The sequence below is a fragment of the Bradyrhizobium sp. Crot121 genome, assembly GCF_059512385.1.
The window spans coordinates 1-53,645 of sequence record NZ_JCAMOR010000052.1 but is presented as its reverse complement, the minus strand read 5'-3'; the positions used below and the strand labels follow the sequence as shown (position 1 = coordinate 53,645).

Genomic DNA, 53,645 nt, shown 5'->3' with positions numbered 1-53,645 from the left:
ACCGCCCGCCCTCCAAGCAAGCCGCGCGCAGCGCGCCACCCATAGCGCCGTAGCAAGCGCGGCTTGCTTGGAGGGCAAACCGCGGCCCGTTACCCCATCTACAATTCGTCGGCCTTTTCCTATTCGCCCGCCGATAAATCATCGCTTGTAACGAGGTGATGGCGCGGCGCGCCGCAATCCAATAGATTGCATGAGAATAGGGCAGGAGGGAGCGGCATGTTTGCGCTGAAGCGGGTGTCATTGTGCCGAACCATGACGCCGCTTGCCGTGATGCTCGCCTGCTTGCTCGCGCCGTTGCCGGCCGCGGCGTTCGGGCCGCCACCGAATGCGCCGCTGTCGATGGAAAAGCTCTCGCGTCTCGATGACTTCCTCACCGAGCAAAGCGCGACCGGAAAGATTCCCGGCGCGGCGCTGCTGATCCAGCGGCATGGCAAGCCGATCTATTTCAAATGCTTCGGCAAGCGCGACGTCGAAGCGAACATCGATATGACTGCGGATACGATCTTTCCACTGCATTCGGTGACGAAGACGGTCACCAGCGTGGCGGCGATGATCCTGATCGACCGCGGCAAGATCGCGCTCGACGATCCCGTCAGCAAATACATCCCTTCCTTTGCCAACATGAAGGTCGGCGTCGAGCGCAAGGACGAGTCGGGTCGCCCGGTGCTCGATCTGGTGCCGCTGATCCGTCCGGTCACGATCGAGGATCTGTTGCTGCACACGTCGGGCATCACCTACGGCTTCTATGGCGCGGGGCTGGTGAAGGCGGCCTATGACGGCATCTATCTCGGCGACTTCGACAATGCCGAATTCGCGGAGCGGATCGCGAAGCTGCCGCTTGCCGAGCAGCCGCGCACATTATGGGACTACGGCCATTCGATCGATGTGCTCGGCCGCGTCATCGAGGTCGCATCGGGACAATCGCTCTATGAGTTCGAGAAGACGGCGCTGTTCGAGCCGCTCGGCATGACCACGACCAAATATTTCCTGACCGACCCGGCGGAGCGCGCCCGCTATGCGCGGCGGCTGCGCAGTGACGAGCGCATCGAGCGCAATCCGCTCGACGTCACGCGCTGGGAGTCCGGTGGCGGCGGCCTGGTATCGACGGTCGCCGACATGGCGCGTTACGGCGAGATGCTGCTCAATGGCGGCACGCTGGATGGCAAGACCATTCTCGGCCCGAAAACCTTCAAGGCGATGATGACTGACCATATCGGGCCGGGATCGGGCGTCGCCCGCAACTATTTCTACTATCCGGGCGACGGCTTCGGCTTCGGCTACGGGTTCGGGATCCGCACCGATGCCGGCAATGCCGTGCCGCCTCCGCCGGGCTCGCCCGGCGAGATCAAGTGGGACGGCGCTTCGGGGGCGTATATCGTCGTTGACCCGGCCCAGGACATGTTCTTCGTGCTGCTCTTGAACGCGCCCTCCGGGCGATGGCACGTCGAGGTCAACGTCAAGAAGATCGTTTACGATGCGTTCGAAAAGTGATCGAACAGAAGCCTGATCCGAAACGGCCCCCGATGCTGCGCAAGACCGACGGAACCGATCAAGGCGCAATCGCGACGACCCGCATCGTTGCGCTCGACCGCGCGCGCACCTTCATCATCCTATTGGTGCTGGTCCATCATTCGGTGGTGAACTACACTCATTTCGGCAGCGGCGACAAAGCGCGCTGGCTCGGCTTCGACCTTGTCGTGTTGTTCAACGACAGCTTCTTCATGGCCTGCATGTTCATGATCTCGGGCCTGTTCGTGCACGACAGCCTGACGCGCCGGGGAGGGGCGAATTTCATTGCCAGCCGCGCCTGGCGGCTCGGCATTCCCTATCTGGTGTCGATCTTCGTGCTGATGCCGGTGGCCTACTATCCGACCTTCCTGCGCTATCATCTGCCTGGCACGACCGATTTCAACTTCTTCCATTTCTGGTGGCACACGCTCACCATCGGGCCATGGCCGTCGGGACCGGCCTGGTTCCTGTGGGTGCTGCTCGCGCTCAATATTCTGACCGTCATCGTGTGGTCGGTCGGGCCGCGGCTGCTCAAGGGCTTGGGCCAGGTGATCTTCTTGACGCGCAACCGGCCGATGACGGCGTTCGCGGCATTCCTGGTGGTCTCGCTTGTTTCCTACGTGCCGATGCGCCTCATCTTTGGTGATGCGAGTTGGCTCGAGCCGGGCGGTTATCCGCTGCCGATCCAGACCAGCCGCATCTTGCTTTATGCCGCCTATTTCTTCACCGGCGTCGGCATCGGCGTGGTCAGCCTGCGCACGGGCATTTTCGCGGAGAACGGCGAAGTGGCAAATCGCTGGTTGCTGTGGCTTGGCTACGCGCTCGCGTTCTACGGCGCGATCCTGTTCCTGGTCTACGCTCACCACAACTGGATCGATTTCAACAATCCGCCGACGTGGTGGGAAGTGGCTTACGCGTTTGCCTTCGCGCTGTTCAGCGCGGCGATGGCGTTCGCGCTGCCGGCAACCTTCCTGCGTTTCGCGAGGGCCAAACTGCCCCTGTTAGATGCCATGCAGCCTTCGGCCTATGGCATCTATCTCCTGCACTACATCTTCATCATCTACCTGCAGTACCTGGTCTACGACCGTGCCTGGCCAGCCGGCCTGAAGGCAGCCATCGTGTTCGCCGGCACACTTGCGGCGAGCTGGGCGCTAACAGTGGCGCTGCGCAGGATTCCGCTCGTTGCGCGGGTGATCTAGTCTCGTAGCGTAGCCTGGGTGGAGCGGAACGCGGAACCCGGGACACCTGCACCAGCGTTTACGAGTTTCCCCGGGTTACGCCGACGCTCCATCCGGGCTACGAGGCCGTTTTCTACGAGGTTGTTTTCCCAAGCCCTGAGATGAAGCCCACTCGCGCAACGCAGCAATGCCGAAATGTGCTTGGTTCAGCAACGATCCACTGATTAGAGCGTTTCCAGTCACGAGCCGGTGCGAGATCGCCGGCGAGCCTGGAGATAGAGTCCCGCGATGTGGATCTTGTTGCTACTGCCGTTCGTCGGCCTGTTGTGGGTGCCATTTTATAATTTCCTGGAACCGTCGCTGTTCGGCTTCCCCTTCTTCTATTGGTATCAACTCGCCTGGGTGCCGATCACTTCATTCTTGATCTGGCTGGTCTATCGCAGCCGCAAGCCTGACGAAGCCTGAAGGAAGGTGCACGTCATGGCTGATCAGATCGAATGGATTCCGCTTTCCGTCTTTGTTTTCTTCTTTGCGCTCGTCACCGTCATGGGCTTCATGGCGGCGCGCTGGAAATCCGGCGCCGTCAGCGAGCATCTCGATGAATGGGGCCTGGGTGGCCGCCAATTTGGCACCTGGGTCACCTGGTTCCTCGTCGGCGGCGACTTCTACACCGCCTACACCATCATCGCCGTGCCCGCGCTGGTCTATGCGGTCGGCGCTTACGGCTTCTTCGCGCTGCCTTACACCATCATCGTCTATCCCTTCGTGTTCGCGGTGATGCCTCTACTCTGGAAAGTGGCGCATTCGAAAGGCTACGTCACCGCTGCTGACGTCGTGCACGGCACCCATGACTTGCGGGCGCTCGAATTCGTGGTCGCGCTCACCGGCATCGTCGCGACGATGCCCTATATCGCGCTGCAATTGATCGGCATGGGCGTCGTGATCAAGGCGATGGGGCTGAGCGGCGAACTGCCGCTCGTCGCGGCCTTCGTCATCCTTGCGCTCTATACCTATAGTTCCGGCCTGCGCGCGCCGGCGCTGATCGCCTTCGTCAAGGACATCATGATCTATATCGTTGTGCTGGTGGCGGTCGTGGTGGTGCCGGCGAAGCTCGGCGGTTATGGCGCAGTGTTCGCCGCCGCGAACGATGCCTTCATGGCGAAGGGCGGCGACACCGGCCTGATCCTGAAACCGTCGCAGATGCTGGCCTATGCGACGCTCGCGCTCGGCTCGGCGCTTGCGGCCTTCATGTATCCGCACACGCTGACCGGCGTCTTTGCTTCCAAATCTGCCGACACGATCCGCAAGAATGCGATCCTGCTGCCGGCCTATACGCTGCTGCTCGGCTTGATCGCGCTGCTCGGCTACATGGCCCATGCCGCGCACATTCAGGTGTCCTCGCCGAACGACGTCGTGCCGATGCTGTTCAAGGCGCTGTTTCCATCCTGGTTTGCGGGCTTCGCCTTCTCGGCGATCGCGATCGGCGCGCTGGTGCCGGCGGCGGTGATGAGCATCGGCGCCGCCAACCTGTTCACGCGCAATATCTGGAAGTCCTACGTCAATCCAGATATCACCCATGCCGGCGAAGCGTCGGTGGCGAAGATCGCTTCGCTGGTGGTGAAGGTCGGCGCATTGGCCTTCATCCTGTTCCTGCCGACGCAATATGCGCTCGACCTGCAACTGCTCGGCGGCCTCTGGATCATGCAGATCCTGCCGGCGCTGGTGTTCAGCCTGTTTACGCGCTGGTTCCGTGCCGAGGGGTTGCTGCTCGGCTGGGCGGCCGGCATCGGCTGGGGATCATGGACGGCGTGGAGCAATGGGCTGAAGCCGCTGGCGACGATCAATTTTGGCGGCGACAGCTACACCTTCTATGTCGGGCTCGGCGCGCTGATCCTCAACATCGCCGTTGCGGCGATCGCCACCGTGATCGTGAGCTGGCTGTCACGGGCGGCTCAACGCGGCGCCCCGGCGCGATCCTGACGCAGCTTCGTTCGGCGCAGCTTGTGCGAGCTGCGCCGACAGGCCCGCGACCTCCGCCTTCACTTTGGCGATCGCCGCGTCCTTCACCGGGCCGTAGCCGCGGATGTCCATCGGCGCTCGGGCAATCGCGAGGATGTCGGGCATGCGCCGGGCATCGATCCGGCCGAGCAGGGCATCGATCTGTTCCTCATACCAGGCGATAAGGTCGCGCTCAGCGCGGCGCTCGGCGGTGTAGCCGAAGACGTCGAACGGTGTGCCCCGCAGCCTCTTCAGGCACGCAAGAATCTTCAGCGGCGTCCCGATCCATGGGCCGAAGCTGCGTTTGCGCGGCCGACCGCGCGCGTCCTCCTTCGCCGGCAGGAACGGCGGCGCCAGATGATATCTCACCGAGAAATCGCCTTCGAACTGCTGGCGCAGCTCGTCGAGGAAGCCGGTCTCCATGTGAAGCCGCGCCACCTCATATTCGTCCTTGTACGCCATCAGCTTGAACAGAGCGCGCGCGACCGCGTCCGTCAGCGCCTCGGTTCCGAGCGAAGCCTCGGCATCCTGCACCCGCTTCACCGTTTTCCGATAGCGCGCAGCATAGGCTACGTCCTGGTAGGCCGTCAGAAAATCGGCGCGGCGCGCGATCACCTGATCGAGCGTTTCCGCTTCGATCGTTCTCGCGCTATCCGCGTCGGGCAGAAAGTCCGGATCGACGCTGGCGATGCGTCCCAAGGCAAAGGCCTGCTTGTTGCGCTCGATGGCGACGCCGTTGAGCTCGATCGCACGGAGCAGCGCGTTCAGCGAGACCGGGACGAGGCCCTGCTGCCAGGCGAAGCCAAGCATGATGATGTTGGCATAGACGGTGTCGCCGAGCAGCCGCTCGGCCAGCGCATTCGCGTCGATCGTGCTGAGATGACCGCTGCCGATCACGTTCTCGATGGCGCGCAGGCGGGTTGATGCGGCAAGGTCCGCATCTCGGAAGCGCACGACGTCGCCGGTCGGCATCTCCGCACCGTTGAGCGCGGCGCGCATGCCCTTCCGATAGGTGCCCGATGCCTTGGCGGAGGAGCTGACGACGACATCGCAGCCGATCAGCGCGTCGGCCGCGCCCTGGTCGATGCGGACCTGGTGCAGTTCGTCCGGCTGAGCGGCGATACGGATATAGCTCAAAACCGGGCCGAACTTTTGCGCAAAGCCGGTGAAATCGAGCACCGAGACGCCGCGGCGCTCGAGATGCGCGGCCATGCTGATCAGCGCGCCGACCGTGATGACGCCGGTGCCGCCGACGCCAGTCACCAGGAGATCATAGGGGCGATCGAGTGGTGCGAGCACCGGCAGCGGCAGCATGGCCGCGCGCGCCTGCGGATCGATGCTGCTTTCCGGCTTCGCGCGGCGCCTGGCGCCCTCGATAGTGACAAAGCTCGGGCAGAAGCCGTTGAGGCAGGAGAAATCCTTATTGCAGGTCGAGAGATTGATGCGGCGCTTGCGGCCGAACGGCGTCTCCTTCGGCTCGACGCTGAGGCAGTTCGATTCCACCGAACAGTCGCCGCAGCCTTCGCAGACCAGGTCGTTGATATAGGCAAAGCGCGGCGGCTCTTCGATCTGGCCGCGCTTGCGGCGGCGGCGTTTTTCGGTGGCGCAGGTCTGCTGGTAGATCAGCACGGAGACGCCGGGAATGTCGCGCAGCTCGCGCTGCACGCCATCCATCTCCTCGCGCGGATGGATGGTGACGCCGATGGGGAAGTCGGCGGGCGCGAACTGCGAGGGCTCGTCCGAGACCAGTGCGATCCGCGCCACGCCTTCGGCGCGGACGCTGTGTGCGATAGCATGCACGCTCACAGGCCCGTCGACCGGTTGGCCGCCGGTCATGGCCACGGCGTCGTTGAACAGGATCTTGTAGGTGATGTTGGCGCCGGCTGCGATGGCTTGGCGGATCGCCATCGATCCGGAGTGATAATAGGTGCCTTCGCCGAGATTCTGGAAGATGTGCTTGTGGTTAGTGAACCGCGACGATGCCGCCCAGTTGACGCCTTCGCCGCCCATCTGGATCAAGGACGAGGTCTCGCGGTCCATCCAGCTCGCCATGAAATGACAGCCGATGCCGGCGAGCGCCTTCGATCCCTCCGGCACTTTGGTCGAGGTGTTGTGCGGGCAGCCGGAGCAGAAATAGGGTGTGCGGGTCGCGCCCGCGATCGTGATCACGCGCTGTGCGTCAGGGGTGAGTGCGGCGGCGCGCTTCGCAAGATCGAGGCCGGGGAAGATCGGGTCGAGGCGCCGCGCCAGCACCTCGGCGAGCGCGCGCGGCGACAATTCGCCGATCCATGAGATCAGCCGTGCGCCGGTCTCGTCGTGCTTGCCGACCATCCGCTCCGGCTTCGAGCCCGGATAGTCGTAGAAATATTCCTTGAACTGGCTCTCGATGATGCCGCGCTTTTCCTCCACCACCAGGATCTCGCGCTTGCCCTTCACGAACTCCATCGCGTCGTGCAGCGCGAGCGGCCAGACCATGCCGACCTTGTAGATGTCGATGCCAAGGCGGCGGCAGGCAGCCTCATCGAGGCCAATCAGCCGCAGCGCTTCCATCAGGTCCAGATGCGCCTTGCCGGTCGTGACGATGCCATAGGTCGCGTGCGGGATGTCGTAGATGTGGCGGTCGATCGGGTTGGCTTTTGCAAAGGCGTAGACCGCGTGCTTCTTCGCTTCCAATCGCTCCTCGATCTGCGGTCCGGGAAGATCGGGCCAGCGATAGTGCAAGCTGCCGGGCGGCGGCGTGAAATCGGGGACGTGAAAAACGCGTGGCGGGCGCAGCGCGACGGAGGCGCCGGATTCGACGATCTCCGAGATCGCCTTGAAGCCGACCCACATGCCGGAGAAGCGGCTGAGCGCGTAGCCGTATTCGCCGAATTCGAGATATTCGGCGACGCTGGCCGGATGCAGCGTCGGCATGAACCAGCTCATGAAGGCGACGTCGGACTGGTGCGGCATCGAGGAGGAAACGCAGCCATGATCGTCGCCCGCGACAACAAGCACGCCGCCATGCGGTGACGAGCCATAGGCGTTGCCATGCTTGAGCGCATCGCCGGAACGGTCGACGCCCGGGCCCTTGCCATACCAGAGGCCGAACACGCCCTGCACGGTGCGATCGGGTTGGGTCTCGACTTGTTGCGAGCCGAGCACTGCGGTTGCCGCGAGGTCCTCGTTGACCGCGGGCAGGAATTCGATGCGCTCCGCCTTGAGACGATTGGCGATGCGCCAGAGTTCGAGATCGACGCCGCCGAGGGGCGAGCCACGATAGCCGGAGATGAAGCCGGCGGTGTTCAGCCCCGCCGCGCGATCGCGTCTGGCCTGGTCGAGCACGATACGGACGATGGCCTGCGTGCCCGTGAGGAAGACGCGGCCGTCATCGCGTTCATAGCGGTCGGAAAGCTGGTAGGTGTCGAGGGAGGGAATGGCATCCATGGCCGGCCTCGCATCGGATTGGAGTCGGTTGACGGTAGTCCCCTCCCTTCGGCAAGTGTTACCAATTCATCCCTGCGATACGCCGTAAATCGGTAGGCTTTTGTAAGAAGTCGTGTTTCTTGGTAGAATCTACCAAACGGAGATGCCCTCATGGTCGAAGAGCAGGACGAACGCATCCTCACGGAACTGCAGAAGAACGGGCGCGCGACCAACCAGGAACTTGCCGAGGCGGTCGGCATGTCGACCTCGGCCTGCTGGCGGCGCGTGCGCGGGCTGGAGGAATCCGGCGTGATATCGGGCTATTCGGCGCTGGTGGAACGTGAGCGTGCCGGCTTTGCAACGTCGGCGATCCTTCATGTTTCGCTGGAGCGGCATGATGCGAAATTCGTCGACGAGTTCGTGGCGCGGGTGAAACGGCGCAGCGAAGTCCTGGAATGTTTCGCGACCACGGGAGACGCCGACTATCATCTGCGTGTCGTGGTGCGCGACATGCACGCGTATAATCAGTTCCTGGACGAATTCATGTTCCGCGTGCCCGGCATCCGCTACGTCCGCACCAACATGATCCTGAAGGAGATCAAGACCGGCGTCGCCCTGCCGTTCGATACCAGGCGGCCGCGGAAGGATTGAGACGTAGGGTGGGCAAAGCGAAGCGTGCCCACCTTCGAGCACTCCGCTCGTGATGGTGGGCACGCTTCGCTTTGCCCACCCTACAAACCTTATCGCTACTCCCTCACGAACCGGTTACGCAGGGTGCCGATGCCGGTGATGTCGATCTCGACCACGTCACCCGCTTTCAGGTCCGGCGAGGCGCCGTCGGTGCCCATCCAGATCACGTCGCCGGGCCAAAGCGTGAAATACTTCGTCAGTTCGACGATGAAGGGGACGATGCCGAAAATCATATCGTTGGTGCGAAAGCGGTTGGTCTCCGTGCCGTTGACCCGCACCACCGTCTCCATCTTGTCGAGATCGACATCGGTCTCGATCCATGGACCCATCGGCTTGAAGGTATCGGCGTTCTTGGAGCGCCAGAGGCCGCGGTCGGCCTTCTGCCAACTGCGCTCGCTGACGTCATTGCCGATGGCGTAGCCGAACACGCAGGACATCGCGTTCGCCGCATCGAGGTGTTTTGCCTTCTTGCCGATGACGACCACGAGCTCACCTTCGTAGTGAATCTTTTCCGTTCCGGTCGCCGGGATCACCACGTCCTCATCGTGGGCGATCAGGGCGTTCTGGGCGCGGTAGCCGATTTCGGGCCGGTCGGGCACGGCGGGGATTTCGCCGCGCTTATCGGCGGCCTCCTTCAGGTGCTTCAGATAATTGAGCCCGACGCAATAGAAGGTGCGCGGGATCAGCGGCAGCTCGATCTTTACGTCTCGGAGCGCATGCGTCTCCGCGGTACGCCGCCATTCGCCGAAGGGATCGCCGTCCACTGAGACGACCTTTTCACCCTCGACGAGACCCCAGGAGGTCTTCTCTTGGGCGGTGAATTTAAGCCAGCGCATCGATCTGCTCTCTCATTCCGCCGCAACCTGCGGCGAGATTTTCCAGGCTCCGGCCGCGGGACGGGGCAGGCCGAGATTCTCGCGCAGCGTCTTGCCGGTATAGTCACGGTGGAATAGCCCGCGGCGTTGCAATTCCGGCACGACATGGCGAACGAAATCAGCGTAGGAACCGGGCACATAGCTGGCCGCAGTGACAAATCCATCGCAGCCGCGCCCGACGAACATCTCCTCCAGCCGATCGGCGATGTCCTTCGGCCCGCCGACGATCGCATCCTTCACCAGGCCGCGGCCGGAGAAGGTGATGAAGTCGCGCGTGGTTGGATTGGTCTTGCCGGAGGTTTTCAGCACGCCGTCGCGGATGCCGAGCATGCCTTGCATGCCCTGCAGTTCCTCCGTCGTCAGCGGCTCGTCGATGCCCTTGGCGCCGAAGTCGAAGTTCAGTCCCTCGGCGAGCAGGGACAGCGCGTCGATCTCCAGCGGCAGCTTCTGGATCAGCGCCATCCGGTCTTCCGCCTCGGCCTTGGTCGCGCCGCACACCGGCGTGATCAGATTGCAGAGGAACATCTGGTCGGGATCGCGACCGGCCTTTGCCGCCTCATCGCGGATCGCCTCATAGCCTTGCCTTGCGCTGGCAAGATTGCGCGCGGCGGTGAAGATCACCTCGCCCCATCGCCCCGCAAAACGCTGGCCGCGGCCGGAAGCGCCGGCCTGGATAATGACGGGATGACCCTGCGGCGAACGCGGCACCGTGAAGGGTCCGCGCGACTTGAAGAACTTTCCGTCGTGATCGAGCCGCTTCACCTTGGTCGGATCGGCGAAACGGCCGCTCTTCTTGTCGACGATGAGTGCGCCGTCCTCCCAGGAATCCCAATGGCCGAGCACGACCTCCATGAATTCGTCGGCGCGGTCGTAGCGCAAATCGTGTTCGAGATGGTGCTCGCGGCCCATGTTGAGGGCTTCGCCGTCATTGACCGAAGTCACCACATTCCAACCGGCACGGCCGCCGGTCATGAGGTCGAGGGTGGCGAAGCGGCGCGCGACGTCGAACGGCTCGTAGTAAGTGGTCGAACAGGTCGAGGCGAGGCCGAGTTTCTCGGTGACCATGCCCATCGTGGTCAGCACGATCACCGGGTCCATCTTCACGCAGCGGATGCCGTATTCGACGGTGTGGGCGTGATCGTTGCCATAGCGGTCCGGCATCGCCAGGCGGTCGTCGAAGAACGCCATGTGGAATTTGCCAGCCTCGAGGATCCGCGCGATCTCCTGGTAGTAATCCGCCGACATCGAATCGTCGCGCGATTGCGGATGGCGCCAGGAGCCCGGCAGATTGGTGCAGTTCTGCGCCTGCAGGAAACCGACCAGTGCCATTTGCCGTGTCATGCCGCTGTCCCCCTCTCACGCCAGATCGAGTTGTTTTGTCAGCCCGTACTCGCCGGCGAGCGCGCGCAGCTTGTCCCAGGTCGCTTCCTCGATCTCGATGCCGTTCTTCCGCCGCTCCTGTTCGCGCAGAAATTCGACCTCGCCGGGATAGAACACGCCCGGACTTCCGTCCGAGGGCGGCGTCGATTTCAGGTAGCGGGCGAACTCGGCCACCTCGCGCTTGAAATCCTGCAACGGACGGAAGGCGGCGACATTGAACACCGCCATGAAGCATCCGTCATTGTGGCGTCCGGTCGGCTCGACGCCGAATCCAAGCCCGGTGAGCAGGCCGCACAGGACTTCCACCATGGCCGCCAAGCCAGAGCCCTTATAGCCCTCGCTGCCACCAAGCGGCAGCAGCGCGCCGCCCTTGCGATAGTCCGTCGGGTCGGTGGTGTGGCGGCCTTCGGCGTCGATGATCCATCCGGTCGGAATCCGCTCGCCGCGTGCGACCGCGAGCTGGATCTTGCCCGCGGCGACCGCCGAGGTTGCCATGTCCAGATAGAACGGCGCCTCGAGCTCGGACGGCACCGCGATTGAGATCGGGTTGGTGCCGAGCCGCGCCTCGCGGCCGCCGAATGGCGCGACGTGTTTTGGCGAGCGGCCGGAATCGGCGGTGGCGATGCCGATCATGCCTTCGCGCATCGCCATCATGGGATAGTGCGCAAGCCGCCCGACATGGCTCTGTCGGAACACGGTACAGGCGGCGACATTGGCGGTCTTCGCCTTGGCAATCGTCAATTCCATCGCCTTGGCATTGACGTGGAAGCCGAAGCCCCAATGGCCGTCGATCACGGTCGTGGTCGGCGATTCCTGGACGATGGTCCATTTCGCGCCGGGCACGATATGGCCGGCCTTGATGCGGTCGATATAGGTCGCGACCGCGATGATCCCGTGCGAGTCATGTCCGGCGAGGTTGGCGTTGACGCAGCCGATCGCGACCGCCTGGGCTTCCTCCTCCAAGGCGCCGGCGCCGCGCAGCAGCGCCGCACCGATGCGGGTGAGACGATCGGCGTGGACGATCGGCATGGGGTTTCCTCGTATCGACGCCCGCGTCACGCGGCGGGTCTTGCTTGTTTGTGGTTCGCCATGGTCTCAAAGCCGTGGCCGGCGAGCAAGGCCAGAATGTCCGGTCCGCCATGACGCCGGCGCGGCTTTTCAGGGCGGCGGATCTCATGGCAGGGAACCAGTGCCTCGCGGGTATTGCGTCGCACTCGCGGGCGGAGGAAATCGTCAACAAACCGGCAATTTTGCGGGGGTTCTATCCGACTTTGTTCGTCACACATTTACTTTGACTCGCAACTTATAGCTGTTCCTAACGTCCACTTAGGTCTCTGCTCCGCATAAAATCCCGCGGGGCCGGCCGAGACCGGCCGCAGGGAGTTGATCGCTTGGAGCAGACCATCAGGGGTACCTTCGCGGCGTTGAACGCCAGCAACGAAGCGATCCTGTACGCCAAATCGCCGGAGGAGCTGTACGCCAAGGTCTGCGAGGCCGCGTTTTCAAGCGGTGACTTCCTGGCGACGGCGGTCTTCCTGCTGGATGCCGAGACCAGCCTGCTGCGCTTTGCGGTCGGGTTCGGCGACGATGTCGTGCGGCTGCGCGGCATCAACATCTCGATCATTGCGAATACGCCTGAGGGCGAGGGGGTGTGCGGACAGGCGTTTCGGGACCAGAAGGCCTGCGTCAGCAATGACTATCTGAATGACCCGCGCTCGCTCGCCTGGCGTGCGGGCGCTCGCGATAGCGAGGTCACCGCGGCGGCGGCAATGCCGTTGATCTGCAATGGCCGCAGCGTCGGCGTTTTCCTCGTCACCCGGCGCGAGGTCGGCTCGCTCGACAACGAGCTCGTGTCGCTGCTGGCGCGCATGGCTGCGAATGTTTCGTTTGCGCTGGATAATTTCGAACATGAGCGCATGCGCAAGAGCAGCGAGCGGGCGATGCGCCGCCTGAACCAGATGTTCGGCGCCATCAGCGCGACCAACGAAGCGATCCTTCGCGCCAAGACCGAGCACGACCTCTATCAGCGTGTCTGCGATGCCGCCGTTCATAGCGGGAAATCAGTCGCCGCCGTGGTCCTGCTCGCCGAGCCTGACAACCATTGGCTCGAGCCGGTCGCCGGCACCGGCGACGCGATCGACCTGATCACGCAAACGCGCTTCTCGATCGATCCGGACAATATCTACGGCAAGGGCGTCTGCGGGCAGGCGTTCCGGACGCAGCGGCCGTGCATCAACAACGATATCCCGAAATCGGACGGTCCGTGGCGACAGGTGGGACACGAGGCTGGCGTCATGGCCTGCATCGCGGTCCCCGTGACCAAGTTCGGCAAGAGCATCGGCGTCTTGTTGTTCTTCGTCGGCAGGTCGTTGGCGACGGACGAAGAGATCGTCGCCCTGATGGCGCGGATCGCCGAGAACGTATCGGTGGCGCTCGAAAATTTCGAACGCGCCAACGAAAAGGCCAGGGCCGACCGGCAGAAGGACCGGTTGTCGCGAATGTTCGCGGCGTTGAGCGCGACCAACGAAGCGATCATGCGGGCGAAGTCACGAGAGGAGATGTTCAAGCTGGTGTGCCAGGCGGCCGGCAAGGGCGCTAGGTTCAACTCGACCAGCATCTTCCTGGTCGCGCCCGGCAGCGACTATCTCGAGATGGCGGCGACCGCAGGACCGACGTCCGAGAACGCCCGCAATCTCAAGGTATCGATCGACGAGGCCGTTCCGGAGGGACGCGGGCTTTGCGGGACGGCATTCCGTTCCAGGCAGGCCAGCATCAACAACAACTTCCTGAAGGACATCGCGGACAGTGCGTTCCGGGACATCATCGAACGCGAGGGGGCGCGATCGGGCGCGGCGTTCCCGTTGTTCGTCGACGGTGAGCCGGTCGGCGTGATGCTCTTCATCGCGTCCGAGCACGACACCTTTACCGCCGAGTTCGCCGAACTGCTGCAGCGGCTGGCCGACAACGTGTCGTTCGCGCTCGGCAGCTTTGAGCGCGCGGACGAGAAGGCGAGGACCGAGGAGCAGAAGGAGCGGCTGACGCGGATGTTCGGGGCGCTCAGCGCCACCAATGAAGCGATCATGCGGGCGAAGTCGCGGACCGAGCTGTTCCACCTGGTCTGCGAGGCCGCCGTCGTCGGCGGCAATTTCACCTCTACCGCGATCGCGCTGGAGCGGCCAGGCGACGATTACCTGGAAAACGTCGCTTCGGCCGGTCCGGACGGCGAGCGCGCGTTCAACGTGCGCCTGTCCATCAATGCATCGCATCCGGAAGGGCGGAGCCTCACCGGCATCGCATTCCGCACCCGGAAACCCTGCATCAGCAACGACTATCTCGGCGACTTCGGCGATTCGAGCCCATTCTATCAGGTCCTGCGCGACGCTGGCACCCGCTCTGGCGCCGCATTTCCGTTATTGAAGAACGGCAAGCCGATCGCCGCCATCATCTTCCTCTCCTGCGAGATCGGCGCCTTCAGCCCCGAGTTGATCGGGCTGTTGCGACGTCTCGCCGAAAACGTCTCGTTCGCGCTGGAAAATTTCGACCGCGCCGACGAGAAGGCAAGGGCCGACGAACGGATCGAATATCTCGCCTCGCATGACGGCCTGACGCGCTTGCCCAACCGGGAAACCTTCAACGAATTGCTTCGTCACGCGATCGAGGTGGCCGGCCGCCACCAGCGTCAGTTCGCGCTGCTGTTCATCGATCTCGACCGTTTCAAGGTCATCAACGATTCGCTTGGCCACGACGCCGGCGACCTGCTGCTCGTCAAGATCGCCGACCGGTTGCGCGGGACCTTGCGTTCGAGCGACGTCATCGCCCGCCTCGGCGGCGATGAATTCGTCGTCATCCTGGAAGAAACCGACCGTGGCGACGTCGAAACGATCGCCGAGAGCCTGTTGTCGGCGCTCAGCCAGCCGCTGCAACTGAGCGGCCACGAATGCCAGACCACGGCCTCGATCGGCGTTGCGATGTATCCTGCTGATGGCTTAGATGCCAAGACGCTGACCAAGAACGCCGACATGGCGATGTATCTCGCCAAGGAGGACGGCAAGAACGGCTTCCGCTTCTACTCCAGGGAAATCAAGGCGCAGTCGATTGAGCGGCTGACGCTCGAGAATGCCCTGCGCCGCGCGCTGGAGCGCGATCAGTTCTCGCTCTTCTACCAGCCGAAGATCGACATCGCGAGCGGCCAGATCACTGGCGTCGAAGCGCTCTTGCGCTGGACCCATCCCGATCTCGGGCAGGTCGCGCCGGCCCAGTTCATTCCGCTCGCGGAGGAGATCGGGCTGATCGTGCCGATCGGGCGCTGGGTGCTGAAGGAGGCCTGCGCGCAGAACATGGCCTGGCAGCGCCGCGGCTTGCGGCCGGTGACGATGGCGGTCAACCTCTCGCCGCGGCAGTTCGGCGACGAGAATCTCCTGCACGACATCGATGGCGCGCTGATTTCAAGCGGCATGTCGCCGGCGTTGCTGCAGCTCGAGGTCACCGAAAGCATGGTGATGCGCAACGTGCACCGGGCGATCCGGGTGCTGGATGCGATCCAGAGCCGCGGCATTCGCCTCGCGATCGACGATTTCGGCACCGGTTATTCGTCGATGTCGCTGATGAAGCAGTTTCCGATCGACACCATCAAGATCGACCGCTCCTTCGTGCGCGACCTCGCCCGCGACAGCGAGGACCAGGCGATCGCGCAGGCCATCATCAGCATGGGCAAGGCGCTCGGCATGACCGTGATCGCCGAGGGCGTGGAGACGGCCGAGCAGGAGCGCTTCCTGCGCGACCATGGCTGCGACGAGATGCAGGGCTTTCGGCTCAGCAAGCCGCTGCCGCCGCGCGAGCTCGCCGAGTTGTTGCGCTCGGCGCCGGCGCTTATCTCTCCGCCACTGCAGCCGGAGGAAGATGCCGCGGACGATCAGGCAGCGTCGGATTTAGGGCGGAAACGCGCTGTCATCTGACGGCTGCACATGCAGCTCGCGTACATCCGAATCGGTCGACTTCACCTTGCGCGAGAAATCATAAGGCCACGGCAGATAAGTCTGGCCGGCGAGCGATTTGAGCAGGATGGCGGCGCCTGCTGCATAAGTCGCGCCCTTGGCAAGGCGCAATCGGACACTCCAGTCGGTCGGCAATTCGACCACGGATTCGCGCAGTTCGAATGCCGGGCCCCACCACCAGGCCGGCGCCGGCGGCCGTTCACTTTCCGGAATGGCGCGCCAGCGTCCGTATTCGTCGACGATGCGCTCGAATTGCAGTTTCGCGGCTGGATGCATCGGGGGCTCTCTCTGTTCTGCTCCCGATGATATCCGCCTCCGCGCCCCGCGCAAAGGCGCTGTCGCCGTCTATTGCCGGCCGTGTTGCCAGTGCGTAGTCACCTCGGTGCCCGTCTTGTTCAGGTGCACGTGCTGGTCGACATGGTCGACCCAGGACAGCGGAATGAAATGATGGTGCTGTCCGTCGGGCGAGCTTTGCTTGGTCAACTTGATCTTGTCGGTTCCTTCGAGATGATCGACCTTTCCGACCGTCTTCCGGTCCGACGAGATGACGTCCATATGTTCCTTGATCTCTGCGGCCATTGCCATGTTTTATCTCCTTCAACGTTTGCGGAGATGAACGTTTGGTGACCGCAAAGGTTGCCCACCCTACGAAATCACTTCTCCTCCGCCGCGGTTGCCGTCGCCGGTCCTTCGCCCATGATCAGGAGCACGGCGTCCTCGTCCTTGGCGCCATCCCAATGCACCTGCTTGCCGTAATGGGTGACGAAACTGCCGGCGGGCATCGCCACGGTGCCCTTGTCCGGATCGAACTTCGGTCCCGATCCAACCCACCAGGTGCCTTGCAGCACGACGATATAGCGGTCGTTCGGATGAAAATGCGGATGGCTGAAATGGTTGCCTTTGGTCCACTTGGTATAGACCACGTAGAAGCCGGGCTTTGCGGGATCACCAACCACCACGGCATTCTGCGCGCCGCGCGCATCCACCGGTCCCCAGGGGATCTGGTCAGGCAACTTATAGACGACGGCGGCGGGATTGAGCTCGGCGGCGGAGCCGATGCTCAGCGTGGCGGCGAGGGCAAGCGGGATTGCAAGGTAACGCCAGGTGCTGACGATCATGACTTCCTCCCGTTTTCGGATGGACGCTTAGGCCTGTCTATTGGGCTCGTCCATCTCCGTTGTCCTCGATGCTGGTCGGGGGCGCTCGCAAAGGACAAGACGCACGCATGCATGCGTGATCGGCGGATGCGCGGCTTGCCGCACAACGCAACTGCAGCATCGAAATCGATTTGCGCTCGCACGCCGCCGTGATTAGTTTGCCCGCACAAATCAAAACAACATCGGGAGGATGCTTTTCATGAAACATGCGTGGACGCTTGCGGCCTGTCTTCTGATCGGCACCGCTCTGTCCTTCAATCTCGCTGCCGCCGAGGGAGACGGCTGGATCACGTTGGTCGACGGCACCAAAAAGGGCGATTGGGACGAGGTGGGCAAGGCGAACTGGACGTTGAAAGACGGCGCGCTGGTCGCCGACAAGCTCGACGGCAAGGATCTGTCCTATCTCGTCAGCAAGACTCCCTACAAGGATTTCCAGATCAGAGCGGAGTTCTGGACCGACGAGGATGCCAACAGCGGCATCTTCATCCGCTGCGACACCAACAAGACCATTGATTCCAAGGTCTGCTACGAGGTCAATATCTTCGACAAGCGGCCCGATCCGACCTACGGCACCGGCGCGATCGTCGATGTCGGCAAGGTCAACCCGATGCCCAAGGCGGCGGGCAAGTGGAATACCTTTGAGATCACGGCGCAGGGCCCGCATCTCGTGGTCGTGCTCAACGGCGAGAAGACCGTCGACGCGCAGGACAGCAAGCACGCGAGCGGTCCGATCGCGCTTCAATATGGCTCGGGCGTGGTCAAGTTCCGGAAAGTGCAGATCAAGCCGTTGTGACGGTGTTCTCCCTCCCACCGGTGCGCGTGGAGAGAGATGATCCCCACCCGGCTTGCGCGCTATACGCGCAAACCGACCTCCCCTTTTCAAGGCGAGGTGAAGGAAGCCCGGAGCGCGGTTAGCTGCGCTTCGGACCTTCGCCGGTCAAATAGCGCCGGCGCGGCGCTCATTCACGCATATTGCTTGTCTTGCTGACGGCTCTCCACCGTGGGATTGAGCTCGTTCAGGATGACACCGACCAGCTTGCGCTCCGCTCCACCCAGCGCGCTGAGGATGTCTTCCATGCAGTCGTTGATATCGAGATGGACCGGCAGCACCGCGAGGAAGCCATCCGCGAGCTCGAGGAGCTTGCGATCCGCCGCGCTCCACGGCATCGCCGGCCCGTCGAGAATGATGAGATCGTAACCGCCAACGGATCGCGCCTGCGTGACCGACTTGCGGATGGCTTCCGCGGCCCTGGCGTCGCCGCCCTCGATAACGGGCAGGATGGAAATTCCGTTCGCCGTGTTGATGGCACGCGTTGCCTTGCTGCCGATGCTGAGCCAGCCGAGGCGGCCGGCCTCGCGCTTGCCGAGCCTGGTAACTTTGCCCGACAATTCGCGTTTCCGATGATCGGCATCAATCATCAGCACCTTGGCGCCGTCGCGCGCCGCCGAGAGCGCGACGTTCAGCGCCACCACGCTGCGGTCGACGGATGGTCCCGCGCCGATCACCGCCATGACCGGCGCGCCGCTCGCGGATGCGCGCTTCTTGAGGGTCGCGCACATGTCGCGGATGGCGCCGAGGAAGGTCATCAGCGGAAAACCCGCGCGCAATGTCGGCCAGCCCAGCCGTGTGACGTCGGCGATCTGGCCGCCGGTGAGGATGCCACCCAGCGTGCGCATCACGTCGGATTCCTGCAGCCGGGCGATCACCGGCTTCTCGATGACGCTGACCGCCGCCTGCGGCGCCGGCTTGCTGAGGACCGGCTGTTTCGCGGGCGCCGCCGTCGCCTGTTTCTCGGGCGAGGTCGACTTGCTCGGCCGCAGCGGGTCGGCGCCGGGCGCAAGCTGGTCGACCGCGATGATCCAGGCAGCGGCCGCGAGCCCGCCGAGCACGAAGCCGATCATGGCAAGCAGGCTCATAGCCGGTGGAAAGGTGCGCCGCTGCGGCACTGTGGCTTCGCCGATGACACGTGCGCTCGAGGTATTCAGGCTTTCCTGTTCCTCCGTCTCGCGCGAACGCTTGAGGAAGGACTGGTAGACGTCGCGACTCGCCTCGACGTCGCGCTCGAGCTCGCGTAGGCGCACCGAGGCCTGGCTCATCTGCACGCTCTGGCGCTTCTGCGCGTCGAGCGCCTTGTTCAGCGATGCCTCATAGTCGCGAGCACGCGTCAAATCGTTCTTCGCGGCCTGCGCGAAGCGGTCGATCTCTTCCCTGATGGTACGGCGGAGATCCTCGACCTGCTGCTCGACCTGCCGGAGCGCCGGATGCCGCGGGCCGAGTTCGCTCTGCAGCTCGGCCTGCCGCTTCTTGGCATCGGCGTATTGCGCGCGCAGGTTCGCGATGGTCGGCGATTGCAGCGCCTCGGGGATCGCGCCGGGGTCGCTCGCATTGCGCCGGCTGGCCTCGATCTGATCGTACTTCGCCTGCGCATCGAGCGTTAGTGCGCGCGCGGCGGCGAGCCGCTGGTTGCTGGCGGAAAGCTGCTGGTCGGCGATCAGCGTGTCCTGGGTGCCGACGAAATTGTTCTGCGCTTTGTAGACCGCAAGCACGTTCTCGGCGTTGCGCAGCCGTTCCTGCAGTTCCTTCAGCCGCCCCGAGAGATCTCTGGTGGCGCGCCGGGCGGCGGCGGCCTGCGATTGCTTGGATTCGGCGAGATAGGCCGTGGAAAGCGCGTTGGCGAGCATCGCCGCCTTGACCGGCTCATAGGACCAGACGTCGATATCGACGACGAAGGTGCGGTCGGTCTTGCGCACATTGATATGACGACTGAGGGCGTCCAGCGCGCTCATCGTCGCCTGGTGCTGCTGTTCCACCGTCGGACGCTGCTCGATCCCGACCAGGCCGAGCAGCGCGCCGAGGAGGCTCTTGCCGTCGCCGCCGCCGAATTCCGGGTCCTTGTCGAGATCGGTGTTCTTGATGACCTGCAACAGCACGCTGTTGGAGGTGATCACCCGCGCCTCGCTGTCGACCACCATTGCGAGACCCGAAACGTCCTGCGCGCGCGGTGTCAGCTCTCGCTCGACGAGCTGCAATTCGCGCGGGTCGACATAGAGCTGCGCGGTCGCGGTGTACTTCGGAGTGAGGCTCTTGCCGATCCCAACCGCGATGCAGGCGCAGAGCAACGCGGCAGCCGCGACCGCGGCTTTGCGCCGCCACAGCAGCATGACCAGGTCGATCACGTCGAAGCCCTGGCTTCGGCGTGGCTCGCCGGCATCCCGGCTTTTGGCCTGGCTGTTTATCGGCTGGTCGTAATCAAGCATCGACCCCAGCTTCCATTCCAAACGCCGCACGCATCGGCTGAGGGGTTACTCTTCGGGCTGCGCGATGCGCGAGAGCGGACCGCGCGGCAACAACGCAGCAGGAAAAATTAACCATAGTCTTTGAGAGACTATTCACTGAAAAGGCAAACAAAGCGTTTAAGCGCTCGCGCATCGGAACGCCTCTGCCATGGTGAGCGCCGGAATATTCCGCTTCGCCGCCGTTTCCAGCGCGTGATTCAGCAGTTCCGGCGAGCAGCCGTACAGGCTGGGCCGCGTGGCAACGTCGTGACTGTAGAAAATTAACCAACCGTTATGGATTTGCGCCTCGTCGAAGGCGCGCTCGATTGCATCGCGATCCATCCGGCGATCGATCAGCGGCATCGCGCGCAGGAACTGCAGGTCCACATTGCCGAAGTTCACGCCCTCCACGATCGAGCGGCAGGTCGCAAATCTGGACTTGAGCAGATATTTGTGCGCGAACGAGCCATAGCCGAACGGATAGGCAAAGGTTTCGATCTGCATCGACGGATCGAGCAAGTCGAAGTAGCGGCGGTTGCAGGCGATGTCGCAGGCAAGCGAGGTCTCATCGAGATCGCAGGCGCGCCGGTGCGAGAAGGTGTGGCAGCCGATCTCGTGACCGCGGCGATGCAGCGACAGCACGTCATCATCATCGCCGGAGCTCCAGTCCGCCGTATCGACGCCGACCAGGCCGCCCGACACATAGAAGGTGCCGCGGGCGCCATGTGTCTCCAGCAAGTCGGCGCCTGATGTCACCGCGCTCTTCGGCAGGTCGTCGAAGGTGAAGCTGACTATCGGCGTGGCGTTGCGCAGCCGAACCCGATCGACCGGCAGATGCATCGCCAGCCGGTGGCTGACCTTCACGACCGCTTCGGACCACAACCCGCGCATTCTCTCACAGCTTCCGCAGGATCACGTGGTAGTCGCCGTGCCGCACGTCGGTCCTGCCGGGGAGAAAGAAGTTCATCGCTTTCGCGGCGGCATCGACCAGCGCGGCGAGCAGGGGCTTGCGCAGGCGCATCTCCGGATAGCGCGGGCTCTCATAGACCTTGCGGTAGATCACTTGCAGGCCATGTGCCCTGGCGAAGGCTTCGAGCTTGCCCAGCGTGACCAGCGGATGGAAATGGGTCGGGAACGGCGCCTCGCCCGGCAGGCCGGCCTTCTTGTCGCCGCGGACATAGCGATAGAACCAGACGTGAAACCAATGCGGCGAATACTTTGTCACCATGCCCGATAGCGATTTCGGATTGGGGGCGCCGATCAGGATCAAGCCGTTCGGCTTGATCGCCTCGCAGAAACCGCTGAGCGCGGCCTCGACATCGGGCACGTGCTCGATGACGTTGTAGCAGACGATGAAATCGAAGCTTTTCGGCGCGAAACGATAGGTCTGGATGTCGCCCAGGATCGTTGCCTGTGCGTACTGGTTGTTCTTGACTTGATCTTCGTCGATGTCGACGACGGTAATATGGCTGCGGCGCAACACCTTGAGCGGCAGGAAGCTGGTCGAACCGCCGCCGGCCTCGTAGATCGCGAGCGGGCCCGCCGGCAGCGCCGCCTCCAGGATGCTGTGCACGGTGAGGAGACTCTGCCGCGCTTCGCCCGGCGGCAGGTCGAGCAGCGACTGTGGATGCGCGGCCGGCCCAGCCGCGTCGACCACGGGGAGCGTTGCATGAATGCGATCAAAGGTAAGGGTATCGGTCATTGCCTCTTATCCAATGTTGCTGTTTGCGAATTTTGCTCTGACTGCCATGAGGCCATGCTTCAGTCGGCCGCGAATGCGTGCGATGTCGAACAGCCAGGCCAGGACGGCGTAGGTGAGGATGCCAACCACCGCCAGCACGATGCAGGCGGCGAGATCCGGAATGCGCAGGATGCGATCGAGTGCGGCGACCGTCAGCGCCATCGCGAGCGCGGCGATCAGGACCAGCGCCAGCCGGCCGAGCGGCAGCGGAACGCGGAAGGCATAGCGGGTAAGCACCAGCGCACAGGCAAAGCCGATGATGTCGGCGCCGAGCCGCGCCCAGGCCGCGCCGACAGTGCCGTAGTGGCTGACCAAAAGATAGGACAGGATCACATTGGCCGCGATCAGCGAGGCGGTGTTGACGAGATAGAAGCCGTTGCGGCCCGACAGCAGGAAGCTCGCATGCAGATATTGCTGCGTCAGGACCTGGAACACCACGGCGATCGCGATCACCGGCATGATCTCGGCCGCGAGCGCACGAAAATCAGCGCCAAGGATGATGTTGGCGACATGGGTGGAGATCACTGCAAAACCGAGCGAGGCCGGCAGCGTGATGGACAACAGCAACTCGAGACATTCGGCGAGATGCGAGCGCACCGCGCCGTCACCCTGCTTGGCGTGGATCTGGACGGCGAGCGGAAAAAACGCTGCCGCCATGCTCATCGCCGGCATCATCAGCGTCTGGCGGACCAGGTCGAGCGAGGCGACATAGCGGCCGGCATCGGCGGCACCGACCAGGTTGGCGATCATGAAACGGTCGGTGACGCTGGCGATCGCAAGCAGGGTCAGCGAGAGCGTCAGCGGCAGGCCGGTCCTGGCCACGGCCACGAGCGAGGTGCGATCGAAGCTGATATGCGTGCCGCGCCAGGCGGTGCGCGACTGCACGAGCACGGCGAGCAGATAAGCGAGGGCAGAAGAGAGCAACAGCCAGAAGCCGTTCGGGCTGACCAGCGCGACGACAATGCCGAGTGCGAGCACGGACACAGCGCGCACCAGCGTCGCCTTCATCACCGAAAGCGCCATCAGCCGCGCGCGAACCAGGTCCTGCGTCAGTTCGAACAGGCCGATCGCGACCGAGAGCACAACTGTAGCGAACGCCGCAGTGCCGTCGAGGCCCGCGAGCCGGGCGAGCACATAGGCGATCGGCGCCGTCAGGCAGCAGATCATATAGCCTGACAGCACAAGGCCGCGGACGTCGGTGCCGTCGTTGCGGGCGTGCTCGCTCAGGATCAGATTTCGGAACCAGCCGACCAGGAATACGCTGATCACGGAGGCGAAGCCGATGCCGAGCAGATAGACGCCGTAATCATGCGGCGAGAACAGCCGCGTGAAAACGAACACGCTGAGCAGCCCCAGCAGCGCCGAGAGGATGTTGGCGGTCAGGTTGATGCTGGCTTGACCGATCAGCATAACGCCGCAAACTCCGTGCGGTCGCCGCTGCTGGTGAGCGAGAGGATCTCGTCGCTGTCGGCGATCGAGGCGCGGATGGTCTCGACCGGCGTTCCGGAGAAGGATGCGATCGAGAACGCGACGTCGTCCTTGCTGGCGCGGCGCAAGAGATCCTGCAGCTCGCCTTTGTTGAGCCGCGGATCGTCCCAATAGCTGACGCAGGGCGTGCTCGGGACCGCGGTATGCCGCAGCGAGGCCGCGGCATCGTTCTGTACGAAATAGCCGTACAGCATGTATTCGGAGAACTCGCGGGTCTTGCACAGCGCCTCGATCCAGCCGAGACCGGTGACGGCCTCGATGCGCTCGGCCAGCGCTCGGGTGGTCTGCTTGTCCCAGAAGATGATGTGCCCGATGAAATCGTCGGCCGGGAACGGCGGCGTCGGCAGCCCCAGCAGTTCATGGCTGGTCACAAGCCAGCGCGAATGCCGCGGCTGGTCTGCGGTCACCACATCAGACATGGTCAGCATCGGGATCGCGTTCGGATATTCGAACCGCGTCAGGTCGAAGTCGCGGAAGAACACAATGTCGGAATCCAGGATGCAAAAGCGCTGGTGAGGCAGTGCAATGGTGGCGGCGATCTTCAGGATCTGCTGCACATGCCAGCCGTTCACCGGCTTGGCCCGCAGCGACCACCAGAACTGGCGGCGGCGGCGCTGGATCATGCGCGGCAGCGGCCGCAGCCAGTCGGGCAGGAAGGCCGAGGCCGGGATGATGACGCGATGCTCGCTGGCGAGCGGCGCGAACAGCGGCAGGTCGCAATCGGGAACCAGGAGATAATGCTTGGAGAACGAGGTGACATGCCGGTCCACGCTCTCGCAAAGCAAGGTACAGATTTCCAGGTCGCGCCCGTAAGTCGGGGTTAACAACGCAACTGGGTCCATCTCGTAGATCTCTCTGGCGATCACGTTCACGGTTGTCGCTTTCCAAGCCGCGGTTCTTCTCGGTGAGCCTTTCAGCAAGATCGATGCCGAATCGGCGCATCGGCCGCGGCCGGGATCGCCGTTGGTTAATTTTGTTTGCGTTGATGATCGCCGCGCCGTTAAGGCGCGAAGTAACCATAAGAAGCCGTGCTCCGTGTGCGTCGGCGCGGCTTGCCCGTATATTGCAGAGCGTGACCCGCGAATCGCCGATGCCGTTCGGAGCGGGTATGCGTGCATGTGGGACTACGGGATTTCTGCGCGGGGTCGCCGCGGGTGATGCGAAGACTGTGCCATCAGTTCGTTTCGGCACAGCCGTTCCGTCGGCGGTGTCCGCTTTTGAAACGGTGGGCAAGAGGTTGACGCCATTGCTTCGCAAGCTCGCGAGGACAGCACATGGCTGGAATTGAACGATTGAGCCGGCGGCGGTTCGTCGGCGGGATGCTGACGGCCTCGATCGGCGCAGTTCTCGGCGGCGTCGCCACCGCGCGCGACGCAGCCGGCGCAACCTCCCGCCTCGGCGCCGATCCTGCGCGGTTTGCCGGCGCCTTCGTGAACTGGGAGGCTGATGGCCGTGAGCATGCGTTGCAGGCCTGGGAGAAATGGCTGAAGCAGAAGCCGTCATCTGTGCTGGGTATGGATTTCTACGGCCAATCGACCTGGGAAGATTTTCGCAAAGTGGATTGGGTGCCGGGCATCTGGAGACGGCTTAATCCGAAACGGAACGTGGTCTGGTCGATGCCGCTGACGATCACGGGAACGCCGCTGGTCGATGTCGCGGACGGCCTGCACGACTCCGAGTTCGAGGCGGCGGCACGCGCGATCTCCGATGCGCAGCCGCGCGCGATCATCCGGCTCGGCTGGGAGATGAACCTTTCGCAGATGGGCTGGTTCGCCAAGGGCCAGGAAGCCGATTATATCAGGGCGTTCCGGCGCGTTGCGGAGATCTTCCGCCGCGCGTCCAGCGAGTTCAAGTTTGATTGGTGTCCCGGCTGGGGGGCGCAGGAGATGCCGGCCGATCTGGCCTATCCCGGCGACGACGTTGTCGACTATATCGGGCTCGACGTCTACGACTTCAAATCGGAAGGCTCGGTGGAGGAGCGCTGGCAGACGCTTTACCTCAAGGCGCCGTTCGGTCTCGAATGGCATCGCGATTTCGCCGCGCGCCACGGCAAGCGGATCAGCTTTCCGGAGTGGGGCGTCGGCCATGCCGGCGACAATCCTTACTTCATCCAGAAAATGCACGACTGGTTCGTCGAGAACAGCGACAGCATCGCCTATGCGGCCTACTTCAACGTCGATGGCCTATGGCCGACACAGATCGACACCGGCCGCTTCCCGGAGTCGGAAAAGCTGTTCCGAAAGCTGTTCGGAGGTAGGTGACCTCGTGACCCGGGTGGAGCGCAGCGCAACCCGGGATATCTCCAGCAACGTTTACCGGCGGTCCCAGGTTACGCTGCCGCTTCACCCGGGGTGCGATTGCTGTTGACTTCGTTCGCCTGGGCCTTTGTTCCGGTCAACAGGGTCAGGCCCATCTTGAGCTTGTCCTGCAGCGTGCGCTGGGCAAGGCAGGTGAAGAGGCAGAGCTTGTCGCAGGCCACGGTTTCCTTGCGGCGCATGCGCGCTTCCTCGCTGTACCAGATCTCGCGCGCGGTCTGCGTGCGGACGTTGCCGATCGGCTTGAAGAACCAGCAGACCTCGAGGCGGCCGTCGGAGCGGATGAAATAGTTACGCATGCCGACCCTGCAGGGCATGACCTCGGGCGGCGCCTTCTCGCGGCGGAAATGACTGGGCCAGGCGTTCAGCACCGCCTCGCCGTTGAGGATCGGCGCGCCCTGGCGCTTCAGCCGCAGCAGCTCGTCGCGGACGGCGATCAGATCGTCCATCTCCCGTTCGCCGATCCACAACTCGTCCTCGACCTCCTGCGTGCCCATCTCGACCGGCTGGAAGCTCAGCGCTGTGGCGCCGATCTGCTGGATCCAGTCGACCATCTGCGGGAGCTGGCGGAAGTTCAGCCGGTGCACGACCGGCTTGATGATGATTGGAAAATCCAATCCTTCGGCGCGGCGCTTCTCGGAGACATTCCGGATGCCCTGCACGATGTCGTTCAGCGAATTCTCGACACCGCGCGAATAGTTGTGGATGTTCGGATCCCGCGAGTCGATCGAGATATTGATGTTGAAGGGATGCGCCTCGACCGTCTGCGCGACGATCTTCTTGTTAAGATAGGCGCCGCCATTGGTGGTCACGCCCCAATGGATGTCGTTGTCGCGGCAGAACCGGACCAGGTCGAGGAAACCCTTCTTGATATAGGGCTCGCCGCCGGCGAACTCGACATGATAGGCGCCGATGAATTCCTTCAGGCTGGAGAGCGCGCGCTGCCATTCCTCGATCGACATCTCCTCGCGGTAGTTCGGGCGACGCCAATAATCGCAATAGCGGCACTTGTAATTGCAGCGCTCGACGACCTCCGCGAAGATCGCGGCTGGCCGGGTGACATCGCGGCCGGTGCGCAGATAGAGCTCTTCCGACAGCGCGTTGCGGACATGCTTTGTGCCCAGCGAAACGAGGTCTAGCGCTTTCAAGGTGAAACCTCAGACGTTTGCGAGTGTTGTTACGGTCTCGATCGATTTCTTTGTCGTACCGAGAGACAGCAAATCGAATGCCAGTGGGGATGAAGGCTCTTCGTGCCGGCGCTCGCGACGCGTTTAACCTTAACGAATTGCTGCCGACGCGCAGGCCATCGCGCGCGCATCGGTGCGAATCGAATGCGGTCGAGCGCAAACCGCGCGAAATGTCCCCCGATTAACCCTCGCAAGAGATCGTCGCAGCGCCGTGCGCGGCTGGATCGGATTTTGCCATGACACGGCCATACCCTGCGAATCGCTTTCGTGCGGCTCCGCTCATCAACGATTTCGGGACGATTGCGTCCCATGATGGTGGCGTGACCCGTTCTGGGACGGCGTGTCGCGGATTGGGATTGAAGCCATGAACAAGATGTCGATTGCGACCGAGTTTCTTGCAACGGACCGCGCCTGGGTCGCGGCCTCGCCCGGGCTCGACTGCTCGGTCGAGACCGTGGTCTGCATCCCGAGCTTCCGCCGGCCGCAGCATCTGCGGCTGACGCTGGAATCGGTCGCGGCACAGCGCACCGCGCGCCGCTTTGCGGTCGTGGTGGTCGAGAACGATGCGGCCAATTGTGAAAGCGCGCCGGTGGCCGCGGAATTTTTGGCGTCGGGAAGGCTGAATGGCCTCTGCCTCGTCGAGCCGCGGCAGGGCAACTGTTACGCCATCAATGCAGCTTTCGAGACGGCGCTCGCAACCTTCCCGCAGGCCGCGAACTTCCTGATGATCGACGATGACGAGATCGCCTCGCCGGATTGGCTCGAGCGCATGATCGAGGCCGCTGAGACGACCGGGGCGGACGTGATCGGCGGGCCGGTCTGGCCGCATTTCGACGACGAGCGCAAGCGCGGCCTGAAGCGTCATCCGGCATTTGCGCCGGCCTATCATAGCAGCGGGCCGGTGCCCGTGATCTATGGCTGCGGCAATTGCCTGATCCGGCGCCAGGTGTTCGCCCGCCTCGGCAGTCCCGCGTTCGATTTGCGCTTCAATTTCCTAGGTGGCGGCGACCATGATTTCTTCGCGCGCTCGCGCCGCGCCGGCTTCCGATTCTATTGGGCAACCGATGCGGCCATCTCGGAGACGGTGCCGCGGAGCCGGACCAAGCTCGGCTGGATCGTGCGGCGCGGCCTGCGGATCGGTGCGATCAATTATCACATCGAGCGCAAGGGTGCGCAGTCGACGTGGTCGCGTGCCGCTGTGATGGCCAAGATGTTCGGCCTGGTGCCGTTCTCGCTGTTCCGCGCTACGCGCATTGTCTTGAAAGAACACCAGCCCGTCATCGCCATGCATCCGATGATGGTCGCGGTGGGCAGCGCGCTCGCAGTGCTCGGCATCGAGCCACAGCCTTACGCCGCCTCGAAGATCGTTTCGTGACCGAGTTCCTCATCACGTCCGAAGCCCGGGCTGTCTTCGCCGATGTGTGGCGGCGGCCGGTGATGCATTTCGTCCGCGCCGCGGCCTTCATCGGCATCCTGCTGCTGGTGTGGATCTCGCTGCATCCGTTCGACGATCTCAGCGACATGCGCGTCGGTGAGGTGACCTCCGGCAAGGAGGCCGTGCTCTACGCGCTGTTCGGCCTGCTCATGGTGCTGATGCTCGTGTTGACCATGCGCGACAACATGCCCGCGTTGGCGTCGCTGCTGACCCCGGCCTATGTGCTGTTCGGGGTTTGGCTTTGCCTGACGGTCGTACTGTCGTTCGATCCGGCCACCTCGAGCCGCCGCTTTGCGCTGTCGGTATTCGTCGTGGTGGTGACGGCAACGGTAATGCTGTTGCCGAAGTCGCAGAGCGAGTTGATGCGCTGGTTCAGCATCGCCGCGCTGGTCTTGCTCGCGACCTGCTATCTCGGAATCTTGCTGGCTCCGAACCTGTCGATCCACCTGGCGACGGACCCGCAGGAGCCGGCGCTCGCCGGCAATTGGCGTGGCGCGTTCGGGCACAAGAACGTCGCCGCCGCGATAATGGCGATGATGATGTTCTTCGGCGTCTACTTCATCCGCGCCGGCGGATGGATCTCCGGCGTCATCGTCATGGCGCTCTCCGCCTTATTCCTGGTCTATTCCGCGGGCAAAAGCTCGATCTCGCTTTGCCTGGCCGTGCTGCTGCTGACCTCGCTGACGTCGTTCGTTCGTTCCTTGTGGGGACGTGGATTGATGTTGTTGCTGCCGCTCATCGTGCTCAATCTGTTTAGCGTAGGCACGGTGCTGAGCGACACGCTGGCGTCAATCGCAAAGCTGCTGCCGCTGGATACCAGCTTCACCGGTCGTTCCGACATCTGGGTCTTTGCCGTCGATTCGCTGCATCAGCGGCTCCTGACCGGCTATGGCTTCGAAGCCTTCTGGGGCAGCAACGCGATCACGAATCTGAAGGAAGGCAAGGAATGGGCAGGGTACGCCTCGCACAGCCATAACGGCTATCTCGACACCGCGCTCGGCACCGGGCTGCCGGGTCTCGTCTTTCTGATCGCTGCTGTTGTCGTCAAGCCGCTGCGCGACTTCCAGGCCGCCGACGAGGGTGGCAATGACGGCCCGCTGTCGATGATGTTCCTGCGGATATGGCTGTTCGGGCTCTATCTGTCGTCGATGGAGAGCTTCTTCCTCGACCGCGCCGATCCGATCTGGGCGACGTTTCTGATCGCCCTGTTCGGCCTGCACTATCTCGCGCGCTTCCGTTTGCGGGCATAGATGACGGTCGCCACCGTCGTTGCCACATCGTGCCACCAGCCGGTGAAATCGAAGGGCGCCTGCGGCGGTGGTTGCTTCGCCGCGGCCAGGATCGCATCAGCATAGGCCTCGCCCGCCGATCCGCGCGGAACCAGGACGACCGCGCCGCGATCGATCAACTGCCTGAAGCGCGGATGATGGTCGAACTCGTCCGCTAGTGCGGGGCCGGTCGCGACCAGCGGCCGGCTCGCCTGCGCGCAGGTGAGGATGCTCGAACGGCGGGCTGTGATGCCTTCGTCCAGCGGATAGCAGAAGGCGTCGACCTCGCCGAACAGGCCGAACACTTCGGCATCCGAGGCAACGTAGCCGGAGACGATCACGTCCTCACAGAGGCCAAGCTCGGCGGCGCGGGCGTGGAAATTCTCCTCGACCTTGTCGACGCCGCGAATGAAGGAGCCGATATAGACCAGCAGCGGCCGCAATCCGCGTGCCTTCAGGATCGCGCCGATCTCGAGCAGCGCATTCGGCTGCTTGCCCGGATAGATCGAGCCGAAATGGCCGATCACCAATTGCCCGCTGGCGCGTGCCGCTGATAGCCGTTGCCGCAATTCGGAGTCTTCGATCTTCGAGGGCGCCTCGACGTTGGGCGGCAGTGGCGCCAACACGGATTTCGTCACAGCGGAGCTGACCGCAGCGTCGTCGGCAAGCTCCTTCCGCACCAGCGGCGAGAACATGACGATGCTGTCGGCGAGCCAAACCGCGGGGATGTAGGTGATCCGCCGCATCCAGTTCAGCCCGGCCCATTCATGTTCGACCAGGACGACCTTGCGCCGCCGGAGCTTCGCGATTGCGAGCGCGATGAGCGGCCGCAGGATCACACGCTTCCAGGCCACGATCGGAAAATTGCAGATGACGCTCTGCGCCGAGCCGACCGCGCGCCAGATGTCGCAGAGCGATCCCCGGCCGCGCGTCAGGGTTAACGTTTGGCTACTGCCGGGATCGAGCTTTTCGATCGCGTCAGTCAACAAGCGCGTGAACTGCCCGACGCCGCAATGCATCTCGGCTCCCGCGCCGAGGAACAGCGCCCGATATCGGGGTGTGGAGGTCATCGCGCAGCGGCAGGGCTTCCGGGGTGATCTCGGTTAGCCATACCGCGCAGACCTTAGCTTCCGGTAAGCGCCCGAAACAGTGCCGGCACCGATTTTGCCAATCCTGGCGTGAAGGCTGCCCGTTCGTCCCGTAACGGGACATCGGATGATCAAAACGACGCAAGGCGACCAGGAGCGCGACATGACGACAGGCAAGATCTTCACCAAATGGGACGACACCCATTCGGAGCTCTGGAGCCATCAGCCGATCCGGCTCGAGCATGCGATGCACAAGCAGCCCGCGTTCTCGATGGACGAACTCGCGAAGCTGATCGAGAACTATCCGCGCGAGCATTACAGCCTGGTCAAGACAGGTGCGAAGGGTTCCAGCCGGGTCTGGCGCGAAGGCGAGATCGGCAAGCTCAGTGGCCGCGAGGTGATCGAGGCAATCTCACGCGGCGGTCTCTGGCTCAACCTGCGCAACGTCACTGCCGTCGATCGCCGTTTCCGCGTGATGGTCGACCAGATGTTTGCGGAGGTCGCGGCCAAGGTTCCCAGCTTTGATGCGCCGACGCATCAGGCAGGCATCCTCATCTCCTCGCCAGACGCGCAGGTCTATTACCACTCCGACCTGCCGGGGCAGGGATTGATCCAGATCGCCGGCCGCAAGCGCGTCTATATCTATCCGAACACACCGCCGTTCATCCGGCCGGAGCACCTCGAAGACATCGCGCTGTTCGACGTCGAGGTCGATATTCCCTATGCGTCCTGGTACGACCAGCATGCGCAGGTGATCGATCTCGAGCCTGGCCAGATGTTGAACTGGCCGCTGAATGCGCCGCATCGGGTCGAGAATCTCGGTGTCGTCAACATCTCGATGACGGTGTCCTACGTCGACGACGAGATCCGGCGCGCCCAGATCCTCAATCTCGCCAATGGCATGTTGCGTCATCGTTTCGGCTACAGGCCGAAGAGCCGCAGCCTGCACGGTCCGTCCTTCTTTGCCAAGCAGGTGATGCAGAAGCTCCTGCGCGACGGCAAGTGGGTGAAGCGCGAGCGCGCCGTGCGCCGCCCGATCGACTTCCGTCTCGACGAGATCGAGCTTGGCAAGATCGTCGACTTGCCGAAGGCGGCGTGAGCGCGGCATGCGGCGATGACGGTCCTTGCGACATCGGCGGGCAGGCTCTCGGCGCGGGCAGAAGCACGCGCGGCCGGCTACCGCATCGAGATTCTTGCGGACTGGAAGCAGGCCGCGGCGCGGTGGGGCGCATTCGCTCCGCCGACAGCGTTCCAAAATCCGCTATGGTATGAAGCCTGGTACGCCGCCTTCGCCGATACCGACGACGTCTCGCCGGTGATCGCCTTCGTCACCGATGCCGCGACCGGCGAGCCCGCCGCGCTGTTGCCGTTGATCCGTCATCGGCAAGGCAGCATGCAAACGATCGCGTTCGCAGACCTTGATCTCACCGATTACAACGCGCCGTTGCTCGGGCCCGCCGCGCCGCGCGATGCCGCGGCAGCGCGTGTCTTCTGGCGCGACCTGCGCGCCGCGTTGCGCAAGCTGCCCGGCGGCGCCGATCTCATCCGCTTGCGCAAGGTCACATCCGATCTCGACGGCCGGCCCAATCCGTTGGCGCTGCTCGATGGCGCGGCGGTCTGCCCGGTTAATGGCAACCTCGTCACCACGGGCGACGATTACGACGCCTGGCGCTACACGCTGGAGCGGACGGTGCGCAAGGAGCTGGAGCGGAGCTGGCGCGTGTTTACGCGCGATCCGACGGCGAACTTCGCGATCGCCGCGGACAGTGATGAAGCGCTTCGGATTCTCACGACCACCGAGGCTCAGCAAAGCTCGCGGATGCAGAGCCTGGGAGTCAATTTCATTCTCAATGACGAGAATTGCGCCGCGTTCTATCGCAGCCTGGTCAGCAGCGGCACCGGCAGCGGCTACGCCATCGTGTCGGCACTGACAGCGGGCGAGGAGGTGGTGGCGACGCTGCTCGGTGTCCGCAACGGTTCGCGCTATGTGATGATCCGCATCAGCAACGCCGGCGACAAATGGAGCAATTGTTCGCCGGGCCGGCTGATCATCGAGCGCACCATGGCGGCGCTGCACAAGCAGGGTGTGCGCGAGTTCGATTTCTCGATCGGCAACTACGCCTACAAGCGCCGTTTTGGAGTCAAGCGCCTGCCATTGCTCGATATCAGCGCTGCCTTGAGCTGGCGCGGATTGCCCCACGCGCTCCGCGATCGGGCCGCGCAGGAATTGCGCAGATATCCGAGGCTGACGACGTATCTGAAATGCGCGCTCGGCAAGCCGCCTTCACGGGAAGAGAGCTGATCGCGACGCAGTAGGGGTGGGCAAAGGAGCACAGCGACGTGCCCACCATCACCGCTCGCAATGGTGGGCACGCTTCGTTTTGCCCACCCTACGTACCAACGCCGCTTCAATGCAGAATTGTCACACTCACGAGGATTGTGTGGGTGTTCCTTCTATGTTCGCAAAAGTCCACAATTGTGATCGCTGCAGCGCCGTATGCTGGCTTCTGGGTTGGGCCACCGGGGAATGTTCCGCAAGGAGAGCCGACATGCCAGCCTACATCCATCACCATGCCGTGGAACCGGACTTCATCATGTGCCCGAGCTGCGCAGGTCTTCCGATGTTCGTCACGGATGTCGCGCCGCATTGGAGCCTGGCCAAGATCGACTTCACCTATGAATGCTCCGATTGTGGTGCGCAGATCAGGCAAACGGTGACACAGCCGGAGCTGTTGAATTAGAGCCGATCAAACCTGATCGGATCACGATCCAAGGCCGGCGTGCCTCGGAGCTGCCGCACCACGCCGGGTCGACCAAGCGGGCATTCCAGCGCATCGCGATCCCATTTTGCGGCAATAGCGGCGGCCTCATAGGTGCTTTGCAGGAATTCCAGCACCGCCCGGTCGGGATCGGCGGAGATGCGCGCGGCATCATAGGGCAGGACGAATTCGCTGAGGGCCTCGCTGAAGAAGGCTGCGTCGGGTCGCACCTTGGCGGTGCGGAAGCCCGCAGGCTCGGGATAGGCATAGGAATAGAACGCCGGATAATCGATGGCGCCGCCGCCTGGCCAGAAACCCGCGCTGCTCACCTCGTGCGAATAGGCTTCGTGTGCCACCGCATCCGGCAGGTTCGGCACGCCGCCGGGATGGCGTGGTGCGCTCCTGCCGGAGAAACGCGTCACCGCGAGATCAAAGCTGCCCCAGAAGAAATGCACCGGGCTGGCTTTACCGAGGAAGCCGGTGCGGAACTGCTTGAACAGCCGGTCGCAGTTCAAGAGGATCTGGAAGAAGCGCCGCACCGCGTCCGCATCGTAAGAGCGATGCTGGTTGTCTTCCGAGAAGCGAATCGGGTCCGGTAATTCGTTCGGCATGTCGTCGATCGCAACATCGATGTCGAGCTCTTTCAGTGCAGCCAGCACTGCCGCGTAGAAGCTCGCCACCGAGAGCCCGGCCAGCGCAAAGTGCCGCTCGGCGCCGTCACTGGTCGAAATGCGCAAGGCGTGATCGATGAAGTCGAAATCGATTTGAAAGGTTCTAGTGCCGTTAGCGATCGGCGAGGTGGTCAGCCCGCGCGCGGTGACATAAAGCGTGACGTGCCACGAATGATTCAGCCAGGGCGACTTGGCCAACCGGATCTTGCCGACGATCTGGGTCCAGAGATGCAGAGTGGCACAGGTGTCACGCCATGCCGCGGTCGGCAGTTCCGGCCATTGAGTTTGCTTGGTGTTGCTCATGCCAGCATCTCGCTGCTTAGTGACCGTGAAGGTAATCACCTTATCACGAGTTCGTTATGGCAGCTTCAAGCATGCGGGCCGACAAATCGACATCACGACTTCGTGCATTCCGGGCAACGGCGTTGCCCGCGCGTGGCACGGAAAAGACTCTTGCACCACCAGCGTCGCGCCATCGCCTGCAGTGGTCTGCGCACCAACTGCGCCATGAAAAGCATTTCAACCATGTCGTGGTCCCCGACGCGCATGTGCCGCCAGGTCCGGGGGGCAGGGACCTGGCGGCTGCAGTCATGCGGTTTTGAACATGAAGGTGCGATCGAAATGAAGGCTCCGACCGCACGCTCTACATAGGGCGATGCTCGCAAACGAGAACGCCCTCGAACTCGCATCAGCCATGCAGTTTCTTCGCGGTCTCCGCGATCACACGTCCTTGATAACGCGCCCCCGCAAGCTCATTCGCGCTCGGTTGCCGGCTGCCGTCGCCGCCGGTGATCGTGGTGGCGCCATAGGGCGATCCGCCGGTGACCTCGTCGAGCTTCATCTGGCCGGCAAATCCGTAATTGAGCCCGACCACGGTGAGGCCGAAATGCAGGAGGTTGGTGATGATCGAGAACAGCGTCGTTTCCTGCCCGCCATGCTGGGTCGCCGTCGAGGTGAAGGCGCCACCGACCTTGCCATGCAGGGCACCCTTCGCCCAGAGACCGCCGGCCTGATCGAGGAAGTTCGCCATCTGCGAGGACATGCGGCCAAATCGGGTGCCGGTGCCGATGATGATCGCATCATAATTGACGAGATCATCGATCTTCGCGACCGGCGCTGCCTGGTCAAGCTTATAGTATGACGCTTTTGCGACTTCGGCCGGCACCAGCTCGGGCACGCGCTTGATATCGACGGTGGCGCCAGCTTCGCGCGCGCCTTCGGCGACCGCGTTGGCCATGGCCTCGATGTGACCATAGGCGGAATAATAAAGGACGAGAACTTTGGCCATGATGGCTCTCCTTTGGTTGGGTGTTGTTGAAGTCGTCCCCGATCAGGCTGGGGACAGGCGCCCGGGCATGACGAGTGGACTTACGCCGCGTCGACCAGCACCAGCTCGGAATCTTCCAGCGCGGTGATCGTCAGCTTGGCTTCGTCGCGGATCGCGGCGCCGTCGCGGGCATCGACGCGCACGCCGTTGACTTCGATGCTGCCGGCCGCAGGCACGAGATAGAGATGCCGCTTTCGCTCCGGCGCATATTCCGCGCTTTCGCCGGCCTTCAGCGTGGTGGCAAGCACCCGCGCCTTGGCGCGGATCGGCAGCGCATCGGCATCGTCCGCAAAGCCGCTCGCGATCGTGACGAGCTTGCCGGAGCGATCGCCTTTTGGAAACGGCTTGGAGCCCCAGGTCGGCTCGCCGCCTTGCGTCGTCGGCTCGATCCAGATCTGGAAGATCTTCGTCTTCGAGGGCTCGAGATTGTACTCGGCATGGCGGATGCCGCTCCCCGCGCTCATCACCTGCACATCGCCGGCCTCGGTCCGCCCCTTGTTGCCGAGCGAATCCTGGTGCGTGATCGCGCCTTCGCGGACGTAGGTGATGATCTCCATGTTGGCATGGGGATGCGGCGGAAAGCCGGTGTTCGGCGCGATCTCGTCGTCGTTCCACACGCGCAGGGCGCCGTAGCCCATATTGCTGGGGTCGTAATGGCTGCCGAAGGAGAAGTGGTGCCTCGCCTTCAGCCAACCATGGTTCGCGCTGCCTAGCTTCGCATAGGGTCTGAGTTCGATCATCGGATGCTTCCTCAAATTTCGATTGCGTTTGGATATGCCGGCGCACGTGGTATAGAAATAGAAACTATCGAAACTCATTGTTTCCGTTTGTGGCAGAGGCGGTTGCCAAAATGTCAAAGCTCCCGGATTTCGAAGCGCTCGCGATCTTCGCAAAAGTCGTGGAATTACGGTCATTTGCGGCCGCCGCAACCGAGCTTGCGCTGTCGAAGGCCACTGTCTCCAAGGCGGTCAGCCGGCTTGAGGAGCGGCTCGGGGCCCGATTGTTCAACCGCACCTCGCGGCGGCTGGCGCTGACGGATGCCGGGCAAAAACTGTCCGAGCGCGCCGCGCGGCTGCTTGCCGACGGCGAGGCGGCCGAGAATGAGGCCCTGGCACAATCAGTCACCCCGCGCGGCCTGGTGCGGCTCGCGGTGCCCATGACCTTCGGGGTGAAATCGGTCGCGCCGCTGTTGCCGGAGTTTCTGGAGAAATATCCGGAAGTGTCGATCGACCTGCATTTGAGCGACGCCACTGTCGACCTGATCGGCGAAGGTTTCGATGCCGGCCTGCGCATCGCGCGCCTGCCGGATTCATCCCTGATCGCGCGGCGGCTCTGCCCGATGCCGCGTTACACGGTGGCGGCGCCATCCTACCTGAAGCGCTACGGCCGGCCGACGCATCCGATGCATCTCGCCGAGCACAAATGCTTCGGCTACGCCTATCTCTCGACCGCAGGCGTCTGGCACTACACTAACGCGGCCGGCGAGCAGGCGAGCGTGCGTCCCGCCGGACAGTTGCGTGTCAACAACGGCGAAGCGCTGCTGCCGGCGGTTGTCGCCGGCCTCGGCATCGCCGATCTCCCTGATTTCATCATCGGAGAAGCCATCGCGCGCGGCGAGGTCGAGGTGATCCTCAAGGGTTGGAAGCAGCCAGAAGCTGCCGTGCACCTGGTGACGCCTCCCGGCGGCCCGCGCCCCGCGCGTGTCGAAGTGCTCGCCGATTTCCTGGCGAAGCATTTCGTAAAGGGCAAGAGGCGGTAGGGTGGGCAAAGCGAAGCGTGCCCACCATTCTAGGGCGGTGGAGAGACCATGCCGCAGTGTCGACGTGCAAAAGGCAGCACTTTCTTCTTCACGGTTGTCCTCGCCGATCGATCGAGCAACTTGCTCGTCAGCGGAATTGACCGCTTGCGACGGATCTATCGAATGGTCTGCGAACGTCGTCCGTTTGAGACCGTCGCAATCTGTATTTTGCCGGACCACATTCACACCGTCTGGACCCTTCCAGAGCAAGATGCGGACTTCTCCGCTCGCTGGAGCCTGATCAAAAGTGGTTTCTTACGCGGTGTTGAGAACGAGCCGCAATCCCCAAGCAAGATCGTCAAGCGGGAGAAAGGTATCTGGCAGCGTCGCTTTTGGGAGCATGCGATCCGCGATGACACTGATCTCGAGCGGCATGTGGACTACATTCACTTCAATCCGGTGAAGCACGGGCATGTCACGCGCGTTGCGGACTGGCCGCATAGCAGTTTTCATCGCTACGTCGAGCGCGGGTTGCTTGATGCGGATTGGGGCGGGGATATGAAGCAGATTCGAGGATCGTTCGGTGAGTGAATGGTGGGCACGCTTCGCTTTGCCCACCCTACAATTTGTGGTTAGGCTCTTCTCCAGAAACCAAACAAACCACTGGGGAGAAAATGCCGATGAATCGCCGCGAGCTTTTGAAAACTGCCGCCGTCTTGCCGCTTGCGCATGCCGCGCTTTCGCACGCTGCCTTTGCGCAAGGCACTGTCTATCCCAACCGCAACGTCACCATGATCGTGCCGTTTCCGGCCGGTGGGCAGGCTGATCTTGCGGCGCGGCCGGTGGCGCTGGCGCTGGAGCGGATCCTCGGCAAGCCCGTGATCGTCGACAACCGCGCCGGCGGAGCTGGCGGCTCCGTCGGCAATGCGCAGGCGGCACGCGCCGAGCCGGACGGCTACACGCTGCTGATGACGCTGTCCTCGCTCGCCGTGCTGCCCGAAGCCGATCGGCTGTCCGATCGCCCCGTCGCCTATGAGGTCTCGCAATTCGCGCCGGTCGCGCGCGTGCTCGCCGATCCGACGCTGCTCGCGGTGCCGGCCTCCGCCCCATGGAAGACGCTGCAGGATTTTGTCGATGATGCCAAACAGCGCCCGGGCCAGATTCCCTATGGCTCGTCCGGTCCCTATGGCACGCTTCACGTCGCGATGGAAATGTTTGCCGCGAGCGCCGGCATCAAATTGCTGCACGTGCCGTTCCGCGGCGCGGGCCCGGCGCTGACCGCGCTGCTGAGCGGCACGGTGCAGGCGGTGGCATCCGCCCCGGGCACGCTGAAACAGCAGGTCGCCGACGGCAAGATGCGGGTGCTTGCCAATTGGGGCGCCGAACGCGTCGCCAGCTTTCCCGACCTGCCGACGTTCAAGGAGCTCGGCTACAAGGATGTCGAGTTCTACATCTGGGCCGGCCTGTTTGCGCAGCGCGCATTGCCGGCGCCGGTCATGACGCGACTGCGCGAGGCGATGGCGGAAGCAGTGAAGGCGCCGGAGGTCGTCAAGATCTTCGAGACCGCCGGCAGTCCAGTCGCCTATCTCGATGCGCCGGAGTTTTCCAAATTCGTCGACGACGACAGCGCGCGGCTGATCGCGGCGGTCAAGAAAATCGGCAAAGTGGAGTAGGCGATTTCACGTTTTGTTGCGGGTCGCGAACCTTCCGCAGTCTCATTCATTTGTCATAGTTAAAACGTGGCGTGTGCTGGAACCGGCGCGCCGAGATGCAATTGAACGAGATGTTTATCGACGAGATATTGGAAGAGGATCCCGCATGCGAACGCCGCGCGTTGCCTTGGGTTATGTAATCCTGATCGGCTCCGGACTACTCGTGCAAAACCCGGCATTCTCCGAAGAGTATCGCGGAACCTGGGAACAGCAGATGGCCTGCACGCCCGACGTCTGGCGGCTCTGCAGCGATCAAATTCCTGATGCCAACCGGATCACCGCATGTTTGCGGCAGAACACGCCGCAGCTCTCCCATGATTGCCGTGCGGTATTCGAATCCAGCGCGAGCGCCCAGCAGCCGCCTTCACGTGTGCCGCCACAAGCCACTCCGCGTGCACGGGGAGCGCCACCGCCGGTGCAGCAGCATCAGTCGGCGCCGTCGAGACGTTACGACGAATAGGCCGACACTTCTTCCTGCGGCCGATGCTCGCAGACGTCGACCCATTCGGCCGACGTCAATTCCGCCATCCGTGCTGGCGCGATCCTGACCGCGCTGTGGGTCGAGCCCGCAGCCGGCACGACGATGTCGAAAGCCTTCAGCGACATATCGCAATAGACCGGCAGCGGTGTCCTCAGGCCGAAGGGGCAGACGCCGCCGACTTCGTGCCCGGTGATTTTGGCGACCTCGTGCAGCCCCAGCATCTTCGGCTTGATGCCGAACAGCGCCTTCACCTTCTTGTTGTCCATCCGCGAAGTGCCGCTGGTGACGATCAGCACCACGCGCTCGCCGACCCGCAGCGACAACGTCTTGGCGATGCGCCCCGGCTCGACACCATAGGCTTCCGCCGCCAGCGCAACGGTTGCGGAGCTCTTGGTCGATTCGATCACGGCGACGTCGGGCGCCTTCTCGGCGAAGAAGGCGCGAACGGATTCGAGACTCATATTCTAAGACCTGTGGGAAGACAGCAGCGCGGGAAGGTCGGATAGTGCATGGATGCGATGGTCGGGCACAACGCCGAGCTCGTCCATCTGGGTGCGCAGCGCCTTGAACATCGTGAGCGGTGGCAAGGTCTCGCTTTCGACGCAGGCGAGCGCCATGGCCTGCGGCGTCACCCGCTCGATCCAGGCGACATTCAAGCCGAACGCCTTGGCACCGCAGGCGTCCCACGGATTTGAGGAGATGAACAGGACGTCCGCGGGGGGCACGCCAAGCACGTCTTCGATCAGCGTGTAGGCCTCCGGGCTCGGCTTGAAGACCTTCTTGGTATCGACGCTGATGGTTGCGTCCAGCACGCGGTCGAGCCCGCTGTTGCGCACCAGCGCGTTCAGCATGTCGGGGCTGCCGTTGGAGAGGATCGCAAGTTTCTTGTCTTTCATCGCTTCGAGTGAGGCGAGCGCATCCGGATAGAGATCAAGATGCAGGTATTTGTCGATGATCCTGTCGAATGTTCCGGCATCATATTGCAGGCCGAGGCTACACAGTGTGTAGGCGAGCGAGTCGCGCGTGACGACGGAGAAATCCTGGTAGCGCCGCATCAGCGAGCGCAGCCAGCTATATTCGAGCTGCTTGATCCGCCAGATCTGCGTAATGATCTCGCCATAGCCGGGAAACGCATCCTCGGTCACTTCTGCGACCGATTGGACGTCATAAAGCGTGCCATAGGCATCGAAGACGACGGCTTTGATGGTCATTGTCACTTCTCTTGCCCGCCGATCGTCGCATACAGGAATTTGCGGACCGCGTCGACCGATTGATCCCGGGCTGCCTGGTTGAATTCGAGACGATGCCCGAGAAACTGTATCGGCGTTGCGAGGCCCGGAACATCGAAGCCGTGATAGGCGCCGGGATAGACGATGAATTCGATCGGAACGCCGAGGCCCTTCTGGCGCGAGATGCCGTAGTCATCGCGGCCTTCGACAAGGTTGCGGCACTCCTTCGCCAGCGTCCAGTCGTCGAGCTCGCCGATCAGGATCAGCGTCGGCACAGTCATGCTGTCCTTGATGCCGAGGCACGGCGGATAGAATGCAATCGCCGCGTGGAATTTGTCGTTCGATATCCGCTCGATCATGCCGCGCTCGACCGAGGTCAGCGCCAGCAATCCGCCCTGCGAGAAGCCGAGAACCGCGACACGATCGCGATCGACGAAAGGCTGCTGTACGAGGAAGTCCAGCGCCCGATAGGCGTCGAAGACGGTTGCGGGCGGCGGGCCGCCGGTGCAGGTGCTGCTGAGGCCGCGCGGACCAAAGCGGTCCACCGTGAGCGTGACATAGCCCCAGGAGACGATCAGCTTGCCCCAGCGCTGGTCGAGCTGGCGCCAGCCGCCATTGCAGCCATGAAGCAGCACCACGGCCGGCAACGGGCCGGCATCGCGGGGCTGCCGCAGGTAACCTTGCAGGGGCTGGGGGCTCGCCAACGGATTTTCGATCTCGACGAGACGGCCCTCGGGTAGATCAGTCGCGAGGCACGCGGTCGCGCTCGCGGTCAGGAGTGCAGCGACGATGGCAGCGATAGTGGCAGCGACCTTGGCGAGGCTTGGCATCGACCACCTCCCGTTCGCTCGCCTGCCGGCGATCTAGAGCATGATCCGGAAAAGTGGAAACCGGTTTTCCGAAAAGATCATGCTCAAACAAAAGAGATAAGATCATGATCCGATTTCGTCTAATCGGATCATGATCCAAAGATCGCTTATATACCCAAAATCTTCCGCGCGTTGGCCTTCAGCACTTTGGGGCGGATCTCCTCGCGGATGTCGAGCTTGGCGAAATCCGCAAGCCAGCGGTCCGGCGTGATCACCGGCCAGTCCGAGCCGAACAGCATCTTGTCCTGCAGGATCGAGTTGATGTAGCGCACGAGGATCGGCGGGAAATATTTCGGCGACCAGCCGGAGAGGTCGATGTAGACGTTCGGCTTGTGGGTCGCGACCGAGAGCGCCTCTTCCTGCCAGGGGAAGGATGGGTGCGCGAGGATGATCTTCAGGTCGGGGAAGTCGGCGGCGACATCGTCCATGTACATCGGATTGGAATATTTCAGCCGCATCCCCATGCCGCCCGGCATGCCGCTGCCGACGCCGGTCTGTCCGGTGTGGAACAGCGCGATCGCGCCGCCGTCATTGATCGCTTCATAGAGCGGATAGGCCAGGCGGTCGTTCGGATAGAACCCCTGCATGGTCGGGTGGAATTTGAAGCCGCGGACGCCGTAGTCCTCGATCAGCTTCCGCGCCTCGCGCACGCCGAGCTTGCCCTTGTGCGGATCGATGCTGACGAAGGGAATCAGCACATCGAGATTTTCCGAGGCGACTTCCAGCATCTCGTAATTGTTGTAGCGGCGGAAGCCGGTCTCGCGCTCGGCATCAACAGGGAAGATCACGGCCGCGATGTTCTTGGATCGGTAATAGGCCGCGGTTTCCGGCACGGTCGGCGGATGCTTATGCGGCGACTTGAAGTACTCCGCCATCTGCGCCTGGAAATCGTCATAGCCGTCGTCGCCATGCATGCCGCAGGGCTCCTCGGCGTGGGTGTGGATGTCGATCGCGACGACATTGTCGATGTCGGGCAGCTTGAGCTTGGGCATTCTTGGGCGTCCTTGGGGTTCCCGGCGGCTTGTTTGGTTTCCAAAATTGATTATACTATATAACGAATTCCGCAAGGCAGCCAGAAAGCCCGCGGGTTGCAGCCTATTCGGATTGACATTTATGCCACCGATCGCTTAGAACGCGGCCGTCCCGGGCGGCAGAGCCGTTTTTCGGGATGAATCCCATTTTGCCACATTTGGGCAGGTTTTAGGTTCGGGCTTGAGCACGGCCTTTCAACGCATCAGGATTGTCCCATGAAGGTCCGTAACTCGCTGAAATCGCTGCGCGGCCGCCATCGCAACAACCGTCTGGTCCGCCGCAAGGGCCGGGTCTATGTGATCAACAAGGTGCAGCGCCGCTTCAAGGCCCGCCAAGGCTGATCGCGGGTCGTTCCGCCGGCTCGCCCGGACGCAATCGTTTCACACGTCTTTGACGTCGCGCTGCTTTGCAGCGCGACGTTGTGCGTTTAAGCTATGCTGATGGAATTGAGATTCCTCACGCTCATAACCCGCAAGCTTGCGCTCCTGATCGCCGCGATCGTGATTGCGGCGCCGGCGGCAGCGCTTGCCCAGGGCGATCCCCGGGTCATCCCTCCGCCCAAGGAGCAGAAGAAGCTCCCCGAAGCGCCCACCAAGTTGCCGAACGTTGGCGCCGACCGCACCCGCGGACTGGATTTCCTGTTCGGGGCGCTGAAAGCGGCGCCTGATGAGGCCAGCGCGAAGCACGTGGAGGCGCGGATTTGGGCGCAGTGGCTGCAGACGCCGAGCGATACCGCTATGCTTCTGATGGTGCGCGCCAAAGCGGCGATGGACGCCCAGAACGCCGATGTCGCGCTGAAACTGCTCGATGCCGTCATCAAGCTGCGCCCCGACTATATCGAGGGCTGGAACCGGCGCGCGACGCTCTATTACCTGAAGAATGACTATGCGCATGCGCTGGAGGACATCCAGCAGGTCCTGATCCGCGAACCTCGCCATTTCGGCGCGTTGGCCGGCCTTGGCATGATCATGCAGGACCTCGGCGACGACAGGCGCGCGCTGGACGCCTTCCGCAAGGCGCTTGCCATCAATCCGCACCTGGAGAAGGTGCCGGAATTGGTGAAGCAGCTCGGCGAAAAGGTCGAAGGCCGCGATATCTAGTCTCACGGGATTAACCACGACTTCCGGCAGCCGATTGCAGCGCGGAACAATTGCCGCTACCCGGCTTGGTTCACGCTCGAACCCGCCTGGAGCGAAGCCATGAAATCCTTGCTGTTGGCTGGCACGGTGATCGTCGCAACGACCGCCGTCGGTCTTGCCGAAGGGCTCTATTGGGTGGTGGGCAATCGCGCCACCAACACCTGCGACATCGTCACCAGCAACCCGATCGTCGACGGGAACATCTGGTTTGCCGACGGCCCCTACAACTCGGTCGATGACGCCAAGCTCGCGCGCTCCACGATCAGCCAATGCCCAAAGGATCAACCGCCGGCCGACAACCCCAAATAGGGGCTCAAGTGACGGCGCCGGATCGAGCCCTTGAACTTAATGCAGCAGTCTGCCGCTGCGGGTGAACTGGTCGCGCGCCGCTGCCGCATAGAGCTGTTGCAGCTCGGCCTCGAGTTGTTCATTGACCAGCAGCAGCGCCCTCAATGCGCCATGCAGGTCACCATTGCAGCTTGCGACGATCTGGTCGATAGCCGTCTCGCACGGATCGGAACTCATTGATACTCCTCCGAATTTCCTTATGAACTGTTGCTGCGGCGTCCTGTTCCTGTGGATTGCGTGGACAGGCTTGCCGTGTTCCATCTCGATCAAGCCGCGTGTTTTGGCAGAATGCCGGCGAGAATCTACGGAATAGGTAATGACGCTGGTATGAACCCGCTATCCACAGGCTGGACGCATTGTGGAAAACCGGAGGGGCCTGACGATACGACATCGGCATCGCCGGGCGCCGTAATTTCCCCTGCAACAGATCAACCGGGCCTCATTGATGACGATTGTGATCGCGGTGGCGGCGCTGGCGTTGCTGGCCGCAGCCACGCAGCTAGGCGTCGCGCTGGTGCAACGGGCCTTTCCCGCGCAGGGCGTGATGATCGAGGTGACAGGCGATGTGCTGCATGTCCTCGATATCGGCCCGCGCGAGGGGCCCTCGCCACCGATCGTGATGCTGCACGGCGCAAGCTCCAATCTCGAGGTGATGCGCCGCCCGCTCGGCGAGCGCCTCGCCCGAGATCACCGCGTGATCCTGATCGACCGTCCCGGCCATGGCTGGAGCACCCGCGCACGGGCCAGCGACTCCACGCCTGCTATCCAGGGCCGGATGATCTCGGAGGCGCTGACGAAGCTCGGCATCGAGCGGGCGGTCGTGGTCGCGCATTCCTGGAGCGGCGCGCTGGGCCTGAGATTGGCGCTCGATGATCCCGACCGCATAGCCGGCCTCGTGCTGCTCGCGCCGGTCGCCTATCCCTGGAGGGGCGGCGTCGGCAGGTATAACGAACTGATCGCCACGCCTGTGATCGGCCCGCTGTTCGCCTACACGATCACTCTGCCGCTTGGTACCCTGCTCGCCGGCCCGGGCGCGCGCGGTGTATTCCTGCCGCAGACCATGCCGGACGGTTTCGTAAAAGATACCGCGACGCCGCTTTTGCTGCGGCCGCGCGAATTCATCGCCAACGCGCGTGACCTGGTGACGTTGAAGGCAGCGGTGGCCGAGCAGGCGCCGCGCTACGGCATGATCAAGGCGCCCCTCACCATCATCAGCGGCGACGCCGACAAGACGGTGTCGACCGACATCCACTCCCGCCCGCTCGCGGCCGCCGTGCCGCATGCCAAGCTGATCGTGCTGCCGGGCACCGGCCACATGATCCAGAACGCTGCACCTAGCTTGGTGATCCGGGAGATCGAAAAGATGATTAGGAAGCCGCATAGTGCTGCGGCGGGAGGATAGTAGAAACGCTTCACGCGTCGGAAGTGAAGAGGCCGGCTACGGCGCGCCCAAGCGCCGTAGCCGGTCAAGAAGCGTTACTGCTGCTTGATTTTCCCATCCTTGTCGAACTGCGAGAGGAAGGCCCAGAGGTTGTTGGCTTCCGTCTCGTTCTTGATGCCGGCGAATGCCATCTTGGTGCCGGGAATCTTGGCCTTGGGGTCCTTGATGTATTCGAGGAACTGTTCCTTGTTCCAGGTGATGCCGGAGTTCTTGTTGGCGTCCGAATAGTTGTAGTCAGGCGCGGTACCGGAGTGGCGGCCGTCGATGCCATTGAGCTCGGGGCCGACCTTGTTCTTGGCGCCTTCGCCGATCGCATGGCAGGCGAGGCACTTGTTGAACGAGGTCTTGCCGGCGGCAACATCCTGCGCCTGCGCGCCCGACGCAACGAACACTGAGGTGACGACGGCCAGCGCGCTCAAGATCGATGTTTTCATGTGGTGCTCTTTGTTTCTTCCCTGGTAGGTGGGCGGGTCGCTTGTGGCAGGCCTGCCTCGATTGGACAAGTGACGAAACTTTGACAGTGTTCACGACGGCAGGCTTGCCCGAGAGAGAACTTTGATCTGCGGGCGGCAAGTTTCGCCCGGGCTTCCCATTTGGGCCCGGAAATGCTTGATTTTCCCGGATAAACCGATAAAGCGCAAAGCTTGGAGGGACCCGCATGGCCATCATGATGCCGGCTGCCGATCAGGCGGTTCTCAATCGCCGCAGCGAGATCGTTGCTGCATTGCGGGCGATCGTGCCGGGCGAGGGCGTGATCGACAGTGCGGCCGAGATGCTGGCCTACGAATCGGACGGCCTCACGGCCTATCGCCAGCCGCCGATGGTCGTGGTGTTGCCCGATACCACCGAGCAGGTCTCCAAGGTCCTGAAATATTGCCATCAGCGGAGCATCAAGGTGGTGCCGCGTGGCTCCGGCACGTCGCTGTCCGGCGGCGCGCTGCCGCTGGCGGACGGCGTGCTGCTGGGCCTCGGCAAATTCAAGCGCATCCGCGAGATCGATTTCGACAACCGCGTCGTCGTGACGGAGCCAGGCGTCACCAATCTCGCGATCAGCCAGGCGGTGGCGCATGCCGGCTTCTACTATGCGCCCGATCCCTCATCGCAGATCGCCTGCTCGATCGGCGGCAATGTCGCGGAGAATTCCGGCGGCGTGCATTGCCTGAAATACGGCATGACCACCAACAACGTGCTCGGCTGCGAGATCGTGCTGATGAACGGCGAGGTCCTGCGCATCGGCGGCAAGTCGGCGGAGAACGCCGGCTACGACATCATGGGAATCATCACGGGCTCGGAGGGCCTGCTCGGCGTCATCACCGAAATCACCGTGCGCATCCTGCAGAAGCCGGAGACGGCGCGCGCGCTGATGGTCGGTTTTGCCGAAGTCGAGGCCGCCGGCGAATGCGTCGCGCGCATCATCGGCGCCGGCATCATCCCTGGAGGCATGGAGATGATGGACAAGCCGGCGATCCATGCCGCCGAAGCCTTCGTCCATGCCGGCTATCCGCTCGACGTCGAGGCGCTCCTGATCATCGAGCTCGACGGCCCTAGCATCGAGGTCGACGAGTTGATCCGGCGGGTCGAGACCATCGCGCAGGGCTGTGGCTCGGTGACTTGCCAGATCTCCAATTCGGAAGCCGAGCGCAACCTGTTCTGGGCCGGCCGCAAGGCGGCCTTCCCCGCGGTCGGGCGGATCTCGCCCGATTACCTCTGCATGGACGGCACCATCCCACGCGGCGCGCTGCCGAAGGCCTTGGCGCGCATCCGCGAGCTGTCGGAAAAGTACCAGCTTGGCGTTGCCAACGTGTTTCACGCCGGCGACGGCAACCTCCATCCGCTGATTCTCTATGATGCCAACAAGCCCGGGGAGATGGAGCGGGCGGAAGCTTTCGGCGCCGACATCCTGCGCTGCTGCGTCGAGCTCGGCGGCGTGCTCACCGGCGAGCATGGCGTCGGCATCGAGAAGCGCGACCTGATGCCGGAAATGTTTTCCGAGATCGATCTCAACCAGCAGCAGCGCCTGAAATGCGCCTTCGATCCGCAAGGCCTGCTCAACCCCGGCAAGGTGTTTCCGACCCTGCACCGCTGCGCCGAACTCGGCCGCGTGCACGTGCATGGCGGCAAGCTGGCATTTCCGGATATTCCGCGGTTCTAGCCTTTCCTTTTCCCCTTGCAGGAGAAGGTGGCGCGAAGCGCCAGATGAGGGCTTGTTTCCACGGGCGCAGGTGTTCGTGGGGAGAGACCCCTCACCCAAGCGAGCTCGCTGCCGGCAGCGGAGCTGCCCTCTCCCACAAGGGGAGAGGGCGCATCAACTGGCGCCGCGAAGGCGTTCTTCCCTTCTCCCCTTGTGGGAGAAGGTGGCGCGAAGCGCCGGATGAGGGGTTCTCTCGGCGGGCGCAGGTGCTCGTGGGAAGATCCCTCACCCCAGCGAATACGTTGCTCGCGCCGGAGTAGCCCTCTCCCACAAGGGGAGAGGGCGCGGCAATTGGCGCCGCGGCACGCGACTATCGACCATCACAGCAGCGCGTATTGCGTGCGTTCGCGTTTCGCCAATAGCGGCAGCGCTTCGCCGGCGATGTAGGTCTTGAAATGCGCGCTGTCCTGATGCGCCTTGAAGGCGGCCTCGTCGCGGAACAGTTCATAGAACAGGAACTGCGCCGGATTGTCCTTGGCGCGCGAGATCAGGAACAGCTTTGCACCCGCCTCGCGCTGCGCCTCGGGCAGGAAGCGCGACAGGATATCGGCGATCCGGTCGGCCTGGCCTTCCTTCGCCTCCCATTGCGCGACCACCAGCAAGCCGCCGCCCTCGACGGCGTCTTTCACGGTCTTGTCGATTGCATATTGACCCATAGCCATTGCTCCTTTGACTGGGTTGCGTAGAAGCTATTTCCTACATCTCCTGCCGCCGTAGATAATTCGATATCGAGCGAAGGATGTTCGAAATCGCTTCGATGGTGATCGAAATATCTAAGCGGATGGAGGCGCCGGGATCGCGTGCCGAATCGATCGGCGGCGGGCGACTGCGAAAGCGTTATCTTCCACCATCGTGCCCTTGTGTCCGGCATCGATGCCTATAGAAGGGATGGCAAGAACAGCAGCGGTTGCGGTGGAAGGGCAAGGCGGTAGGCGTGGACATCAGGAAGGTACGGGATGCTGCAGACGTCGAGCAGGTGGTCCGGGCGGCGATCGCCGCCGAGCAGCCGCTCGAGATCATCGGCCACGGTTCCAGGCGAGAAATCGGCCATCCGATGGCGACCAATGCGGTGGTCGATCTCGCCGCGCTGAACGCGGTCGTCTCCTATGAGCCGAACGAGCTGATCATCACCGTGCAGGCCGGCGCGCCGCTTGCCGACGTGCAGTCGCTGATCGACGCCAAGAACCAGCAATTCGCCTTCGAGCCGGTCGATACCTCGGTGCTGCTCGGCACCAAAGGGAGCGGCACCATCGGCGGCATGATCGGGGCGGGGCTCGCCGGGCCGCGCCGGATCAAGTCCGGCGGTGTCCGCGACCATCTGCTCGGCGCCCATGCCGTCTCCGGCTTCGGCGACAGCTTCAAGACCGGCGGCAAGGTGGTGAAGAACGTCACCGGCTACGACCTCTGCAAGTTGCTCAGCGGTTCCTGGGGAACGCTGGCGGTGATGACCGAGGTGACGCTGAAGGTGATGCCGAAGCCGGAAGCCGAGCGGACGCTCGTCCTGCGCGGTCTGGACGACGTCACGGCGGGCCGTGCCATGACCGCGGCGCTCGGCTCGCCCTTCGATGTCTCCGGTGCGGCGCATCTGCCCAACTCGGCGTTCCGGCCGACCGTTGCCGCGCTCGCTGCTCTGGGGGCGCCGGAGCAGGCCGTCACGCTGTTGCGGCTCGAGGGGATTGCGGCATCGGCCGCGCACCGTGCGGCCCACCTCGCCAAGACGCTCGCCTCCTACGGCGCGGTCGAGACCATCGAGGACGCCGCCTCCCTCTCGATCTGGAGCGCGCTGCGCGACGTCGCGCCGTTCGCGGCGGCTGGCACGCTCGGCGCCTGGCCGGTATGGCGGATCGTCTGTCCCCCGGCCTCGGGCGGCGCGCTGGGGCAGGCACTGGCACGGGAGACCGGCGCTGATGTGATCTACGATTGGGGCGGCGGGTTGATCTGGGCGGCGGTGCCGCCCAAGGCGGATGCGCAGGCCGCGCAGGTGAGGGGCCGCATCGAGGCTGCCGGCGGCCACGCCACCCTGATCCGCGCATCCGAGGAGGTCCGGCGCGCCGTCGACGTGTTCCATCCGCAGCCGCGCGGGCTCGCCGATCTCAGCGAGCGCGTGCGCCAGAGCTTTGACCCCAAGAACATCCTCAACCGCGGCCGACTGACGCGGGGGAATGCATCATGAAGACCGAATTCTCGCTCGCTCAACTCGCCGATCCCGATATCGCCGAGGCCGACAAGATCCTGCGCGCCTGTGTCCATTGCGGCTTCTGCACCGCGACCTGCCCGACCTATGTGCTGCTCGGCGACGAGCTCGATAGTCCGCGCGGCCGCATCTACCTGATCAAGGAGATGCTGGAGAAGGACAAGCCGCCGACGGCAGAGGTGGTCAAGCATATCGACCGCTGCCTCTCTTGCCTCGCCTGCATGACCACCTGTCCGTCCGGCGTGCATTACATGCATCTCGTCGACCAGGCCCGGGGCAGGATCGAGCGGGACTATCAGAGGCCGTTCACCGAGCGACTGCTGCGCTCCGTGCTCGGCTTCGTGCTGCCGCGACCCGCCGCCTTCCGCACCAGCATGGTGCTCGCCCGCTTGGCTCGTCCGTTCGCGGCGCTATTGCTGACGCCCAAGGCTGACCCCACCCCAAGCCTGCTCCGGCGAATCAAGGCGATGCTGGCGCTGGCGCCATCCAATCTGCCGCCGGCGGGCCCGCCATCGGGAAGCGTGTTTCCGGCGGTTGGGACACGGCGGGGACGGGTCGCGCTGTTGCAGGGGTGTGCCCAGCAGGTGCTCGCGCCGCGCATCAACAAGGCCGCCGTCAACGTACTGACCCGCCACGGCATCGAGGTGGTGCTGGTCAAGGACGAGCAATGCTGCGGCGCGTTGACCCATCACCTCGGACAGGATGGCGATGCGCTCGCGCGCGCCCGGGCCAACATCACGGCATGGGGGAGGGAGGCGGAACAGCGCGGCCTCGACGCCATCCTGGTGACCACGTCAGGCTGCGGCACCGTGATCAAGGACTATGGTTTCATGCTGCGCGAGGACCGCGAATTCGCTGCTCCGGCCGCAAAGGTCTCCGCGCTGGCAAAGGACATCACCGAATATCTGGCCGGCATCGAGCTCGATCCGCCGCGCCTCGAAGACGAGGTCACCATCGCCTATCACTCCGCTTGTTCGCTGCAGCACGGGCAGAAAATCACAGGCCTTCCGAAAGTATTGCTTTCCAAGAATGGATTCGTGGTGAAAGATGTGCCGGAGAGCCATTTGTGTTGCGGTTCGGCGGGGACCTACAACATTCTCCAGCCCGACATTGCGATGAGGTTGCGCGATCGGAAGCTCGCCAACCTCGCGACAATCAAGCCGGACATGATCGCTGCGGGCAATATTGGCTGCATGGTTCAGATTGCCAGCGGTACGTCAGTTCCTGTGGTGCACACGATTGAGCTTCTCGATTGGGCGACAGGAGGTCCTCGGCCAGGGGTGAATTGATCGATTGCCTATCGAGCATGAACCGGACCCGGGGGCCGTGTTGGGGCGATGCGGGTAGCGGTTTTCTCCACGACAGGCGCACGCGTTTGCGCGGAGGCCATGCACGACCAAGGACGGGGCGGGAGGTGCTTCGAACAAGCACGATCCTGATCCGGGCAAGCGGACTATTCGAAGCGCTCGACAGACTGAATCAGCGGCAACAGGAGGATCACGATGGCTAAAGCGAAGAAGGGTAAGAAGGGGAAAAAGGCCAAGAAGGTTAAGAAGGCGGTAGCGGCGAAGAAGTCTGCGAAGAAGGTCGCCAAGAAGGCCGCGAAGAAATCTGCCAAGAAGGCTGCCAAGAAGACCGCGAAGAAGTCGGTAACGAAGGCCGCGAAAAAAGCCGCCAAGAAGGCGGCGCCCAAAAAGGCCGCGCCGAAGAAGGCTGCCAAGAAGAGCGCGGCAAAGAAAGCTGCAGCTCCCAAGCCGGCGGCCCCGGTCGCTGCCCCCACTCCCGCGCCGGAGCCTGAACTCGGTCCGAGCTGGGCTACCCCCAGCCCTTCGGAGAGGTCGGAAGGCTCGGAGGACTCATCCAGTCCGTCCTGACGCAACCAAGCCAAACCTGACGCAAGAGCCGCAGCGCTTTACCGCTGCGGCTCTTTCGTTTTCAGGCGCATGGATCGTAGCGCTACAGGGATGATTCGTCGGACCGTTGCAGAAGAGACTCAGCCCGCCACGGTTGGGCGGCGCGGGCGCACTTCACGAGGAGGGGAAGTCGGTAAAGTTGTTGTGAGATTGCAACACCCGTCAACAACCTCTTTCAAAAGGGGCAGAACGCCTAAAAAGTCGGCACATGCTCGTCTTTTTTGCTTCAACACAAGGGGGGTCGCGTTCCAGATTGGCTGCGGATTTTGGTCGCAGTCGGTGATCGCTCGCCCCGGGGGCCGGAAGAGCTGGACTGTTTTTTGAACGTGTGGGGATCCTTCATGAAGAAACTGGCCTTGTTAGCAACGGCGCTGGCAACGTTCTCAAGCTCGGCAATGGCTGCCGATATGGCGGTGAAGGCCGTCAAGGCGCCGCCGCCGCCCGCGTTCGAACCCTGGGATTTCGCCTTCGGCGCTGCACTGATGAGCGACTACGTGTTCCGCGGCATCACCCAGTCGAACCATAAGCCTTCGGTCGCGGCTTATTTCGAACCGCGCTACAACGTCACCAAGGACCTGCAGCTCTACATCGGCGCCGCCGGTGAGAGCATCTCCTTCCCGAACCGCGCCGCTGCCGAGATCGACATCTACGGCGGTATCCGCCCGACCTTCGGCATCTTCGCCTTCGACTTCGGTGTCTGGGGTTACCTGTATCCGGGCGGCTCGTGCTTCAATTCCGCCGCGCTCCCGGGCTCCGGCATTCCGGGGTCGGACTCGAGCTGCGCCGCCAGCCCGTTCGGCAATTCAGACCCGATCACGGGCGGCCTGCCGATCAACGGCAACTTCGCCAAGAAGAGCGCGAGCTTCTATGAAGGTTACGCCAAGCTCAACATCAACATCAACGACCAGTGGGCGGTTGGCTTCAACGAGTACTACTCGCCGAACTTCCTGAACCTCGGCGCCTGGGGCAACTACGCGTCGGTCACCGCCAAGTGGACCGCGCCCTCGACCATCTTCGGTTCTTCCGGCGTCGGCATGTACATCTCGGGCGAGTTCGGTCGGCAGTGGCTCGGCACCTCCGACTCCTTCTATGGCACCACCGTTGCCAGCCCGCTTGGCGGCGGACCGTTCCCCGGCGGTATCCCGGAGCCGAGCTACAACACCTGGAATATCGGCATCGGCTTCACCTACAAGGTGTTCACGCTCGATCTGCGCTACACCGACACCAACCTCTCGAAGGGTGATTGCAACGCCTTCACCAGCGACTACACCGCCCGCTTCGACGGCAGCTTCACGCCGATCAACCCGGGTGGCTTCAGCTCCAACTGGTGCGGCGCCACGGGTATCGCCAAGCTCTCGGCTGACCTGACCGCGATCTCGAACCTGAAGTAAGTTCCATACACGTGGATCAAGAGGGCGGCGGAGCGATCCGCCGCCCTTTTCATTTAGCGGGGCGGCGCGTGCTGCGCGAGCAGGGCCAACTGCGTCCTGTAGCCTCGTAGCCCGGGTGGAGCGCCAGCGTAACCCGGGACCGCCGGTAGTGGAGTGCCCCCCAAAAGTGAGACACGGGAAATTAGGGACAGTTCTCTAACGGAGAACGTATGCCCAACAAATCTCC

The 53,645-nt window shown here is 63.3% G+C and carries 50 protein-coding genes; 25 read left to right on the top strand and 25 right to left on the bottom strand.

Features of this window, described 5'->3' with window-relative positions; all coding sequences use genetic code 11:
• The first annotated feature begins 216 nt into the window (after positions 1-216).
• From AC5ZGW_RS32260 to mctP, 4 genes are all read left to right on the top strand, one after another.
• Entirely contained in the window at positions 217-1,491 is a 1,275-nt protein-coding gene (locus AC5ZGW_RS32260; protein WP_474419166.1) for a serine hydrolase domain-containing protein, read from the top strand.
• On the top strand, positions 1,488-2,708 hold the full coding sequence (locus tag AC5ZGW_RS32255; protein ID WP_245475134.1) for an acyltransferase family protein: 1,221 nt from the start codon (positions 1,488-1,490) through the stop codon (positions 2,706-2,708). Before AC5ZGW_RS32260 ends, AC5ZGW_RS32255 begins: the two co-directional genes overlap by 4 nt.
• A gap of 267 nt (positions 2,709-2,975) precedes the next feature.
• Positions 2,976-3,152 carry a DUF3311 domain-containing protein gene (locus AC5ZGW_RS32250; protein ID WP_028169316.1) on the top strand — a complete coding sequence of 59 codons (177 nt, stop codon included), beginning with the start codon at positions 2,976-2,978 and terminating at the stop codon, positions 3,150-3,152.
• 15 nt (positions 3,153-3,167) lie between these two features.
• Entirely contained in the window at positions 3,168-4,667 is a 1,500-nt protein-coding gene (mctP, locus tag AC5ZGW_RS32245; RefSeq protein WP_130230792.1) for a monocarboxylate uptake permease MctP, read from the top strand.
• Here mctP and AC5ZGW_RS32240 read toward each other — a convergent pair.
• Positions 4,629-8,111, bottom strand: a complete 3,483-nt coding sequence (locus AC5ZGW_RS32240; protein WP_130230794.1) for an indolepyruvate ferredoxin oxidoreductase family protein — start codon at positions 8,109-8,111, stop codon at positions 4,629-4,631. The genes mctP and AC5ZGW_RS32240 overlap by 39 nt on opposite strands.
• Positions 8,112-8,261: 150 nt before the next feature.
• Between AC5ZGW_RS32240 and AC5ZGW_RS32235 the strand changes: the two genes are divergently transcribed.
• Positions 8,262-8,741 (top strand): Lrp/AsnC family transcriptional regulator, encoded by a 480-nt coding sequence (locus AC5ZGW_RS32235; RefSeq protein WP_028169319.1) that lies wholly within the window; start codon positions 8,262-8,264, stop codon positions 8,739-8,741.
• A 95-nt stretch (positions 8,742-8,836) separates the two neighbouring features.
• Here the strand turns inward: AC5ZGW_RS32235 and AC5ZGW_RS32230 are convergent, their stop codons facing one another.
• The 3 genes from AC5ZGW_RS32230 to AC5ZGW_RS32220 are packed head-to-tail and all read right to left on the bottom strand — an operon-like array spanning position 8,837 to position 12,064.
• A complete protein-coding gene (locus tag AC5ZGW_RS32230; RefSeq protein WP_130226871.1) occupies positions 8,837-9,616 on the bottom strand; it encodes a fumarylacetoacetate hydrolase family protein in 780 nt (259 codons plus the stop codon).
• Between the two features lie 12 nt (positions 9,617-9,628).
• Positions 9,629-10,996: an LLM class flavin-dependent oxidoreductase gene (locus AC5ZGW_RS32225; RefSeq protein WP_130226870.1), complete on the bottom strand. Its 1,368-nt coding sequence runs from the start codon at positions 10,994-10,996 to the stop codon at positions 9,629-9,631.
• Between the two features lie 15 nt (positions 10,997-11,011).
• Entirely contained in the window at positions 11,012-12,064 is a 1,053-nt protein-coding gene (locus AC5ZGW_RS32220; protein WP_130226869.1) for an Ldh family oxidoreductase, read from the bottom strand.
• 362 nt (positions 12,065-12,426) lie between these two features.
• Between AC5ZGW_RS32220 and AC5ZGW_RS32215 the strand changes: the two genes are divergently transcribed.
• Positions 12,427-15,990 (top strand): bifunctional diguanylate cyclase/phosphodiesterase, encoded by a 3,564-nt coding sequence (locus tag AC5ZGW_RS32215; protein WP_130226868.1) that lies wholly within the window; start codon positions 12,427-12,429, stop codon positions 15,988-15,990.
• Here AC5ZGW_RS32215 and AC5ZGW_RS32210 read toward each other — a convergent pair.
• From AC5ZGW_RS32210 to AC5ZGW_RS32200, 3 genes are all read right to left on the bottom strand, one after another.
• The gene (locus AC5ZGW_RS32210) at positions 15,964-16,305 is read right to left on the bottom strand and encodes a hypothetical protein (protein ID WP_028168724.1); all 342 of its coding nucleotides are present in this window, start codon (positions 16,303-16,305) and stop codon (positions 15,964-15,966) included. The two genes, AC5ZGW_RS32215 and AC5ZGW_RS32210, sit on opposite strands and share 27 nt — an antisense overlap.
• Before the next feature lie 69 nt (positions 16,306-16,374).
• The gene (locus AC5ZGW_RS32205; protein WP_028168725.1) at positions 16,375-16,614 is read right to left on the bottom strand and encodes a DUF2171 domain-containing protein; all 240 of its coding nucleotides are present in this window, start codon (positions 16,612-16,614) and stop codon (positions 16,375-16,377) included.
• Positions 16,615-16,682: 68 nt separating this feature from the next.
• Positions 16,683-17,147 carry a cupin domain-containing protein gene (locus tag AC5ZGW_RS32200; protein WP_130226867.1) on the bottom strand — a complete coding sequence of 155 codons (465 nt, stop codon included), beginning with the start codon at positions 17,145-17,147 and terminating at the stop codon, positions 16,683-16,685.
• A gap of 238 nt (positions 17,148-17,385) precedes the next feature.
• On the opposite strand from AC5ZGW_RS32200, the gene AC5ZGW_RS32195 reads away from it, so the two are divergent.
• A complete protein-coding gene (locus AC5ZGW_RS32195; RefSeq protein ID WP_130226866.1) occupies positions 17,386-17,979 on the top strand; it encodes a 3-keto-disaccharide hydrolase in 594 nt (197 codons plus the stop codon).
• 170 nt (positions 17,980-18,149) lie between these two features.
• Here AC5ZGW_RS32195 and AC5ZGW_RS32190 read toward each other — a convergent pair whose 3' ends face one another.
• The 5 genes from AC5ZGW_RS32190 to AC5ZGW_RS32170 form a co-directional block, all read right to left on the bottom strand.
• Complete coding sequence (locus AC5ZGW_RS32190; protein WP_130226865.1) at positions 18,150-20,444, bottom strand: exopolysaccharide transport family protein; 2,295 nt, start codon at positions 20,442-20,444, stop codon at positions 18,150-18,152.
• A 156-nt stretch (positions 20,445-20,600) separates the two neighbouring features.
• The gene (locus tag AC5ZGW_RS32185; protein WP_130226864.1) at positions 20,601-21,353 is read right to left on the bottom strand and encodes a polysaccharide deacetylase family protein; all 753 of its coding nucleotides are present in this window, start codon (positions 21,351-21,353) and stop codon (positions 20,601-20,603) included.
• Positions 21,354-21,357: 4 nt separating this feature from the next.
• Entirely contained in the window at positions 21,358-22,164 is an 807-nt protein-coding gene (locus AC5ZGW_RS32180) for a class I SAM-dependent methyltransferase (protein WP_130226863.1), read from the bottom strand.
• Between the two features lie 6 nt (positions 22,165-22,170).
• Positions 22,171-23,613 (bottom strand): lipopolysaccharide biosynthesis protein, encoded by a 1,443-nt coding sequence (locus AC5ZGW_RS32175; RefSeq protein ID WP_130226862.1) that lies wholly within the window; start codon positions 23,611-23,613, stop codon positions 22,171-22,173.
• The gene (locus tag AC5ZGW_RS32170) at positions 23,607-24,563 is read right to left on the bottom strand and encodes a DUF6492 family protein (protein WP_130226861.1); all 957 of its coding nucleotides are present in this window, start codon (positions 24,561-24,563) and stop codon (positions 23,607-23,609) included. The genes AC5ZGW_RS32175 and AC5ZGW_RS32170 overlap by 7 nt, the downstream gene beginning before the upstream one ends.
• Positions 24,564-24,965: 402 nt before the next feature.
• Between AC5ZGW_RS32170 and AC5ZGW_RS32165 the strand changes: the two genes are divergently transcribed.
• Positions 24,966-25,952: a glycoside hydrolase family 26 protein gene (locus AC5ZGW_RS32165; protein ID WP_130226860.1), complete on the top strand. Its 987-nt coding sequence runs from the start codon at positions 24,966-24,968 to the stop codon at positions 25,950-25,952.
• A gap of 68 nt (positions 25,953-26,020) precedes the next feature.
• Here the strand turns inward: AC5ZGW_RS32165 and AC5ZGW_RS32160 are convergent, their stop codons facing one another.
• Positions 26,021-27,154: a radical SAM protein gene (locus AC5ZGW_RS32160; protein ID WP_130226859.1), complete on the bottom strand. Its 1,134-nt coding sequence runs from the start codon at positions 27,152-27,154 to the stop codon at positions 26,021-26,023.
• Positions 27,155-27,557: 403 nt separating this feature from the next.
• Between AC5ZGW_RS32160 and AC5ZGW_RS32155 the strand changes: the two genes are divergently transcribed.
• Together AC5ZGW_RS32155 and AC5ZGW_RS32150 are read left to right on the top strand one after the other, a co-directional pair.
• Complete coding sequence (locus AC5ZGW_RS32155) at positions 27,558-28,568, top strand: glycosyltransferase family 2 protein (RefSeq protein WP_130226858.1); 1,011 nt, start codon at positions 27,558-27,560, stop codon at positions 28,566-28,568.
• The gene (locus AC5ZGW_RS32150; RefSeq protein ID WP_130226857.1) at positions 28,565-29,878 is read left to right on the top strand and encodes an O-antigen ligase family protein; all 1,314 of its coding nucleotides are present in this window, start codon (positions 28,565-28,567) and stop codon (positions 29,876-29,878) included. Before AC5ZGW_RS32155 ends, AC5ZGW_RS32150 begins: the two co-directional genes overlap by 4 nt.
• Here AC5ZGW_RS32150 and AC5ZGW_RS32145 read toward each other — a convergent pair.
• Complete coding sequence (locus AC5ZGW_RS32145) at positions 29,848-30,966, bottom strand: glycosyltransferase family protein (protein WP_130226856.1); 1,119 nt, start codon at positions 30,964-30,966, stop codon at positions 29,848-29,850. The two genes, AC5ZGW_RS32150 and AC5ZGW_RS32145, sit on opposite strands and share 31 nt — an antisense overlap.
• A gap of 145 nt (positions 30,967-31,111) precedes the next feature.
• Between AC5ZGW_RS32145 and AC5ZGW_RS32140 the strand changes: the two genes are divergently transcribed.
• From AC5ZGW_RS32140 to AC5ZGW_RS32130, 3 genes are all read left to right on the top strand, one after another.
• Positions 31,112-32,083: a cupin-like domain-containing protein gene (locus AC5ZGW_RS32140; RefSeq protein WP_245474783.1), complete on the top strand. Its 972-nt coding sequence runs from the start codon at positions 31,112-31,114 to the stop codon at positions 32,081-32,083.
• 15 nt (positions 32,084-32,098) lie between these two features.
• The gene (locus AC5ZGW_RS32135) at positions 32,099-33,286 is read left to right on the top strand and encodes a GNAT family N-acetyltransferase (protein WP_130226855.1); all 1,188 of its coding nucleotides are present in this window, start codon (positions 32,099-32,101) and stop codon (positions 33,284-33,286) included.
• 247 nt (positions 33,287-33,533) lie between these two features.
• Positions 33,534-33,725, top strand: coding sequence for a hypothetical protein (locus AC5ZGW_RS32130; RefSeq protein WP_028166985.1), 192 nt, complete (start codon positions 33,534-33,536; stop codon positions 33,723-33,725).
• On the opposite strand, the gene AC5ZGW_RS32125 is transcribed toward AC5ZGW_RS32130, so the two are convergent.
• The 3 genes from AC5ZGW_RS32125 to AC5ZGW_RS32115 all read right to left on the bottom strand — a co-directional run bounded on the left by AC5ZGW_RS32125 (position 33,722) and on the right by AC5ZGW_RS32115 (position 36,481).
• Entirely contained in the window at positions 33,722-34,717 is a 996-nt protein-coding gene (locus tag AC5ZGW_RS32125) for a DUF5996 family protein (protein ID WP_130226854.1), read from the bottom strand. The two genes, AC5ZGW_RS32130 and AC5ZGW_RS32125, sit on opposite strands and share 4 nt — an antisense overlap.
• 385 nt (positions 34,718-35,102) lie before the next feature.
• On the bottom strand, positions 35,103-35,702 hold the full coding sequence (wrbA, locus tag AC5ZGW_RS32120) for an NAD(P)H:quinone oxidoreductase (protein WP_130226853.1): 600 nt from the start codon (positions 35,700-35,702) through the stop codon (positions 35,103-35,105).
• A gap of 80 nt (positions 35,703-35,782) precedes the next feature.
• Positions 35,783-36,481, bottom strand: coding sequence for a pirin family protein (locus AC5ZGW_RS32115; RefSeq protein ID WP_130226852.1), 699 nt, complete (start codon positions 36,479-36,481; stop codon positions 35,783-35,785).
• Between the two features lie 110 nt (positions 36,482-36,591).
• Here AC5ZGW_RS32115 and AC5ZGW_RS32110 point away from each other — a divergent pair, with 110 nt between their 5' ends.
• The 4 genes from AC5ZGW_RS32110 (at position 36,592) to AC5ZGW_RS32095 (ending at position 39,651) form a co-directional block, all read left to right on the top strand.
• Positions 36,592-37,500 (top strand): LysR family transcriptional regulator, encoded by a 909-nt coding sequence (locus AC5ZGW_RS32110; protein WP_130226851.1) that lies wholly within the window; start codon positions 36,592-36,594, stop codon positions 37,498-37,500.
• Positions 37,501-37,548: 48 nt separating this feature from the next.
• The gene (locus AC5ZGW_RS32105) at positions 37,549-38,070 is read left to right on the top strand and encodes an REP-associated tyrosine transposase (protein WP_130226850.1); all 522 of its coding nucleotides are present in this window, start codon (positions 37,549-37,551) and stop codon (positions 38,068-38,070) included.
• A gap of 89 nt (positions 38,071-38,159) precedes the next feature.
• Entirely contained in the window at positions 38,160-39,152 is a 993-nt protein-coding gene (locus AC5ZGW_RS32100; RefSeq protein WP_130226849.1) for a tripartite tricarboxylate transporter substrate binding protein, read from the top strand.
• 145 nt (positions 39,153-39,297) lie between these two features.
• On the top strand, positions 39,298-39,651 hold the full coding sequence (locus AC5ZGW_RS32095) for a hypothetical protein (protein WP_130226848.1): 354 nt from the start codon (positions 39,298-39,300) through the stop codon (positions 39,649-39,651).
• Here AC5ZGW_RS32095 and AC5ZGW_RS32090 read toward each other — a convergent pair.
• From AC5ZGW_RS32090 to AC5ZGW_RS32075, 4 genes are all read right to left on the bottom strand, one after another.
• Positions 39,639-40,133, bottom strand: a complete 495-nt coding sequence (locus AC5ZGW_RS32090) for a YbaK/EbsC family protein (RefSeq protein ID WP_130226847.1) — start codon at positions 40,131-40,133, stop codon at positions 39,639-39,641. The two genes, AC5ZGW_RS32095 and AC5ZGW_RS32090, sit on opposite strands and share 13 nt — an antisense overlap.
• Positions 40,134-40,136: 3 nt before the next feature.
• Positions 40,137-40,883 (bottom strand): haloacid dehalogenase type II, encoded by a 747-nt coding sequence (locus AC5ZGW_RS32085; RefSeq protein WP_130226846.1) that lies wholly within the window; start codon positions 40,881-40,883, stop codon positions 40,137-40,139.
• 2 nt (positions 40,884-40,885) lie between these two features.
• A complete protein-coding gene (locus AC5ZGW_RS32080; RefSeq protein WP_130226845.1) occupies positions 40,886-41,731 on the bottom strand; it encodes a dienelactone hydrolase family protein in 846 nt (281 codons plus the stop codon).
• 146 nt (positions 41,732-41,877) lie between these two features.
• Complete coding sequence (locus AC5ZGW_RS32075) at positions 41,878-42,762, bottom strand: amidohydrolase family protein (protein ID WP_028166975.1); 885 nt, start codon at positions 42,760-42,762, stop codon at positions 41,878-41,880.
• A gap of 255 nt (positions 42,763-43,017) precedes the next feature.
• Here AC5ZGW_RS32075 and ykgO point away from each other — a divergent pair, with 255 nt between their 5' ends.
• The 3 genes from ykgO to AC5ZGW_RS32060 all read left to right on the top strand — a co-directional run bounded on the left by ykgO (position 43,018) and on the right by AC5ZGW_RS32060 (position 44,250).
• Positions 43,018-43,143, top strand: a complete 126-nt coding sequence (ykgO, locus tag AC5ZGW_RS32070; protein WP_002718645.1) for a type B 50S ribosomal protein L36 — start codon at positions 43,018-43,020, stop codon at positions 43,141-43,143.
• Positions 43,144-43,242: 99 nt separating this feature from the next.
• Positions 43,243-43,902 carry a tetratricopeptide repeat protein gene (locus AC5ZGW_RS32065; RefSeq protein ID WP_130226844.1) on the top strand — a complete coding sequence of 220 codons (660 nt, stop codon included), beginning with the start codon at positions 43,243-43,245 and terminating at the stop codon, positions 43,900-43,902.
• A 99-nt stretch (positions 43,903-44,001) separates the two neighbouring features.
• A complete protein-coding gene (locus AC5ZGW_RS32060) occupies positions 44,002-44,250 on the top strand; it encodes a hypothetical protein (RefSeq protein WP_130226843.1) in 249 nt (82 codons plus the stop codon).
• A gap of 36 nt (positions 44,251-44,286) precedes the next feature.
• On the opposite strand, the gene AC5ZGW_RS32055 is transcribed toward AC5ZGW_RS32060, so the two are convergent.
• Complete coding sequence (locus tag AC5ZGW_RS32055) at positions 44,287-44,466, bottom strand: hypothetical protein (RefSeq protein WP_028166972.1); 180 nt, start codon at positions 44,464-44,466, stop codon at positions 44,287-44,289.
• A 268-nt stretch (positions 44,467-44,734) separates the two neighbouring features.
• Here AC5ZGW_RS32055 and AC5ZGW_RS32050 point away from each other — a divergent pair, with 268 nt between their 5' ends.
• The gene (locus AC5ZGW_RS32050; protein ID WP_130226842.1) at positions 44,735-45,691 is read left to right on the top strand and encodes an alpha/beta fold hydrolase; all 957 of its coding nucleotides are present in this window, start codon (positions 44,735-44,737) and stop codon (positions 45,689-45,691) included.
• A 74-nt stretch (positions 45,692-45,765) separates the two neighbouring features.
• Here AC5ZGW_RS32050 and cycA read toward each other — a convergent pair whose 3' ends face one another.
• Positions 45,766-46,164 carry a cytochrome c-550 CycA gene (cycA, locus tag AC5ZGW_RS32045; protein WP_028166970.1) on the bottom strand — a complete coding sequence of 133 codons (399 nt, stop codon included), beginning with the start codon at positions 46,162-46,164 and terminating at the stop codon, positions 45,766-45,768.
• A 224-nt stretch (positions 46,165-46,388) separates the two neighbouring features.
• Here cycA and AC5ZGW_RS32040 point away from each other — a divergent pair, with 224 nt between their 5' ends.
• Positions 46,389-47,882, top strand: coding sequence for an FAD-linked oxidase C-terminal domain-containing protein (locus AC5ZGW_RS32040; protein WP_130226841.1), 1,494 nt, complete (start codon positions 46,389-46,391; stop codon positions 47,880-47,882).
• A 359-nt stretch (positions 47,883-48,241) separates the two neighbouring features.
• Here the strand turns inward: AC5ZGW_RS32040 and AC5ZGW_RS32035 are convergent, their stop codons facing one another.
• Entirely contained in the window at positions 48,242-48,577 is a 336-nt protein-coding gene (locus AC5ZGW_RS32035; protein ID WP_028166968.1) for a putative quinol monooxygenase, read from the bottom strand.
• 278 nt (positions 48,578-48,855) lie between these two features.
• Between AC5ZGW_RS32035 and AC5ZGW_RS32030 the strand changes: the two genes are divergently transcribed.
• Together AC5ZGW_RS32030 and glcF are read left to right on the top strand one after the other, a co-directional pair.
• A complete protein-coding gene (locus tag AC5ZGW_RS32030) occupies positions 48,856-50,094 on the top strand; it encodes an FAD-binding protein (RefSeq protein WP_130226840.1) in 1,239 nt (412 codons plus the stop codon).
• A complete protein-coding gene (gene glcF / locus AC5ZGW_RS32025; RefSeq protein WP_130226839.1) occupies positions 50,091-51,404 on the top strand; it encodes a glycolate oxidase subunit GlcF in 1,314 nt (437 codons plus the stop codon). The genes AC5ZGW_RS32030 and glcF overlap by 4 nt, the downstream gene beginning before the upstream one ends.
• A gap of 164 nt (positions 51,405-51,568) precedes the next feature.
• Here the strand turns inward: glcF and AC5ZGW_RS32020 are convergent, their stop codons facing one another.
• Positions 51,569-51,994, bottom strand: coding sequence for a hypothetical protein (locus AC5ZGW_RS32020; protein ID WP_165435288.1), 426 nt, complete (start codon positions 51,992-51,994; stop codon positions 51,569-51,571).
• Between the two features lie 375 nt (positions 51,995-52,369).
• On the opposite strand from AC5ZGW_RS32020, the gene AC5ZGW_RS32015 reads away from it, so the two are divergent.
• Positions 52,370-53,419, top strand: coding sequence for a TorF family putative porin (locus AC5ZGW_RS32015; RefSeq protein ID WP_130226837.1), 1,050 nt, complete (start codon positions 52,370-52,372; stop codon positions 53,417-53,419).
• The last annotated feature ends 226 nt before the right edge of the window (positions 53,420-53,645 follow it).

Excerpts from the sequence above, each read along its gene's own strand:
- AC5ZGW_RS32180 (WP_130226863.1), bottom strand. The coding sequence starts at position 22,164 with ATGACCGATACCCTTACCTTTGATCGCATTCATGCAACGCTCCCCGTG.
- AC5ZGW_RS32080 (WP_130226845.1), bottom strand. The coding sequence starts at position 41,731 with ATGCCAAGCCTCGCCAAGGTCGCTGCCACTATCGCTGCCATCGTCGCT.
- AC5ZGW_RS32055 (WP_028166972.1), bottom strand. The coding sequence starts at position 44,466 with ATGAGTTCCGATCCGTGCGAGACGGCTATCGACCAGATCGTCGCAAGC.
- AC5ZGW_RS32015 (WP_130226837.1), top strand. The coding sequence starts at position 52,370 with ATGAAGAAACTGGCCTTGTTAGCAACGGCGCTGGCAACGTTCTCAAGC.
- AC5ZGW_RS32110 (WP_130226851.1), top strand. The coding sequence starts at position 36,592 with ATGTCAAAGCTCCCGGATTTCGAAGCGCTCGCGATCTTCGCAAAAGTC.
- AC5ZGW_RS32155 (WP_130226858.1), top strand. The coding sequence starts at position 27,558 with ATGAACAAGATGTCGATTGCGACCGAGTTTCTTGCAACGGACCGCGCC.
- AC5ZGW_RS32130 (WP_028166985.1), top strand. The coding sequence starts at position 33,534 with ATGCCAGCCTACATCCATCACCATGCCGTGGAACCGGACTTCATCATG.
- AC5ZGW_RS32035 (WP_028166968.1), bottom strand. The coding sequence starts at position 48,577 with ATGGGTCAATATGCAATCGACAAGACCGTGAAAGACGCCGTCGAGGGC.
- AC5ZGW_RS32075 (WP_028166975.1), bottom strand. The coding sequence starts at position 42,762 with ATGCCCAAGCTCAAGCTGCCCGACATCGACAATGTCGTCGCGATCGAC.
- AC5ZGW_RS32105 (WP_130226850.1), top strand. The coding sequence starts at position 37,549 with ATGCCGCAGTGTCGACGTGCAAAAGGCAGCACTTTCTTCTTCACGGTT.
- AC5ZGW_RS32185 (WP_130226864.1), bottom strand. The coding sequence starts at position 21,353 with ATGCGCGGGTTGTGGTCCGAAGCGGTCGTGAAGGTCAGCCACCGGCTG.
- AC5ZGW_RS32135 (WP_130226855.1), top strand. The coding sequence starts at position 32,099 with ATGACGGTCCTTGCGACATCGGCGGGCAGGCTCTCGGCGCGGGCAGAA.
- mctP (WP_130230792.1), top strand. The coding sequence starts at position 3,168 with ATGGCTGATCAGATCGAATGGATTCCGCTTTCCGTCTTTGTTTTCTTC.
- AC5ZGW_RS32050 (WP_130226842.1), top strand. The coding sequence starts at position 44,735 with ATGACGATTGTGATCGCGGTGGCGGCGCTGGCGTTGCTGGCCGCAGCC.
- AC5ZGW_RS32230 (WP_130226871.1), bottom strand. The coding sequence starts at position 9,616 with ATGCGCTGGCTTAAATTCACCGCCCAAGAGAAGACCTCCTGGGGTCTC.
- AC5ZGW_RS32190 (WP_130226865.1), bottom strand. The coding sequence starts at position 20,444 with ATGCTTGATTACGACCAGCCGATAAACAGCCAGGCCAAAAGCCGGGAT.
- glcF (WP_130226839.1), top strand. The coding sequence starts at position 50,091 with ATGAAGACCGAATTCTCGCTCGCTCAACTCGCCGATCCCGATATCGCC.
- AC5ZGW_RS32175 (WP_130226862.1), bottom strand. The coding sequence starts at position 23,613 with ATGCTGATCGGTCAAGCCAGCATCAACCTGACCGCCAACATCCTCTCG.
- ykgO (WP_002718645.1), top strand. The coding sequence starts at position 43,018 with ATGAAGGTCCGTAACTCGCTGAAATCGCTGCGCGGCCGCCATCGCAAC.
- AC5ZGW_RS32085 (WP_130226846.1), bottom strand. The coding sequence starts at position 40,883 with ATGACCATCAAAGCCGTCGTCTTCGATGCCTATGGCACGCTTTATGAC.
- AC5ZGW_RS32125 (WP_130226854.1), bottom strand. The coding sequence starts at position 34,717 with ATGAGCAACACCAAGCAAACTCAATGGCCGGAACTGCCGACCGCGGCA.
- AC5ZGW_RS32090 (WP_130226847.1), bottom strand. The coding sequence starts at position 40,133 with ATGAGTCTCGAATCCGTTCGCGCCTTCTTCGCCGAGAAGGCGCCCGAC.
- AC5ZGW_RS32240 (WP_130230794.1), bottom strand. The coding sequence starts at position 8,111 with ATGGATGCCATTCCCTCCCTCGACACCTACCAGCTTTCCGACCGCTAT.
- AC5ZGW_RS32165 (WP_130226860.1), top strand. The coding sequence starts at position 24,966 with ATGGCTGGAATTGAACGATTGAGCCGGCGGCGGTTCGTCGGCGGGATG.
- AC5ZGW_RS32200 (WP_130226867.1), bottom strand. The coding sequence starts at position 17,147 with ATGATCGTCAGCACCTGGCGTTACCTTGCAATCCCGCTTGCCCTCGCC.
- AC5ZGW_RS32060 (WP_130226843.1), top strand. The coding sequence starts at position 44,002 with ATGAAATCCTTGCTGTTGGCTGGCACGGTGATCGTCGCAACGACCGCC.
- AC5ZGW_RS32260 (WP_474419166.1), top strand. The coding sequence starts at position 217 with ATGTTTGCGCTGAAGCGGGTGTCATTGTGCCGAACCATGACGCCGCTT.
- AC5ZGW_RS32145 (WP_130226856.1), bottom strand. The coding sequence starts at position 30,966 with ATGACCTCCACACCCCGATATCGGGCGCTGTTCCTCGGCGCGGGAGCC.
- AC5ZGW_RS32235 (WP_028169319.1), top strand. The coding sequence starts at position 8,262 with ATGGTCGAAGAGCAGGACGAACGCATCCTCACGGAACTGCAGAAGAAC.
- AC5ZGW_RS32195 (WP_130226866.1), top strand. The coding sequence starts at position 17,386 with ATGAAACATGCGTGGACGCTTGCGGCCTGTCTTCTGATCGGCACCGCT.
- AC5ZGW_RS32100 (WP_130226849.1), top strand. The coding sequence starts at position 38,160 with ATGAATCGCCGCGAGCTTTTGAAAACTGCCGCCGTCTTGCCGCTTGCG.
- cycA (WP_028166970.1), bottom strand. The coding sequence starts at position 46,164 with ATGAAAACATCGATCTTGAGCGCGCTGGCCGTCGTCACCTCAGTGTTC.
- wrbA (WP_130226853.1), bottom strand. The coding sequence starts at position 35,702 with ATGGCCAAAGTTCTCGTCCTTTATTATTCCGCCTATGGTCACATCGAG.
- AC5ZGW_RS32065 (WP_130226844.1), top strand. The coding sequence starts at position 43,243 with ATGGAATTGAGATTCCTCACGCTCATAACCCGCAAGCTTGCGCTCCTG.
- AC5ZGW_RS32040 (WP_130226841.1), top strand. The coding sequence starts at position 46,389 with ATGGCCATCATGATGCCGGCTGCCGATCAGGCGGTTCTCAATCGCCGC.
- AC5ZGW_RS32140 (WP_245474783.1), top strand. The coding sequence starts at position 31,112 with ATGATCAAAACGACGCAAGGCGACCAGGAGCGCGACATGACGACAGGC.
- AC5ZGW_RS32115 (WP_130226852.1), bottom strand. The coding sequence starts at position 36,481 with ATGATCGAACTCAGACCCTATGCGAAGCTAGGCAGCGCGAACCATGGT.
- AC5ZGW_RS32210 (WP_028168724.1), bottom strand. The coding sequence starts at position 16,305 with ATGCATCCAGCCGCGAAACTGCAATTCGAGCGCATCGTCGACGAATAC.
- AC5ZGW_RS32250 (WP_028169316.1), top strand. The coding sequence starts at position 2,976 with ATGTGGATCTTGTTGCTACTGCCGTTCGTCGGCCTGTTGTGGGTGCCA.
- AC5ZGW_RS32225 (WP_130226870.1), bottom strand. The coding sequence starts at position 10,996 with ATGACACGGCAAATGGCACTGGTCGGTTTCCTGCAGGCGCAGAACTGC.
- AC5ZGW_RS32095 (WP_130226848.1), top strand. The coding sequence starts at position 39,298 with ATGCGAACGCCGCGCGTTGCCTTGGGTTATGTAATCCTGATCGGCTCC.
- AC5ZGW_RS32220 (WP_130226869.1), bottom strand. The coding sequence starts at position 12,064 with ATGCCGATCGTCCACGCCGATCGTCTCACCCGCATCGGTGCGGCGCTG.
- AC5ZGW_RS32205 (WP_028168725.1), bottom strand. The coding sequence starts at position 16,614 with ATGGCAATGGCCGCAGAGATCAAGGAACATATGGACGTCATCTCGTCG.